Source organism: Nocardioides sp. P5_E3, assembly GCF_054049275.1.
Window position 1 is genome coordinate 1 of the sequence record NZ_JBFUMR010000038.1, and the last position, 45,727, is coordinate 45,727.

Genomic DNA, 45,727 nt, shown 5'->3' on the forward strand with positions numbered 1-45,727 from the left:
GTGCTGCACCTCGCTCTCGCCGCCACCGAGCCCGACCCGGCGCTCGCGGCCCGGCTCGACGGGGCGGTCGCGCGGGCGTCCGCGCGCGGCTCGATCCGGTTGGCCGCCGACCTCGCCGGCCACGCCCTGCGCCTCACCCCGCCCGGCGACGCCGACGCGGAGCGGGTGATGCTGCTGGCCAAGCTGCTGCAGATGGCCGGCGAGAAGCAGCGGCTGACCGAGCTGCTCACCCCTCGCGCGGCCGGCCTCCCCGCGCGGGCCGACCGGGTGCGGGCTCACGTGCTCCTCACGGGCGGCGTCGTGCACGGCAACGACGACATCCTCGCGCTCCTCCAGCGCGCCCTCGACGAGGCCGGCGACGACCACGCCCTGCGCCTGCGGGTGCTCTGCCACCTCGCGGAGAACGAGGCCGTCATCGAGGTCCGCAACGTCGCCGTCGCCGACGGGCGGGCGGCCGAGGCCGTCGACGCGTCCGCCTCCGGCTCCGGTGGCGACCAGCGGCTCGCGCTCTACACCCGGGTCTGGACGTCCGCGTTGCGCGGTCGACCCCTCGACGGCCTCCTCGAGCGCTACGAGGCGCTCGCGAGCGGGTCGACGTACCTCGCCCGGACGCCCGGGCGCGTGGCCGGGCAGCAGCACGTGTGGCGCGGGGAGCCGGGACCCGCCCGGCAGCGGTTCGAGGCGTTCCGCTCGCTCGCCGCCGACCGGGGCGAGCCCAATCCGTACGCCCTCGCCCGGCTCCACCTCTGCGAGCTCGAGCTGCGCCTGGGCCGGTGGGACGACGCCGAGGAGCTCCTCGACGAGTGGGCCACGTCGCTCGACAGCAGCCTGCTCCACTGGCCGATGTACGAGCGGTGTCGCAGCCTGCTGGCCGCCGGCCGCGGGGACGCCTCCGACGCGCGTGAGTGGGGCGAGCGCGCCGTCGCGCAGGCCGAGGAGACCGGGATCCGCTGGGACTGGCTCGAGGCGACGCGGGCGCTCGGGGTGGCGGCCCTGCTCGACCACCGTCCCGAGGAGGCGGTCCGCCACCTGCGCGCGGTCTGGGCCCACACGCGCGACCAGGGGGTGCTCGACCCCGGCGCCTTCCCCGCCGCCCCCGACCTCGTCGAGGCGCTCGTCGAGTCCGGCGACCCCGACGACGCGTGCACGGTCGTCGACGCGCTGCACGAGGCCGCCGACCTGCAGGACCACGCGTGGGCCCGGCTCACCGCCGCCCGCGGAGCCGCGACGGTCTCCCTCGCGGGCGCGTGGTCCGACCAGGAGGCGCAGGCGCTGGCGGGGGTCGCCACGGCGTACGACGAGCGCGGGCTCGCGGCCGAGGCGGCGAGGACCTGGCTCGCGCTGGGCCGGGCGCAGCGACGCGCGCGCAAGTGGGGCGGCGCCCGCGACTCCCTCGAGCGCGCGGTGCGCCTCTTCGAGGAGCAGGGCGCTCCCGGCTGGGCCGACGCCGCGCGCGCCGACCTCGAGCGGGTCGGCGCCCGCCGCCCGAGCTCCCCCGGGCGCCTCACCACCACCGAGCGCCGGGTGGCCGACCTCGCCGTGCAGGGGCTGGCCAACAAGGAGATCGCGCGGACGCTGGTGGTCACCGTCAGCACGGTCGAGTTCCACCTCCGCAACGCCTACACCAAGCTCGGCATCCGGTCCCGGATGGAGCTCGCGCAGCGCCTGGCGGAGCTCGACGACACGACCGGCTGAGCCGCCCCGCGCCTGTCAACTGGGGTTGTTCCCGGGGTCATTTCCTCGGGTCATCCGCAGTTTCGGCACCCCGTCCCGGGCGAGGACCGTGGAGCCATGGCCGAGTACCTCGTCGAGCTCTACGTCGCACAGGGCGACCACGCCGTCGCGAAGCACCACGTCGCGGTGGCGGAGCGGGCCGGCACCGACCTGACCCGGGAGGGCCGGGCGGTGCGCTACCTGCAGTCGTTCTTCGTCCCCGAGGACGAGACGTGCTTCCTGCTCTACGAGGCCGACTCGGTCGACCTGGTCACCGAGGCGGTGGGGCGGGCCGGACTCCGGCTCGAGCACGTCTCCGCGGCCACCACGTCCGTCGCCGGCGCACAGGAGTCGCCGGACGGCACCACGAAAGGAACCAGCATGACCAGCACCACCACCAGCAGCACCACGACCGGCACCCCGGACCTCACCGAGCTGCGCGACAAGCAGCAGAAGGTCTGGAGCAGCGGCGACTACAACAAGATCGCCGCCCTGACGGTCCCGGTGTCCGAGCACCTCGTGGACCACGTCGGGGTCAGTCCGAACGAACGGGTGCTCGACGTCGCGACCGGCACCGGCCACGTCGCCCTCGCCGCCGCACGCCGGTCGGCCGAGTCGGTCGGCATCGACTACGTGCCCGGGCTCCTCGAGATCGCCCGCCGCCGCGCGGAGGCCGAGGACCTGGTCGTCGAGCTGGCCGAGGCCGACGCCGAGCACCTCCCCCAGGAGGACGCCTCGTTCGACGTCGTCCTGTCCGCCATCGGTGTCATGTTCGCCGCCGACCACGACGCGGCCGCGCGCGAGCTGGTCCGGGTGACCCGCCCCGGCGGGCGCATCGGGCTCGCGAGCTGGACGCCCGAGGGCTTCGTCGGCGGCATCCTCCGCACGGTCGGCGCGCACGTGTCGCCCCCGCCGGGCGCGCAGCCCCCCACCCGCTGGGGCACCGAGGAGGTCGTCGCCGGCCTGCTCGGTGACGGTGTCACCGACGTGGGCTCCGTGACCGCCACGGTCACCCAGCGCTTCACCGACGGCGCCGCGTTCGCCGACCTGTTCCTCACCTACTACGGACCCACCTTCGCGGCAGCGAGCCGGCTGGACGACGAGGGGCGCGCCGCGCTCCGAGCCGACCTCATCGCGCTCGCCGAGTCGCACGACCGCGGTGAGGGCGACGGCCTGGTCTGCGACTGGGAGTACCGGATCGTCACGGCGACCCGCCGCTGACCCGGGGCCCAGGGGCCGGGACACGGGGCAGCCTTCCCACGGGGTGGGGAGGGCTGCCCCGACGTCCGTGCACCGCTAGCCTCGGCACATGGCTCGAGCCCTGATCGTCGTCGACGTCCAGAACGACTTCTGCGAGGGCGGCTCGCTGCCCGTCCCGGGCGGCGCCAGCGTGGCGGCGGGCATCAACGACCTGCTGCACCGCTGGCACTCGCAGGCCGACGACGCGCCGGCGTACGACGTCGTCGTCGCCACCAAGGACCACCACGTCGACCCGGGGTCGCACTGGTCGCTCAAGCCCGACTTCGTCGACTCGTGGCCGGTGCACTGCAAGGTCGGCACCGAGGGGGCCGCGTTCCACCCCAACCTCGACCCGCAGCCCTTCGACGAGGTCTTCTACAAGGGCGAGCACGAGGCGGCCTACAGCGGCTTCGAGGGGCGTACGTCGTCGGGCGACCCGCTGACCGACTGGCTGCGGGCCCGCCAGGTGGAGGAGGTCGACGTGTGCGGCATCGCCACGGACCACTGCGTGCGCGCCACGGCGCTCCACAGCGCCGGCGAGGGGTTCACCACGCGGGTGCTGACCGCCCTGTGCGCCGGTGTGGCCGAGGAGTCCACGGCCGCCGCGATCACCGAGCTGGCCGGCGCCGGCGTCGAGATCGCCTGACCGCCCACCCGATCCCGCTGGTCAGCACCACTTCTCGGTGACGGTGCGCAGCACCTTCACGGTGCGCGCGGTGCCCTTCCCGAGCGCCGTGACCTCCTTCGACGCCAGGACCTTCGAGGTGTGGATGTTGCCCTCGAGCAGGACGTAGGCGGCACGGCCGTCGACCACCACGGTCTCCCCCTCGTGCTCGAGCGCGTGGGCGGCCTCGACGGCCGCGGCGGCCGCGGCGGTCGGGGCGGCGGAGTAGAGCGTGACGTAGTGCTGGCCCGCCGGGTCGTGCTCGGCGTGCAGCTCCTCGGCCCTGGCGGTGAGCGCGGCGAGGTCCTTCGTGGTGAAGACGATCGTCGGGACCTCGAACCCGGCCGCCGCGGCGTACGCCTCCTCCAGCGCCGCCTGCACCTTCGCCACCGAGCGTGCCGAGTGGGTCAGGCGGACGTTGCCGGTGTTGATGTAGGTCTCCACGTCCCGGCCACCTGCCGCCTCCGTCGCGGCCTTGATGGCGTCCTTGGGGAACTTGCGCTTCGCGCCGAGGTTGATGGCGCGCAGGAAGGCGACGTAGGTGGGCACACCGGGAGTATGCCTGCCGGGAACCGTGGTCGGTCAGGTCTAGGGTGAGACCCATGAAGACTCGAGCTCTCGCCACCGTCGTCAGCGCTGCCGCCCTCGCCCTCACCATCAGCGGGTGCGCCAAGGACGACACCTCCACGACCACCGAGTCGGGCATCGAGCTGGTCAAGGACGGCACCCTGACCATCTGCACCCACCTCCCCTACGAGCCCTTCGAGTTCACTGAGGGCGGCGAGGTCGTCGGCTTCGACCCGGGCGTGCTGGAGATCGCCGCCGAGAACGAGGGGCTCGAGACCGAGGTCCTCGACGTCGCGTGGGAGACGATCACGACGGGCGAGGCCCTCAACACCGGGCAGTGCGACGTCGGGGCCGGTGCCATGACGATCAACGACGAGCGCGCCGCGGTCATGGACTTCACCGACCCCTACTTCAAGGCCACGCAGGCCCTGATGACCAAGACCGGCTCCGGCATCACCTCGCTCGAGGACCTGGCCGGCAAGAAGATCGCGGTGCAGGACGGCACGACCGGCGCCGACTACGTGCGGGAGAACGCCCCCGACGACGCGGAGATCATCTCCTTCGAGGACTCCTCCCTGATGCAGCAGGCAGTCCGGACCGGCAAGACCGACGCCGGCGTCAACGACAACGGTCTGCTCAACTACTTCGTCAGCCAGAACGACGACGTCGAGGTGGTCACCGAGTTCGAGACGGGCGAGGAGTACGGCTTCTCGGTGAAGAAGGGCGGCAACGACGAGCTGCTCGCCGCCATCAACGACGGCATCGCGAGCGACGACTACGACGCGGTCTACGAGAAGTGGTTCGGCACCGCCCCCACCCAGTGACGCCTCCCCAGCCCCTCCCGACCAAGGTGATGTGAGCCCATGGCGAGTCCCCGTCAGCGTGCAGCCCGGTGGCGCTACGTCCAGTACGCCGTGCTGGTGGTCGTGCTGCTGGCCATCGCGTTCATCGCCGACTGGGAGCAGATCCAGCGGGCCTTCTGGAACTGGGAGCTGGTCAAGGAGCAGTTCCCCGACGTCATCACCATCGCGCTCAAGAACACGATCATCTACACCGCGTGCGGCTTCACCTTCGGGCTCGTGCTCGGGCTGGTGCTGGCACTCATGCGCCTGTCGAGCGTGGGGCCCTACCGGTGGATCGCGACCGGCATCATCGAGCTGTTCCGTGGGCTGCCCGCGCTGGTCGTCTTCATCGCGCTCAGCGTGGGCTTCAACCTCGCCTTTCCCCGCTACGAGATCCCCTTCGGCAACCTGGGGGTCGTCACCCTCGCCCTCGGCCTCGTCGGCGGCGCCTACATGGCGGAGACCATCCGCGCCGGCATCCAGGCGGTGCCGAAGGGGCAGATGGAGGCTGCGCGGTCGCTCGGCATGTCGCACAGCAGGGCCATGATCAGCGTGGTCGTGCCGCAGGCGTTCCGCATCATCCTCCCGCCCTTGACCAACGAGCTGATCCTGCTGACGAAGGACTCCTCGCTCGTCTACATCCTCGGTCTCGCACTGTCCGGCTACGAGCTCACCAAGTTCGGCCGCGAGGCCATGAACTCCGCCTCGAACCTCACCCCGATCATCGTGATCGGCCTGTGCTACCTGCTGATCACGGTGCCGCTGTCGATCGTCGTACGCCGCATGGAGAGCCGCTCGGAGAGGGCCCGCTGATGACCACCCACCCCACCCACCGCTCGGCCGACCGGGCTGCTGCCGCGATCGACGTGCAGGACCTGCACAAGTACTTCGGCGACAACGAGGTGCTCAAGGGCATCGACTTCCACGTCGGTCAAGGCCAGGTCGTCTGCGTCATCGGACCGTCGGGCTCGGGCAAGTCGACGCTGCTGCGCTGCGTCAACATGCTCGAGACCCCCACCAGCGGCAAGATCTTCGTCGAGGGCGACGAGATCACCGATCCCGACGCCGACGTCGACAAGCTGCGCTCGCGCATCGGGATGGTGTTCCAGCAGTTCAACCTCTTCCCGCACATGACGGTGATGCGCAACCTCACCATCGCGCAGCAGAAGGTCAAGGGCCGCAAGAAGGACGAGGCGGTCGAGATCGCTCGCGCCAACCTGGCGAAGGTCGGGCTGGCCGAGAAGGAGTCGGCCTACCCCGCCCACCTCTCGGGAGGGCAGTCGCAGCGCGTCGCGATCGCCCGGGCGCTGTCGATGAGCCCCGACATGATGCTCTTCGACGAGCCGACCTCCGCGCTCGACCCGGAGCTGGTCGGCGACGTGCTGGCGGTCATGAAGGACCTGGCCTCCGAGGGCATGACGATGATGGTCGTCACCCACGAGATGGGCTTCGCCCGCGAGGTGGGCGACAACCTCGTCTTCATGGACGACGGAGTGATCGTCGAGGAGGGCGACCCGCGCGAGGTGCTCGCCGACCCGCGCCACGAGCGGACGCAGTCGTTCCTGTCGAAGGTGCTCTAGCGCCGCACCGTGGCCGGTGGGTCAGCCGGTCAGCCCCGCTTGCACTGGCTGGGCGGGGTGACGGCGGGGTCGAAGACGTACTTGGGCGGCGTGATGCTCGCGCCGTCCGGCGACTCCATCATCGTCATCGCCCACCAGCCCGCCTTGCGGGTGTCGATGGCGGCGAGCTCCTCCTCGGGGAGGGCGTTCCACATGTTCAGGACGTCCACGCCCACCTCGATCAGGTGGCCGTGGGGGGTGACGACCGCCCTGGCTTCGATGTCGTCGAGGGCCACCGGAACCGCGGGGAAGAGCCCGCGCGGCATGCCGGTCAGCACGGCCTTGGCGGGCACCCCGACGGCGACGCCGTCGCCGGCGAGCTTGACCGCCCGGGCAGCGGTGACGGGCCAGGTCGGGTCGAGGTCGGTCGGCAGCGCCCAGCTGCGTCCCTCCTTGTCCTCGGTGATGTCGGCCCAGCAGTCCGCGGCGTTGGGGCCCCAGACGTCGCTGTTGAAGTAGGTGCGGCCTGCGACGACGAGGTAGTCGACCTGCTGGACGTCACCGCCGATCGCGGAGTCCATCGAGAGCTCGCTGTAGCCCGTCGAGGGGCTGTAGCGGCCGTCGAGGTCGAAGATGCGCTTGCCCCCGGTGTCGGGGTTCTTGGTGAGCAGCTGGCCGTGCCACTCCACGATGCCCATCTTGGCGACCTGGCCGTTGAGTGCCTCGAGCTTCTCGCCCTCCAGCATGAAGTCGTCGCCCTTGGTGGCGGCGGCCTCGCCGGACCCACCGCAGGCGTTGAGGGTGAGCACCAGACCGACGCAGAGGGCGGACGCCCACGTTGCGCTCCGACGACGTGCCACTGGGTTTCCCCGATCAGGTCGTGACGAGCTCCGTGCTCGATCTCGCTCGGAGCCTAGGTCCGGCTCCGGTGGCTGTCAGGGGAATCACCACATCTTGTCCGAGCGGCCGCGGGCCGGGCTCAGCCAGCCATCCAGCCGCGTGCCGCACCCACGACAGCGTCGGTGAGGTCGTCGACCAGCGCGGACCCGAGCCGCCAGTGCTGCCAGAACAGCGGCACCTCGGGCCGCCGGCCCGGCACCAGCTCGACGAGCTCGCCGCGGTCGAGCTCGTCGACGACGTCGGACTCCGGCAGGAGCCCCCACCCCATGCCCACCCGGATCGCGCGGTCGAACTCGCGCACCGACGGCAGGTAGGTCACCGGCGGCGCGAGGTGACGGCGGGTGACCCGGCGGATGAAGTCGTGCTGCAGCGAGTCGCTGCGGTCGAAGGCCACGATCGGCGCCTCGCCGAGCGTGCCGGACCCCACGCCGTCGGCGAAGTGGGTGCCGTGGAAGTCGCGGGTGGCGACCGCGGCGTACCGGAGCCGACCGAGGCGCACCACCCGGCACCCCGGCACCGGCCTGGGCTCACCGGTGATCGCCGCGACCACCTCACCGCGGCGCAGCCGCTCCGCGGTGCGGGTGTGGTCCTCGCGCACCACCTCGAACACCACGCGGTGCCGCGACTGCACCTCGGCGAGGGCGTCGACGAACCACCCGTAGAGCGCGTCCGCGTTGACCGCGATCGGGAGCGAGGCGTACGACGTCCCGCTCGCGTCGGGCTCCTCGACCAGCTCGGCGACGGCCTCCCGCTCCAGGAGCTCGGTCTGCGTGGCCAGGCGGACCAGCACCAGACCGGCCTCGGTGGGCTCCAGCGGCTTGACCCGGTGCAGCAGGACGCGGCCGATCCTGGTCTCGAGCGCCTTGATCCGCTGGCTCACCGCGGAGGGCGTGACGTGCAGCTCGCGGGCGGCTGCCTCGAAGGTGCCGAGCCGTACGGCGACCGCAAGTGTGCGCAGGGCCACAGGGTCGAGCTGGGTGATGTCTTTCATACTTAGACATCCTAATGATTGCTCAGAATCCTTCGCTGGATTGAACACTCGCAGCGACCTAGCGTTGTCCTCATGTTCCAGGTTGCTCTCACCGGTCTGCTCACCGGACTCGCCCTCATCGTCGCCATCGGCGCACAGAACGCGTTCCTCCTGCGTCAAGGGATCCGCGGCGAGCACGTCCTGCCGATCGTGCTGACCTGCCTGGTCTCGGACGTCGTCGCGATCACTGCGGGCGTGGCCGGCCTGGGCGTCGTGCTCGAGCGCTGGCCCGGGATCCTTCCGGTGGCCCAGCTGCTCGGCGGGCTCTACCTGATCGCCTTCGGCGTGCACGCAGCGATGCGCGCGTGGCGACCGGCGGCGCTCGAGGAAGGCGAGTCGACGTCGCTCACCGCCGGCCGGGCGGTGCTGCTGACCCTCGCCCTGACCTGGCTCAACCCGCACTTCTACCTCGACGCCGTGCTCATGCTCGGCACGGTCGCCAACAGCTTCGGCACCGACCGCTGGTGGTTCCTGACCGGCACCCTCGTCGCGAGCCTGCTGTGGTTCTTCGGCCTGGGCTACGGCGCCCGTCTGCTGCGCGGCCTCTTCGCCCGCCCCGGCGCCTGGCGCGTCCTCGACTCGGGGATCGCCGTGGTGATGGGCACCCTCGGCGTGGGCCTGATCGCGCACTGAGGACCGATCACCCGAGCGGGACAGTGTGATGCGGGTCCCATGTCCCGTGATGGATTTACATAGGACTCCTATGTAACTATCGAGGAGTGAGTACTTCTCCCATCGATCCCGATCCGGCGTTCCGGGAGCTCGCGAGCGACCTCGTCGTGCTGTCGGCACGACTGACCCGCGCAGTGCGCCGCGAGGTCGAGCACCCCGGCGGGGCCCGCGTGCTGTCGATCCTCGACGAGCTCGGGCCGTCCGGCGTCACCGCGCTCGCCGTCGCCGACCGGTGCAGCCAGCCGACCATGACCGCCACGGTCAAGGGGCTGGAGGAGCAGGGCCTGGTGAGTCGGCGTCCCCACCCGACCGACGGCCGGGCACAGGTCGTCGACCTCACCGACGCCGGTCACGCCGAGCTCGCGCGCGTCCGCCGGAGCAACGCCGAGCTGGTGACCGCCCGCCTCGCCGACACCCACCACACCGCCGAGGAGGTCGCCACCGCCGTCGCGGTCATGCGCGACATCCTCCGCCCGAACCCCCAGGAGGACATCCTGTGAGCAGCCCGTCGATCCTTCGCCAGCCGCGCGCCGTGTGGGCCGTGGCCTTCGCGTGCGTCATCGCCTTCATGGGCATCGGCCTCGTCGACCCGATCCTCAAGGAGATCGCCGCGCAGCTCGAGGCCAGCCCGAGCCAGGTCTCGCTGCTCTTCACGAGCTACATGGCCGTCATGGGCGTCTCGATGCTGGTGACCGGTGTGGTCTCCAGCCGGATCGGGCCCAAGCGCACCCTGCTCGCCGGTCTCGCCCTCATCATCGTCTCCGCCGCCCTGGCCGGCTTCTCGGACAGCGTGGGCGCGGTGATCGGATTCCGGGCGGGATGGGGCCTGGGCAACGCCCTCTTCGTCGCGACCGCCCTCGCGACGATCGTCAGTGCGTCGGCCGGCCCGGTGGGCCAGGCCATCATCCTCTTCGAGGCGGCTCTCGGCCTCGGCATCGCGTCGGGTCCGCTCATCGGCGGCCTCCTCGGCGAGGTGTCGTGGCGTGGGCCTTTCTTCGGCGTCTCGGCCCTGATGACCGTCGCCCTCGTCGCGACCGCATTCTTCCTCCCCTCAACGCCCCCGACCGGACGGCGTACGTCGCTGCTCGACCCGTTCCGCGCGCTGCGGCACCGGGCGCTGCTCCTGCTGGCCCTGGTCGCGATCTTCTACAACCTCGGCTTCTTCACGCTCATGGCCGCCGGGCCGTTCGCCCTGCCCACCTACTCGATCATGGGCATCGGCTGGACCTTCTTCGGCTGGGGCCTGCTGCTGGCCATCGCATCCGTGTGGCTCGCCCCAGTGCTGCAGCGACGCTTCGGCACCCTGCCCACGCTCACCGCGGTCCTCGCGCTCTTCTCGCTCGACCTGGCCGCGATGGCCATCGGCGCGGGCAACGAGACGGTCGTGACCGCCGGCATCGTGGTCGCCGGAGCCTTCCTGGGCGTGACCAACACCCTGGTGACCGAGGCCGTCATGGGTGCCGCTCCGGTGGAGCGGCCGGTGGCCTCGGCCGCCTACTCCTTCGTCCGCTTCACCGGCGGCGCCGTCGGTCCCTTCGTCGCCCTGAAGCTCGCGGAGCGGGTCGACCTGCACGCGCCGTTCTGGTTCGGCGCCGCCGCCGTCGCGATCGGGGTGGTCGTCGTGGCCGCCGGTTCGCGCACCATCGCGGCGGCCCTCGACTCCGACCCGGCGCACCACGGCGTGGTCGAGGCGGAGAGTGAGCTCGTCGGCGACCTGGCCTAGTCGCCCGCGAGCCCGCTCCCCCGCTCGGCCAGCGCCTCGCCGAGCCGCGCGATCGCGACCGGCCCGACGCCGTGCATCGCGTCGAGCTGCGCTGCGGAGTACGACGCCACCTGCTCCAGCGTCGTCACCCCGACCTCGCGCAGCGCGCGCGTGGCGGGGGCACCGATGTTCCTCGGCAGCGGCGTCCCGGTCTCGCGGGGTCCGCGCTGGCGCGGCGCCGGGAGGCCGGCGTCGACGACCGCCTCGCCGCGCGGGGACAGCAGGTAGCCGATGGCGAGCGACTCGGTGAGGCCGAGCTCCTTGAGCTTGCGCACGTCCTTCTTGAAGTCCGCCGTCTCGCGCCCCACCCGGGCGGCCAGGTCGGGAGCGCGCACGGTCGGGTTGAGGTCGATCAGGTCGAGCGTCTCGCGCGTCCACGCGCCGTACGACGACGCGGCGTCGAGGCGGTCGAGCCGGGCGGTGATCGTCGCGAGCTCGTCGGCGTCCGGCACGGCGGCCCGTAGCGCCTCGCGCGGGTCGGGACCGGCGTACGCCAGCCCGATCCGCCAGGCGGGGTCCTCCGAGCGCGCCGACAGCGCCTTCTTGAGCGCCCCCAGCGAGGGTGCACCGGCACGGCGGGCGTCGTCCGCGCGCAGGCTCGACACGCTGACCTGCTCCAGGCTCGTCACCTCGATGACCCCGACGCCCGTGCGCATCCGGGTGCCGACGACGACGCGCGGCTTGGCCCACCGGCGGAAGGCCAGGTCGAGCGTGCCGGCCTTGATCGCGGCCAGCTCGGCCGGTCGGATCATCATGCGCCTCAGCCTAGGGCCGCGGCCGAGCGGTGCCCCAGCCACGTTTCGCGCGCTGCGAATGTGGCCAGGGCACCGCCCGAGCGACGACACGCCGGACAGACGGCTCGAGCGGTGCCCCAGCCACCTCCCGTGCCTCAGGAATGTGGGTGGGACACCGCTCGGGTGGCCGTCAGCCTGGCGTCACGTCACAGGTTGCCGCGGGCGTCCTGCTCGCGCTCGATGGCCTCGAACAGTGCCTTGAAGTTGCCCTTGCCGAAGCCGAGGGAGCCGTGGCGCTCGATGAGCTCGAAGAACACGGTGGGCCGGTCGCCGAGGGGCTTGGTGAAGATCTGGAGGAGGTAGCCGTCCTCGTCGCGGTCGACCAGGATGCCGCGCTTCTGCAGCTCCTCGATCGGGACGCGCACCTCGCCGATGCGGGCGCGCAGCTCGGGGTCCGAGTAGTAGGAGTCGGGCGTGTTGAGGAACTCGACGCCGTTGGCGCGGAGCGCGTCGACGCTGGCGAGGATGTCGCCGGTCGCCACGGCGAGGTGCTGGGCGCCGGGGCCGTTGTAGAACTCGAGGTACTCGTCGATCTGCGACTTCTTCTTCGCGATCGCGGGCTCGTTGAGCGGGAACTTCACGCGGTGGTTGCCGTTGGCGACGACCTTCGACATCAGCGCGGAGTAGTCGGTGGCGATGTCGTCACCGATGAACTCGGCCATGTTCACGAAGCCCATCACCTTGTTGTAGAAGGTGACCCACTCGTCCATCCGGCCGAGCTCGACGTTGCCGACGATGTGGTCGAGGGCCTGGAACAGGCGCTTGGGCTGGCCGTCCTTCTTCTCCCAGCGCGGCTCGACGGTCACGTAGCCGGGGAGGTAGGGGCCGGCGTACGTCTCGCCGTCGACGGTGCGCTGCACGAGCGTGTGGCGGGTCTCGCCGTAGGTCGCGATGGCGGCGACGCGGACCTTGCCGTGCTCGTCGGCCACGGTCTCCGGCTCCACGAGGACCGTCGCGCCGGCCCTGCGGGCCTGCGCGATGCACTGGTCGACGTCGGGCACCTCGAGGGCGATGTCGACGACACCGTCGCCGTGACGGGAGTGGTGGGCGATGAGGTCGCTGTCGGGCGCGACGGCGCCGCTCACGACGAACTTGATGGAGCCGGACTTGAGCACGTAGGACTTGTGGTCGCGGTTGCCGTTCTCGGGGCCGGAGTAGGCGATGAGCTCCATCCCCCACGCCGAGGCGTAGTAGTGGGCCGCCTGGGTGGCGTTGCCGACCACGAAGCAGATCGCGTCCCACCCGGTCACGGGGAACGGGTCGGCGTCGGCGTCGTACTCCACGAGGCCGACGAGCTGGCGCAGCTGCTCGAGCGAGAGGTCGGCCTTCATCTCGTCCACGGTCAGGGCGCCGCCGGTCGAGGCGATGTCAGTCGTCATGGGGCGAACCCTGCCCAGTTGTGGCAACGTGTGCAACAGTACGTCGAAACGTCGGACAAGTTGCACAGTCGAGGGGCACTCATGGACGCGATCGACGGCAGGTTGATCGATCTGTTCGCCACCGAGCCGCGGCTGGGCGTGCTCGAGGCGAGCCGACGGCTCGGCATCGCCCGGGGCACCGTCCAGGCGCGGCTGGACAAGCTCGTGTCGGCCGGGGTGATCACCGGGTGGGGACCCGACCTCTCCCCCGAGGCGATCGGGTATCCCGTCACCGCCTTCCTCACCCTCGAGATCCGCCAGGGCTCGGCCGACCGCGGCGGCCACGACGCCGTCGCCGCCCACCTCGCCGGCATCCCCGAGGTGCTCGAGGCCTACACGATCACCGGCGCCGGCGACATGTGGGCGCGCGTCGTCGCGCGCTCCAACGCCGACCTGCAGCGGGTGATCGACCTGGTGCTCACCGAGCCGGGGATCGACCGCTCGACGACCGTGATCGCGCTGGCCACGCAGATCCCCTACCGGGTGGTCCCGCTCGCGCGGGCGGCGGTCACCTGAGCCGTTCGGCGACGGCAGCCGCCGCGGCGATCACCTGGGGCGCCACGACGTCCTCGTCGATGGCGCCGTCGAGCGTCACGACGCCGACGCTGGCGCGGAGGCCCTCGACGCCCCGCACGGGGGCGGCCAGGCCGCGGGCGCCGGTCTGCAGCTCGCCGCTCGTGACGGCGTACGCCGCCTCGTCCTGCTCCACCAGCCCGATGGCCTTGCCGGCCGCGCCCTGCGTCAGCGGGTGGCGGGCGCCGACCCGGTAGGACACGTGGAAGTCGGTCCACGAGGGCTCGACGACGGCCAGCGCGAGCGCCTCCTCCCCGTCCGCCACGGTGAGGTGGGCGGTGGAGCCCAGCGACTCCGCGAGCCCGCGCAGCACCGGCATGGCGAGGTCGCGCAGGAGGGGCTGCACGCCGCTGGCCAGGTGCAGCACGCCGAGCCCGACGAAGAGCCGGGAGCGCGCGTCGCGGCGGACCAGCCCGTGCTGCTCGAGGGTGCTGATCAGCCGGTAGACGACCGTGCGGTTGACCTGGAGGCGGCTCGAGAGCTCGGTGACCGTCAGGCCCTCGGGACTCTCGGCCAGCACGCGGAGGACGCGCAGCCCTCGGTCGAGCGTCTGCGAGGTCTCGGTGGGCACAGGGCCACTATGGCAGCGGATCCAGGCTCAGGAGGTCTTGCGCACGGCCCACTCGCGGATCCGGTTGATCCGCTCGTGCAGCTGCTCGGCGTTGGCGACGGCCGCCGGCGGCCCGCCGCACTCCTTGCGGAGCGCGTTGTGGGTGATGCCGTGGGCCTGGCCGGTCCGGTGGTGCCAGGCGGCGACGAGGCCGTTGAGCTCGCGCCGGAGCACGCCGAGCTGCTGGTGCGTGCTGAGCTCCTGCACCGAGTCGACGACGCGGTCGCCGACACCGTCGGCCTTCTGCTTGCGGGCCCGCTCGCTCTGCCGCGAGTGCAGCAGCTCGCGCACCTGGTCGGCCTCGAGCAGGCCGGGGATCCCGAGGAAGTCCATCTCCTCCTCCGAGCCGGCCATCACCTCGCCGGAGTGGCCGAACTGCGCGCCCTCGTAGAGCACGTGGTCGAACGACGCGGTGGAGCCCAGCGCCTCCCACGACATCTCGAGCTCGCCAGACGCGGCGTCCTCGGCGTTGGCCGCGGCGAGCAGGCCCTCCTCGGCGGCGAAGATGTCGTCCTCGTCGTTGACCCGGCGGCCCAGCACGTGGTCGCGCTGCGCCTCCATGTCGGAGGCGAACTCGAGCAGGTGCGGCACCGACGGCAGGAACACCGACGCGGTCTCGCCGCGCGAGCGGGCGCGCACGAAGCGGCCGACGGCCTGCGCGAAGAACAGCGGCGTCGACACCGTCGTCGCCCAGACCCCGACGGCCAGGCGCGGAACGTCGACGCCCTCGGACACCATCCTGACCGCGACCATCCAGCGCTGCTCGGAGTGGGTGAACTTCTCGATCTTCTTCGAGGAGCCCTTCTCGTCCGACAGCACCACGGTCGGGGTCTCGCCGCTGATCTTCTTCAGCAGCGCCGCGTAGGCGCGGGCGGTCTCCTGGTCGCCGGCGATGACCAGGCCGGCGGCGTCGGGCACGTGGCGGCGTACCTCCGAGAGGCGCCGGTCGGCCGCCTCCAGCACCGCGGGGATCCACGACCCGCGCGGGTCGAGGGCCGTACGCAGCGCCTGGGCGTGCATGTCCTTGGTCAGCGGCTCGCCGAGCCGGGCGACGATCTCGTCGCCGGCGCGGGTGCGCCACTGCATCTCGCCGGAGTAGGCCATGAAGAGCACCGGGCGGACGACGTGGTCGGCGAGCGCGTGGGCGTAGCCGTAGGTGAAGTCGGCCGACGAGGTGGGGATGCCGTCGTCGCCGGGGGCGTAGGTGACGAACGGGATCGGGTTGATGTCGGAGCGGAAGGGCGTTCCCGTCAGTGCGAGCCGACGGGTGGCCGGGTCGAAGGACTCGCGGACGCCCTCGCCCCACGACAGCGCGTCGCCGGCGTGGTGGATCTCGTCGAGGATCACCAGCGTCTTGAACCGCTCGGTGCGGATCCGCATCGCGAGCGGGTTGACCGCGACACCCGCGTAGGTCACCGCGATCCCGACGTAGTCGTCGGACGTCCGGCCCTTGCCCGCGGAGTAGGTCGGGTCGATCGGGATGCCGGCCCGGGCCGCGGCCTCGGCCCACTGGGTCTTGAGGTGCTCGGTGGGCGCCACGACCGTGATCCGGTCGACGATGCGACGGCTGAGCAGGTCGGCCGCCACCGTCAGCGCGAAGGTGGTCTTGCCGGCGCCGGGGGTCGCGACCGCGAGGAAGTCGCGCGGCTGGCGGGACTGGTAGTGGTCCATCGCCGCCTGCTGCCAGGCGCGGAGGGAGGGCGCGGTGCCCCAGGCGGCCCGGTCGGGCCACGCGGGAGGCAGCGGCGCGTCAGGCCGCCCCGTCACGCCTCGGGACCCGAGCCGTCAGAGCCGTTGCCGCCGGACTTGCCCGGGTTCATCGAGTCCCAGATCTCCTTGCACTCCGGGCAGACCGGGTACTTCTCAGGGGACCGCGAAGGCACCCACACCTTGCCGCAGAGCGCGATCACGGGCGTGCCCATCACCATCGCCTCGGTGAGCTTGTCCTTCGGCACGTAGTGCGAGAACCGCTCGTGGTCACCCTCGTCCGTCGGGACGGTCTGACGCTCTTCGATCGTCTGGGTGCCCGGGGAGAATCCGATGGTGCTCATGATGGGCAAGCCTAACGCGAGGACTAGTTCATGTCGGGATCGACGGGGCGGTTCACGTGCCAGGCGAGCATGCCGGGCTGCCGGCGCATCACGTCGCGCCACAGGCCGCCCGGGTCGTCGCGGAACGCGTCGGCGGCCTCGCTGGTGACGACGTACCAGCTGCCCTCCTCGACCTCGCCGTCGAGCTGGCCTTCGCCCCAGCCGGCATAGCCGGCGAAGACGCGCATCGCGCGGAGGGTGCCGTCGACGAGCTCGGTCGGGGTGTCGAGGTCGACCATCCCCAGCAGCCCGGCGACCGGTCGCCACCCGACGGGCGGGTCGCCGGGGTCGCGCAGCGCGCCGACCGCGAGGGCGCCGTCCGTCCCGACCGGTCCCCCGCGGAACAGCACCTCCGGCTCCGCGACCACGTCGCGCCACGGCTCGAGGACGTCGGCGACCAGGATCTGGGAGGGGCGGTTGAGGACGACGCCGAGGGCGCCCTCCTCCGTGACGTCGAGCAGCAGCACGACCGTGTCGGCGAAGTTGGGGTCCTGCAGCGCCGGCGTCGCCACCAGCAACATCCCCGAAGCGAGCTGCATGGATCCACTATGGCCGACCCCTCGGTGCGACACACCACCCGCGCGAGCCGGGGTCACCTAGGCTGCGATCCATGGAGACCCGGCGGAAGCGCTACTCCGAGGCGACCAAGCAGGCGCTCGTCGAGGTCGCCGAGCGTCTCTTCACCGCGCACGGCTACTCCGCCACGTCGCTGGACGCCATCGCCGCGGGCGCCGACGTCACCAAGGGCGCGCTCTACCACCACTTCAGCGGCAAGCAGGCGATCTTCGAGGCGGCCTTCGAGCGGGTGCAGTCCCGGGCGACGACGGGGATCGCCGACGCGGCAGCGGGGCACCCGGACCCGTGGGACAAGGCGCAGGCCGGGATGCGGGCCTTCCTCGAGGCGGTCCAGGAGCCGGCCTACCGCCAGGTCGTCGTCTCCGACGGCCCCTCGGTGCTCGGCCACGAGCGCTACCGCGAGCAGGAGGAGCGCTCGACGTACGCCCTCGTCGACGAGATCGTGCGTTCGGTGCTGACCGCCGAGGGACGCGACCTCGACGACGCGATGCTCGACACGTTCACGCGTATCTTCTTCGGCGCCATGTCGGCCGCGGGAGGCTCGGTCGCCGTCAGCGACGACCCCGCCGCCGCGGCCCTGCGGGTCGAGACGGCGATCGGCGTCATCCTGGCCGGGCTCCAGCGCCTCCTCGACGAAGGCGCCGGAGCGCTGGCGCCGGGGACTACTTCGCGAACGTGACGTTGCCGTTGACGGCCGGCACGAGCTCCACCCACACGTGGCCGGCGGGCACGGTGAGGTCGCCGCCCTTGGTGGAGAGCTCGATCGCGCCGGTCAGACCGTCCTTGGTCCACGTGCCCTTCACGACACGGCCGCCGTGGAAGAGCAGCGCAGCGCCCTTGCCCTCGAACTGTGTCTCCGGGACCGGGTAGCCGGCCGGGTCGCGGTAGCCCGCGTCGCCGACGCGGACCCGCAGCACGAGCACGGAGTCGGCCGGGAACTGGTCGCCCTCAGCGGCGTAGGAGTCGGTGTTGACGTAGCCGCCCTGCTGGAACTGCCAGCTGGTGGAGTGGGCCCCGAAGTCGGCGGTGAGCGTGCTGGCCTTCGCGCCCTTCGGCAGGTCGGCCTCGTCGCCCCACGGGAGGTAGGGGGGCGGCTCCTTCTCGGCCTTCAGGCGCTTGGAGATGTCGCCGAGCTTGGCGAAGAGGTTGTAGGGCGCCGAGCGCGACGTCTCGCGGTAGACGCCGGCCGCACCCTCGGTGATCCACGGGATGCCGGCGCCGTTGATCCGGTTGATCGTGACCGGGGCCGCGCCGCTGGTCACGACGGTCGCGCCCGGCGGGACGATCCCGATGTCGCTGGCGCGCATCGAGCGCACCGGGCCGATGGCGGCGGGCACCTTGGAGTAGTAGAACGCCGCGAGGCGCGTGTAGCCGCCCTCGACGAGCTCCTCGACGACGAGGTCGGCCGAGCCGAGACCCACCTGAGGGGCGCTGGAGGACGTGTTGTCGACCTTGGTGACGACGACGGGGTGCCGGGGTGCGTCGCCCTTGCGCTCGAGACCGGTCAGGGGCCAGTACGTCGGCTCCGGCGGGGCCTCGGACGTCTCCGAGCTGGTCGGCTCGGACGACGCGGAGGCGCTCGGGGCGGGGTCGTCGTCCCCGCCGCTGCAGCCGGCGAGGAGGAGCGTGGCCGCCGCGAGGGTGGCGACGATCGCACGGGGCGACGAGAGGTGGCGACGGTGACGCACGGGGAGCTCCGATCGAGCGGGGGTGTCGAGCCGGGGGGCTCGGGTCTGGCGGTTCTCTGGAAAGTCTGGAGGCGCGCCCTCCCCGATCGGGGAAGGCGCGCCACAGGGTAGATCAGCAGGAAGTACCTACCAATCCGGGCCTGTCACCCGGAGGCAGGCGCCGATCAGGCGCGGCGGACGGTCCCGGCGAACCAGGCGGACGTCCACGGGACGGCGACGCGTACGCGCTGTCCCGAGCCCGGGGAGTGCACCATCACGGCGTGCCCGTGCGACCAGCGCAGGAAGATCGCGGCGTGGTAGACCCCGCCGCTGCCGTAGAAGAACATCAGGTCGCCGGAGCGCATGTCCTTCTTGGCGATGCGGCGAGCCTGTCCCGCCTGGGCGCTCGACGTGCGCGGCAGCGCGAGGCCGGCGCGGCTGTAGCTGTACTTCACCAGGCCGGAGCAGTCGAAGCGGTCCGGGCCGGCGGCGCCGTACGCGTAGGCGTCGCCGCGCTGGCGCATGGCGATGTCGCGTGCGGTGAGCACGCGGTTGGCCACCCGACGCTTGGCGCTGACGGGCGCCGTCCTCTGCGTCTTCTTCGCGGTGGTCGTGGTGGAGGCGTTGTCGGACGTGCTGCCGCCGGTGGCGGCGGTTGCGGGCATGGCACTCATCGTCGATGCGGTGATGCCGAGCCCGGCGAGGGCGAGCGCGAGGGCTCGCGCCTTACGAGGGGTCGCAGGCATGGATGTTCCTTTCCCACGCCTGTGAGGTGAGCTGTCGGGCTAGGGCTGGAAAGTGCCCTGCCACCGTGCTCCCGTGGTGCTGCTGGGAGGCTGGCGGCTTCGCCCCGAGCCGGTCGATGACCGGCGGTGGAACCTGTGGGTCCCCCACTCCTGCCCCGGTGTGTCTCGGGGGTCGTCCCGGCCGGGCAGGACTCGGCGTAGTCCGGGACGGTTGGGTCTCTCGACCGCCATCCAAGGTGACAGACGACCCCAAGGGACGCAAAACCGGCCACGTCCCCGAGCGTGGGGCGTGGCCGGGATCACGCCCGGAGCGCGCTCAGCCGAGCTTGCGGCCCCCGTCGACGTACAGCGTCTGACCGGTGATGAACGACGCCTCGTCGCTGCACAGGAACGCGGCCGCGGCCGCGATGTCATCGGGCTGCCCGACGCGCCGCACGGGCGTCGCCTCGGCGTTGAGCCGCTGCAGCTCCTCGGGCTCCATCTTGAGGCGGCGCGCGGTGGCATCGGTCATCTCGGTGGCGATGAACCCAGGCGCGATGGCGTTGGCGGTGACGCCGAAGGGGCCGAGCTCGATGCCGAGCGTGCGGGTGAGGCCCTGGATGCCCATCTTGGCCGCCGAGTAGTTGGCCTGGCCGCGGTTGCCGAGCGCGGAGACGCTCGAAAGGTTGAGGATCTTGCCGTACTTCTGCTCCACGAACCGGGACTGAGCGGCCTTGGTCATGTTGAAGACGCCCTTGAGGTGGACGTTCATCACGAGGTCCCAGTCCTCCTCGGTCATCTTGAACAGCAGGTTGTCGCGCGTGATGCCGGCGTTGTTGACCAGCACGTGGATCCCGCCGAGCTCGTCGACCACCCGCTGCACGGAGGCCTCGGCGGCGGCCGCGTCGACGACGTCGCAGCCGATGCCCACAGCGCGGGCGCCGTCGGCGAGCTCGAGCCGGCCGGCAGCCTCCTGGGCGGCGGCCTCGTCGAGGTCGAGGACCGCGATCGAGGCGCCCTCGCTCGCGAGGCGCTGCGCGATGCCGAAGCCGATGCCTCGGGCTGCTCCGGTGATGACGGCGACACGGCGGTCGTAGCGACCCATGAGGACTCCTGGAGGTCGAGGTGAGATGTCCGGCCGAGGTTACCGCTCGCTCTGGTCCGGTCCACCGCGGCCGGGGGTCGCTACGGTGGACCCATGGGTCGGGGGGAGTTCCGAGCGGCGGCCGTGGTCGCGGCCGTGATGGCCGCGCTGGCAGCGCTGGTCGCGTGGACCCATCATCTCCCGCTGCGCGATCCCGACGGGGCGTCCCTGCCGACCTGGTTCCGGCTGCCGGTGATCGTCGCCTCGGCGGTCGCGCTCGACGTCGCCGCGCGGTGGGTGCTGCTCGTCCGGCGCGGCGGCACGGCCGCGCGCGTCGCCCTCCGGACGGTGCTCGTCGAGCGGTGGAACCGCGACCAGATCCTCTTCACGGTGAGCGGGCTCGTCACGTGGTACGTCGCCTACGTCGCGTTCCGCAACCTCAAGAGCTACGTCCCGTTCGTCACCGACCGGCTGGCCGACTCCCAGCTCGCCCGGATCGACCGCGTGCTGTGGCTCGGCCACGACCCGGCGGTCGTCCTCCACCACATCCTGGGGACGTCGTGGGCCAACTGGGTGATGGCGGGGGTCTACCTCGTCTGGATCGGACTGGTGCCGGCCAGCCTGGCGATCGCGCTGGTGTGGACGCGCCGGTCGCCCGCCGGCGCGTGGTACGTCACGGCGATCTCACTGGACTGGTGCCTGGGCGCGGCCCTCTACTTCACCGTGCCGTCCCTCGGACCCGTCTACTCCTCGCCCGAGTGGTTCGCCTCGTTGCCGCACACCCCCAACACCTCGGTCAGCGAGATGCTGCTCGCCGACCGCATCGAGGTGTTGGCGGGGCCTTGGGACACCGGCACGGTGCAGACGATCGCGGCCTTCGCGTCCCTGCACGTCGCCGTGATGTTCACCATCTGCCTCATGGCGGAACAGATGAGGCTGCCCGTCGCGATCCGGGTCCCAGCGTGGGTGTTCCTCGCGCTCACCTGCGTGGCGACGGTCTACCTGGGGTGGCACTTCTTCGTGGACGTGCTCGCCGGCTTCCTCGTCGGCGCCGCTGCCTTCGTGCTGGCGGCCAAGGTCACCGGCAACCCGCTGCGCCGTCGCGACGAACCGTGGGCGTTCCGCACCGCGACCGACGTGTCGCACGAGGTCGAGGCCCTCCCCGGCCGACGCGGCTGAGCCACCGCCCTCACCCGTCGATGAGCGCCACCCTCAGGCGATCGGCGTACGCCGCTGCCTCGCCGTCGGCGTACTTGGTGCGGGGCCAGAAGAAGCCGCGCAGCCCGTCGCCCTTGGTGCGCGGGACCACGTGGAGGTGGAGGTGCGGGACGGACTGGCTGACCGTGTTGTTGATCGCCACGAACGACCCCTGCGCGCCGAGGGCGTCCTTGACCGCCGTCGCGAGCCGCTGGGCCGCCGCGAGGAACCCGTCGCGCTGTCCCGCGGGGAGGTCCGGGAGCGTCTCGAGGTGGGTGCGCGGCACGAGCAGGACGTGCCCCTTGAAGACCGGCCGGGTGTCGAGGAACGCCACCAGGTCGTCGGTCTCCAGCACGAGGTGACCGGGCACCTCGCCCGAGATGATCTGGCAGAACACGCATCCGTCCACGTCACGGATGGTGCCACGGGCTCCCCCCACACGTGCGCCGCCACGATCGCGGCGCGGGTCGTAGCCTGCGCGTGGGGAACCAGATGCAGCCGCGAGCCCCCCACCGGCCTGCGCCTCGTTCCCCAGAGGCGGTTCTCGGGGCGGCGATCTGTACTTCACCTGACGGGAGGAGACTTCGCCCGATCCACCGACGCGCCGGCCCCTTCGGTGTGAACCTTCAGTGTCAGCACCACCGATATCCCGTGGGGGAACACATGCACCACCAGCTCGTCCGCGCGCTCGCTCTCGCCATCGTCGCCCTGGGCCTCGGCTTCTCGGCTCCGGCGCCCGCCTCTGCCGTCATCGACCGCGACTGCGGCGACTTCGCGAGCCAGGCCGCCGCCCAGAACTTCTTCCTGAACGCCGGCGGCGGCGACCCGCACCGCCTCGACGACGACGGCGACGGTGTCGCGTGCGAGTCCAATCCCTGTCCGTGCATCGGTCGCGGCAACACCTCGCCGCAGCAGCTCGCCGACACCGGCAGCAACCAGACCCAGGCCCAGCAGGGACCCCGGACCTACCGCGAGACCGGCAACGTCGTCCGTGTCGTCGACGGCGACACCCTGCACGTCCGGCTGCGCGGCGGGTCGCAGGTCTCCGTGCGCATGCTCGGCATCGACACCCCCGAGCGGGGCCGCTGCGGCGCGAACGACGCGACCGCCAACCTCCGCAGGCTCGCCCCGGTCGGCTCGACCGTCCACCTCGTGTCCGACCGCACCCAGGCCGCGAAGGACCGCTACGGCCGGCTGCTGCGCTACGTGCAGCGCCAGGGCGGCTACGGCGACCTCTCGTTCCGTCAGGCCTGGGACGGCTTCACCCGGCCGTACGTCTTCGGCGGCACGCCCGTCGCCCGGCACCGCGAGTACGTGCGCGCCATCGACAACGCCCGCGACCACGCGCGGGGTGCGTGGCGCGGCTGCTGGTGACGGCGCCCTGATCCGGCTCGGCGATAGCGTCGGGCCATGATCCTGCCGGCCGTGCGCGACCCGCGCCTGGTCACCGTCAGGCGCGGCGGCACGCTGACCGACGAGGACCACCACCGGCTCGCCCTGTGGGCCGCGGAGTGCGCCGAGCACGTGCTCCCGCTCTTCGAGGCCGCCCGGCCCGACGACCTCCGGCCCGGCGAGGCGATCGCCGCCGCCCGCGCCTGGACGCGCGGCGAGCTGTCGATGATGCAGACCCGCGTGCTCGGCGGGCACGCCATGGGTGCGGCTCGCGACCTGAGGGGTGCACCGCGTTTCGCGGCGTACGCCGCCGGGCAGGCTGCGGTGGTCGCCCACGTCGCGGAGCACGACCTGGGGGCAGCGGCGTACGCCATCAAGGCCGCCGGGGCGGCCGCCCCGGCGGGTCACGAGGAGGTGGCACGTCGCGACGAGTGCCGGTGGCAGCGCGACCGGCTGCCCGTCGAGGTGCGCGACCTGGTGGTCGAGGACCAGCGCCGCCGCAACGCGATCTGCTGGGACGTCTTCGACGACTAGGGTCGCCCGATGCGCATCGTCTCGCTCATCCCCTCCGCCACCGAGATCCTGTTCGCGGTCGGGGCGGGTGACGACGTCGTGGGCGTCACCTTCGAGTGCGACCACCCACCGGCCGCCCGCGAGCGGCGCGTGGTCTCGACCTCGGCGATGCCGGAGGGGCTCGGGCCGAAGGAGATCGACGACTTCGTCGGTGCGGCCCTTGCTGCGGGCGAGGACCTCTACCGCCTCGACGCCGACGCCCTCGCGGAGCTCGACGCCGACCTCGTCGTCACCCAGGATCTCTGCGCCGTCTGCGCGGTGGACGTCGGCACCGTCGACGAGGCGCTCGGCTTCCTCGGCTGCCGCGCCGAGGTGGCGACGATCGACCCGCACACCCTCGACGACGTGCTGGCGTCGATCACCGAGCTCGGGCGCATCACCGGCCGCGACGGGCAGGCGACCCAGCTGGTCACCGAGCTCAACGCACGCCTCGCCACCGTCGCCGAGGCCGTCGCCGGCCTCGACCGGCCGCGCGTGCTGGTGCTCGAGTGGACCGACCCGCCCTTCGCGCCCGGGCACTGGATCCCGGAGATGGTCGCCCGAGCCGGCGGCGAGCCCACCCTCGGCGTCGCCGGCACGAGGTCGAGCCGCATCACCTGGGACGACGCCGTCGCCTCCGAGCCGGACGTCGTCGTCTGCGCACCGTGCGGCTTCGACCTCGAGGGTGGCGTCACGCTCGCCACGGAGGTGCGCGACCGGTTCCCCGGCGTGCCGGTGTGGGCCGTCGACGCCGACGGGCACTTCGCCCGCCCGGGGCCGCGTCTGGTCGACGGCGTCGAGGCGCTGGCCGGGATCCTGCACCCTCAGGCGGTCGCGCCGTCGGCGCACGCCCGCCAGGCCTGACGGCTCGTCAGCCGCTCTCCGGACGCACCAGCACGTCGAACTGCCGCCCGTCCCGGCGCGCAGCGAACGACCCGACCCGCTCGAACCCGAGGGACTCGACGGTGCGGCGCGCACGCGTGTTGAACGACGCCACCGTCACGCGGAACGCCGGCGGCGCCCAGGTGGCGCGACCGAACGCGAGCCCGGCCCCGATCACCGCACGACCGAGACCCTGGCCCGTGAGCGAGGGCCGCAACCCGCCGCCCGTGTCGAGCGCCGCGTCGTCGTACTCCCACCCCGGCACCTGCCCGTCCGGCCCGAACGAGCGGAAGCCGATGAGGCGCTCCCCCGCGAGCACCGCGTGGAAGCCGAGCGCCGGGTGGAGCAGCTCGTCGGGGTCCGCGCCGATGAGGTCGTAGACGTCGTACGGCGGGTCGTAGCGCCAGGTGGCGAGGTCCTCGGCGTGCTCGCGCGTGAGAGGGGCGATGCGGATCGCAGCGGGGTCGATCACGCCGCCCATCCTGTACGTTCGGAACGTCTACGACGACCGGAGGAGCGACCCGTGATCGAGCTGGCCAAGGGGCAGGAGCTCACCCTCACCACCGAGGACGGGTCGAGCCTGACCACGGTGCAGATGGCCGTCGGCTGGGACCACTCCCCCACGGCCGGTTTCATCGGCAGCGGAGCACCCCCGATCGACCTCGACGCCTCGGCCGTGCAGTTCGCCGGCGACCAGTTCTTCGACCTGGCGTTCTTCAACAACCTCGCCACCCGTGACGGCTCCGTGGTGCACCTCGGCGACAACCTCACCGGCAAGGGCGAGGGTGACGACGAGGTGATCACCGTGGACCTCGGTCGCGTCTACCCGCGGGTGGACACGATCCTGTTCATGGTCAGCAGCTACCAGGGCCACTCGCTGGAGTTCATCCGCAACGCCTACTGCCGCCTCGTCGACCACGACGGCACCGAGCTCGCCCGCTTCACGCTCACGCTCGGGGTCCGCGAGACGGGGCTCATCATGGCCAAGCTGTTCCGCGACGGCCCGGTGTGGAAGCTCCGCCCGATCGGGACCGGCATCGCGTTGAAGACGCCGACGGACTCGATCGAGGCGCTCGTTCCCTTCGTGCGGTGACACCGGGTCGTCAGCCCGGCCGTGCCCCCCAACGGGCGGAGGGATGGGGAAGCCAGTCGTAGACCACCGAGGTGCGCAGCACCAGGTCGTGGATCGAGCGACGGTCGCGGTCGACGGCGCACCACAGCAGGCCCACCGGGAAGAACGCGCACGTCACTGCTCGCACGAACGCCCGGACCAGACCCAGCAGGTCGCCGTTCCTGGTCGTCACCCGGATCCCCCAGAGGTGGTCGCCGAGGCTGCGACCGGCCATCCACCAGGACACAGTCAGATACACCACGAGGTAGGCGAGGAAGAGCGCCACCGACCACAGGAGCGAGGCGTCGGGCATGCGGAAGCGGCGCGGGTCGAGCACGAACACGAGGGCGACCCAGGCCGCGTACGAGCCAGCCAGCGCGAGCGCCACCACCAGGGCGTCGACGACGCCTGCTGCCAGACGTGTGACGACGCCGGCGTTGGCCCCCTGGTAGGAGCGCGCTTCGCGGGGGACGCTCACCATCTCCGGCTCGGTCACGGCGGGTCCGCCGGGGTGGCGCGCTTGCGGCGCCGACGGAACAGGTGGTTCTCCAGGCTCCTGCTGAGGGCCTCGTCTGCCGAGATCCCGGTCATCCGCGCGCCGCGGATGGTCTCCGACGCCATCGAGCCGGACGAGTCCCGGATGATGGCGGGCAGGTCGATGGCGTCGATCACCTCCTGGACCATCGCGACGAGGTCGATCCGGTCGATCACCGCATCGATGTCGAGCCTCCCGGCGATCGCGTCGATGTCGACGCCGGCCACCGCTGCGTCGAGGTCCACGCCTGCCACGATCGCGTCGAGATCGACGCCCGCCACGGCCGCGTCGAGGTCGACCCGCTTCACGATCGCGTCCACGTCGACGCGGTCGACGACCGCCTCGATGTCCACCGCGCGTACGACGTCGTCGAGGTCGACGTGGCGGAGGACCAGTCCGGTCAGGTCCAGGTGGGAGACCACCCGCTCCACGATGACGGGCGTCCAGTGGTCGAGCAACGTCTGCGCCGCTCGCAGCATCTCGTCGCGGCGAGCCGCGCCGTGTCGGGCCGCGTCGTCGAGCAGCGTCGCCGGTTGCCAGCGCTCGGGGACGAAGCCAGGGCGCCAGAGCACCCGCTGGTGCAGGAGGGGCAGGCCCACGACGGCACGGCCCAGCGCCGCGCCGGTGCCGACGACGGCACCGGCCACTCCCAGAGCGACGTCGAGGGCCAGCTGTGGCTCCTGCAGGACGGCACCCTCGACAGGCACTCGCGGCGTCTGCGCCAGTCGTGTCATCTCCCCAGACTGCTGCTGCGCCGCCGTTGCCGCTTCCCCCGTTCGGGATGAGTGACCGGCTCGATCGGGAACGACGAAAGACCTCCCTGCCGGACGTGCGTGGCAGGGAGGTCTCATCGTCAAGGGGGCTTGTGGAGCTGCGGGGAATCGTGGATTGGAGAAGCCGCAGGTCAGGCATCAGATTCTGCGAACTCGATCGGGGCGTCGCACCCGCCGTGCTCGAAACCAGCACCCATCGACTGAATGATCAGGAACGCCTGCAGATGGCGGGACACCCGGGCGGGCCGTCTTGGCAACCCGTCGTCACGCCGCGACCTCGCGTGAGCCGGCCCGGAAGTGCCTATGCCACCGGGGTCGCTCTCTTCCAATACTCCGAGTAGTCGACAGGAAGCGCAGGCATACGTACTGCGATCGCCGAGCCTGGAGCGTCTCTGCCCGTGATGACGCCGGACGTGGGAAGCACGAAACCCGTACCGAACCCAGGAAGAGCGAGGTGCCGATCATGCAGATCCGCACGGTCGTAGTACTTCATCAGTCGAATCTCAACGTCGTCGATCGACGCGATCTCGTCCCGTACTCGATCATCGAACCGTAAGACGTCGCGATCTTCGCAGGTCAGCAAGCGAAGCCGGGCACCGGTTCGCTTCCTCAGGTCGAGGAGGAACGCTCTGAGCGCAGCGGGATCCGCACACATGTAGCGGTCGACCCAGTAAGCGTACTCGGCCCCGGCGAGCATTTCGGCGAACTGCTCCACTGACTCTGCCTGCGATGGTGGCCACCCAGGAGCTCGAACTTGGACCTCAGCACACAGCTCGGATTCCTCCACAACCTGCGCGAACTCGAACACACCATCTTCGTTCAAGGAGCCGAGCGACAGGAGCGCCTGTTGGGCGAAGCTATCTGCTTCCCGGTGATCCTTCGCTCCAAGAAGAACCTCGATTGCAGACGTCGGCAGATCATTGGAAATCGCGTGGGCGTCGGCCTTCAGGTACTCGACGACTTGATACGCCCGAGTCGATGAACTCGCCGCATCCAACCGCCGCGCAAGTGAGGTGGCGGTCCCGGTGAGTCGAATCAGATCACCCCAGCTGAGCCCGAGGCTTTCGGCATCCTTCTCTTGGAGCACCGGCTGCGAAATCGTTCGCGCTCGACTCAGCAGAGGGCTACCCGAGAATCGAAGCGTTAGATCGTCTCCGAATCGGCTGGTGAGCAGTGCGCCGACGTCCTGCGCAACCGGACCGTCTACCAGCAACCCATACAGCATCGAGTGGAGCGCGCCCCCACCCGACCGCCGGATAGCTCTCCCATAATCGTCAAACACGACTTGAGCAACACCACATCGGGCGACTGTGTCCGCGACTGTTCGCCGCAGTTCATCGCGTCGAGTGACCTGAAACTTCTCATCGAAGTCTCTGCCCGACACGAAAATGGCACTTTCCCCGAGTTCGTCCGCGACGGCTTTGGCGAGGGATGTCTTCCCTGACCTCGGCAGTCCTCGTGTCAGCAGGATCGCTCCGTCGAAAACTAGCCCTGCAACGTCCTCGATCCACTCCCTGTCACTCGGCAGCCAAGTCACGCATGGACCTCTCTACAGATCGGATCCTGGCTGTCAGCGAGTCGGGTATCAACAGGCCATACGGGGCGGCGTGCGCGACATGTCGTCCATCCTCCTCGAGCAACATTCGTGCCACGTTGCGTTCATCGAGGTCTGGAGACCAGAGAGACCTCAGGTACACCGCCTCTTCTGGGAACCACTCGGAGTAGGAGTCAAGGATTTCAGCGGACTGCTGCAGCGGCGTTCCTTCCCCACGAGCGTTCGCCGCTCGCAGTACGGAAGGCAGCAACAAGTGCCAAGGCACGTCGCCTTTCGGGCGCTCAGCACTCGCTAGCGAGCACGCCTTGCGGCTGAGTAAGGGGTGGCCGCCGTATTCGGCAAAGAGGTAGTCGATCACGGCGTGCTCTCGAATTCGGATACCCATCCTTCGGCCGAGGTCACGAACCATTTCTGCCATCTCGTCTCGACTCATCGGAGACAGGAACATCAGGCGGACGAGTTTGTAAAGGAGATTGTCCGCACCGGAAGGAAGTAGCGGTCGCTCGAACAAGGCGGGATCAGTGCCTGCGCACACCAGAACGATCCCGGAGCGGTCATCAGCCCCTTGGATCAGACCTCGCAACTGGGTCAGGGCGATGAGTAGGTGCTGAGCTTCCTCAGGTCCCAGGTACGACCGAGCCGGATACGCCTGGTCGATTTCATCGATGAAGACCTCTAGATGGTCGCCCACATAGTCGATGATCAGCTCGATGTCCTTCAGCCAGTGCGAGCGGAGAGTCGACACTCCTCCCCTGGAGTCTCCTGTCGAGCTGAGGGTCTTCAGACGAGGAAGCGAACTGAAGTCTTGGTCACCTGCCTTCAGGTCCTGAGCGGCCTTGAACGCACCCTCGACGAACCGTCGCCTGAAGTCATCGGCGTCACTCAGACCGCTGATGTCGACTGTGACGACCGGCCGAGCGGCCTCGCGTCTCTTACCTGCCACTAAGTTCAGGAGCGAGGTCTTACCTGCCTTGCGCAGGCCAAAAACGCCAGTTGACTGACCCCGATCCAGCGCCGAGATCATGCGGTCAAATTCAGCCTGGCGGCCGAAGAAACCACTCGGGTCCTTGATCGGCGCTGTGATGTCGTAGTGATCGACAGAGGTCAGGACCTCAGCCATCCGATGCCGGACCTCTGGTTGATCACTTCCTAGGTTCCGAAGGTCCAGATCGATGACMGCAAATTCTCCTCGGCGCCGGCGGACCATCCGATCGACGGACGGGTCGCAGGTGGCCAAGACGAATAGTCCCGGGTCGACCCGGGGATCCTTACGAATTCGCTGTTGAGCGAGTTCAAGCAGTCGAGGTTCCACGCGGTCGTACTCCGCGTAGACCAGTTGAAGTTCGAGATGTGCGTCGAACATCTCCGCGACATTTTCGGACAACGTGATGTTCAGCCACCAGCGCCTCCGATCCAGGCTGTCCCGCTCGAGACGCCAGACGCCGCAACCTGAGCGAGTCAGATACGCAAGAAGCTGGGCTCCGAACTCAGTGGACCGGGTGAACTGCTCGCGGAACTCCCTCAACTTCAGTTGATTGGCCGTGAGCCCGCGGGCTCCGTCGTGACTCATCCGTCTCCTAAACGCAGGAACTGCGTGGTCCGCCTGGGTCGGGGCGAACCGCTGCTCGTGGGGCGGGCAGTTGACAGACACAACCATAGGCAGGGCCGCGCGTATCTCTGGCTCGCAGGAGGAGATCGCTGCCCCAGAAAGACAGCTGTCGTCCCCCGACCAGGAGCGCTCGGTCCGCCGATGCACCGCCCCCGTAGAGAATCCGCATTAACAGGGTCGTGCCGGTGCTGTTCGGACCTTGGCGAGATCAGTTGCCTTCACAGGTGGAGGCTATCCGCGGCTCCCGACCTCGCGCTCAAACCTCTGAAGTCCGCCATGACCAACCAGACGTCGCGGGTGGCCCAAGGCGCACGAAAGCCGCCCCGACGGGTGTCGGGACGGCTCTCGTTCAAGAGGGCTGGCTCCCAGTGGTGTGACCCGCCGGGACCGGCAATTCTGCGGAAGATCTCCGCTGATTTCTGCGAAGACCCCCTTGTGGAGCTGCGGGGAATCGAACCCCGGTCCTCGAGCGTCGATCCAGGTCTTCTCCGGGTGCAGTCAGTGTTGTCGCTTTTCTCGGCCCCGGCGCTCGCACAGACACGTCGCCGACAGGCCCAGTCAGGATTGAGTCCCGGTCACCCCTCCTGACAGAGAGTGACCAGCAAGTCCCCTAGATGAGGCCTGGATCCGGGACGGAGACGGGTGCCCGGTCAGACCCTTCGATCACTGCTCAGGCAGCGAGAGCGAAGTCGTTGCGATTGGTGTTGGCAACTATGGATTTCCAGCGATCGTTTACGAGATGACGCTGGCTTCTCGACCCGCTTCCCCTGGAACTAACGTCCCAAGTCGAAACCGATCAGCCCCTCTTGTGTTGTCAAGCAGGCCCGAGCCCACGGCTCCAGCCTACTGGTCCCAACCGACAGATCGCGAACGCTATTCCGTCGGGCGCAGCGGCTCGGAGTGCCACGTGTCGTCGTCGAGGCGCCACAGCTGGCGGTCGTTGCCCACCGCCAGGTCGTCGGGGACGTCGTGATCGAACTCGAGCCCGGCCTCGCGAAGCGCCTGGGTGTACTCACCCCAGGCCGCGGCGTGCCTGGCCTTCGCGTCGTCCTTGTCCTGGTCGGTGGCCCCGACAGGGAGGAGGACGCCGCCGTGCGGCACCTCCCACCCGGTCGGTACGTCGCTGCCGTCGGGGGCGATCCCGAACAGGCGCTCGTCGGTCGTCCGGTGACCAGCCCGCACCAGGAGCGTGCCGTCCTCCCGCCAGAGGAACCGGACCGACCAGCCGTGGCCCTTGAGGTGCCCGTCGCGGTGCGCGGCGACGGCGTCGTCGGGCAGGAAGAGCCCCCACGAGCTGAAGTGGTCGGCGAACGCCTGCTGCTGGGGCGTCGGCCCAGCCACGTGCTCGTCCGTCCCGTCGGCTTCTCCCGTGTCGCCGGACTGGGCAGGCGCGGCGCCCAGGCGTACGCGCGTGATGCGGTGGCCGTCGATCTCGACGACCTCGAGGCGACGGTCCTCGACCACCACCGAGTCACCGACCTCGCCCATCCGCGCGAGGCGGTGGAGCACGTAGCCGGCGACGGTCTCGTAGGGACCGTCCTCCAGCGCGACGCCGGTCCGCTCGGCGAACTCCTCGATCGTCAGCCCGGCGTCCACGGTCGTGGGGTCCTGGGACGCGGCGGTCTCGGCGTCGGTGTCGTACTCGTCGTGGATCTCGCCGACGAGCTCCTCCATGAGGTCCTCGAGGGTGACGATGCCGTCGGTGCCGCCGTACTCGTCGACCACGAGGGCGATGTGCGCGCCGAGGCTGCGCAGCTGGTCGATGGAGGGCAGGACCCGGTTGGTGCGCGGCAGCACCGGCAGCTCGCGGGCAATGTCGGCGACCGGCGTCGAGCTGTCGTCCGCGCGGCCGAGCACGTCGCGCAGGTGGAGGTAGCCGAGCACCTCGTCGAACGACGTACCGGTCACCGGGTAGCGGGTGTAGGGCTGCTCGACGATGACGGCGACCGCCTCGGCAAGGCTCATGTCGCCGCGGAGGAAGACGACGTCGCCTCGCGGCTTCATCACCTCGCTGAGCGAGCGGTCACCGGCCTCGAAGACGTCGTCGACGAGTCGTCGCTCGCCCTCGGGGATGTCCTCGTGGCCGGAGATCATCATCCGCAGCTCCTCCTCGTCGACCTCGTCGCCGGCGGCGTCGGGGTTGCCGCCGAGGAGGCGGACGAGCAGGTTGGTCGAGAGCGACAGCAACCAGATGACCGGTGTCATCACGGTGGCGAACTTGCCGAGCGGCGGCGCGAAGAGCTTGGCGACCCCCACCGAGCGCTGCAGCGCGAGCCGCTTGGGCACGAGCTCACCGAGGACGAGCGACAGGTACGACACGACGAGGGTGGTCACGATCAGCGACACCGCGTCGGGCGCCGGGGTGCCGAGGCCCTCGAAGACGGGTGCGAAGGACGGTGCGAGCGTCGAGGCACCGAAGGCGGCTGAGAAGAAGCCCGCCACGGTGACGCCGATCTGCACGGCCGAGAGGAACCGGTTGGGGTCGCGGGCGAGGGAGGCGACCGCGTGCCCGCGGCCCCCCTGGGTGTCGAGGCGCTCCACCTGTCCGGAGCGCAGCGAGACCAGCGCGATCTCGGTCGCCGCGAACACACCGCCCACCAGGATGAACGCGAGGACGAGCAGGACGTCGATCCACGTACCGGCTTCCACGGCGACAACCTAGCCCGTGCCACCTATCGACGCCGTCGCGAGCGGCGTCAGGCGGGTGTGATGGCAAGGCGGAGGGCCGAAGGCGGGCCGCTAGGCCCGTCGAGCGCGCGACAACGCGGCCAGCGCGCCCGCATGTCGTCGCGCAGCAGGCGAGAGATGGGTGGACCGGGCTTAACGAGTTGCCACCAGCGCGGCGCCGACGGCGGCGACGGGGTAGTGCAGCGGCACCATGCTGAGCCGGTCGGCGAGGCCGAGCGAGGCGAGGAACGGCGACCCCTCCCCCAGCGACCGCAGCTGGCGGACCACCTGCTCGCGCAGCGGTTCGCCGACCTCGGCGACCCCGCCGCCCAGCACGATGCGCTCGGGGTCGATCGTGAGGCCGAGGGCGCGGACCGCGCTGGCCACGCCCCAGCAGAAGCGGTCGCGCACGGCCACGGCCGCGGGGTCTCCCGCGGCGGCGGCCGCGAAGAGTGCCGCGGCGGGCGGTCCGTCGGGGGTGGGCCAGGCCCTCGCGAGGGCCCGGCCCGACGCGATGGTCTCCAGGCAGCCGGTCTGGCCGCAGCCGCACGCCTCGCCCGCGGGATCGACCGGCAGGTGGCCGATCTCGCCGGCCGCTCCGTGCTCGCCGCGACGCAGCCGGCCGTCGACGACGAGCCCGGCCGCGAGTCCCGTGCCGACGCTGAGGTAGACCACGTCGTCGGCCTCGACCAGCGCGCAGGCGGCGAGCGCGGCGGCGTTCACGTCGTTCTCCACGACCACCGGCACGCCGAGACGCTCAGCCAGCAGGTCGCGCAGCGGCAGGTCGTCGCCGTTCACATCGAGGTTGACCGCGTGCCGCAGCATCCCGCGCTCGCTGTCGACCAGTCCGGGCACGCCGACACCCACGCGCCAGTCCAGGCTCCGACCGCTCTCCCGCGCGAGGGCATGGAACACCCGCTCCGCGGTCGCGACCACCCCGTCGGCGCCGGGTCGGGTGGACTCCCTGACCTGGGCCAGGATCGTGCCGTCCTCGCCGAGCACGACGCCATGCGTCTTGGTGCCACCGATGTCCAGGCCGACGCTCCGCGTGCCCGACAGTGCGGGGTTCACCGCGTCCACCCGGCCCCGCGCAGCACCCGCGTCACCGCTTCGACGCCCGGCGCGGACGAGCCCCGCGTGCTGATGGTCGTGAGGCCGACGTCGTGGGTCGACGGCCAGCCCCACTCGACGACGACGGCGGGCCGCCCGTCCTCCGCGAGCGCGCGCAGGAAGGCCAGCACCTCGGGGCGTCGGCCGGCGTCGCGCACCTGCACGACGAGGGGTACGCCGCCCGGGACCGCGTCCGGCAGCCCGTCCGCCAGCGACCCCGGGTCGAGGCGATGGTCCGCCGGGAGGCCCCACGCCACATCGCCGACCGCGATGTTGGCCGCGGTGTCGACGCTGACGACGACGGCGCCGGCGAGGCCGGGCAGCGCGCCGTCTACCCGCGTCGCGGAGGCGGCCGCAGAGGCCTGTCGGGAGGCGTCGGGAAGCTCCGGGTGGGTCGCGGTCGCGGGCACGCGCATCGCGGCGACGCGACCGGCGGCGTCCGCGAGCCGGTCGTGGGCCAGGCGGCCGTCCGCGACGGCAGCGACGACCGCGTCGCGGACCTCCAGCACCATCGCGGCGGGCTTGTCGGGGCCGAGGCAGAGGAGGTCGCACCCGGCGGCGAGGGCCAGGACGGCCGAGTCGGGGATGCCGAGCACGGCGGACGCACCGGCCATGTCCAGCGCGTCGCTGACGACGACGCCGTCGAAGCCGAGCACCTCGCGCAGCATGCCGAGCACGAGCGGGCTCAGGGTCGCCGGACGGTCGGGGTCGATCGCGGGCACGACGATGTGCGAGGTCATCACCGCCGCGGTGCCGGCCTCGACCGCGGCGTCGAAGGGCACCAGCTCGCGGGCCGCGAGGGTGTCCGGGTCGACGTCGATGCGGGGCAGGTCGAGGTGGCTGTCGGTGGCGGTGTCGCCGTGGCCGGGGAAGTGCTTGGCGCACGCCGCGACACCGGTGGACTGGAGTCCGCGAGTCCAGGCCGCCACGTGGGCGGCGACCTGCTCGGGGTCCACGCCGAAGCTGCGGGTGCCGATGACGGGGTTGTCGGGGTCGCTGTTGACGTCGGCGTCCGGGGCGAGGTCGAGCGTGACGCCCACCGACGCGAGCTCGTGGCCCACCCAGCGGCCGACGGCCTCGGTGAGCTCGAGGTCGGCGGCGCCGCCGAGGGCCGCGGCACCGAGCACGGGGCTCGGCTCGCGGGTGTGCAGCCGGCTGACGTCGCCACCCTCCTCGTCCACCGCGACCACGGCGGCGGGGTTGGCGGCGCGGATCTCGGCGCTGAGGGCGGCGAGGGCGGCGTGGCCGTCGGCGGTGTTGCTGCCGAAGTAGCAGATGCCGCCGAGACCCTGCTCGAGCAGCGCGCGGTAGTCGTCGGGCAGCGTCGTGCCGGCGAAGCCGGGCAGCAGCACCCGCAGCGCCAGGGCGCGGAGGTCATCGGTGCGACTCTCGGTCGACTGGGTCGCCTCGGGGTCCCCGCGGCGTTGTTCGGGGGAGCGCAGCGGAGGAGAAGAACGTCGTGGGGTGAGGTTCATCCCTTCACCGCGCCCGCGGTGAGCCCGCTGACCATCCGGCCCTGCACGACGAGGAAGAAGATGATGACGGGCACGGCGATGAGGGTGGAGCCGGCCATGATCCCGCCCCAGTCGGTGCCGCGGTTGACGTCGGTGAAGGTCGACAGCCACAGCGGCAGCGTCCGCTGGTCCTCACGCGTCATCACCACGAGCGCGAGGGTGAACTCGTTCCACGCCTGGATGAAGCCGAAGACGCCGGTCGCGACCAGGCCGGGGGCTAGCAGCGGCAGCGTGACGCGGAAGAACGCCTGCACGCGCGTGCACCCGTCCATCATCGCGGCCTCCTCCAGCTCGTACGGCACCCCCGCGACGAAGCCGCGCAGGGTCCAGATCGTGAACGGCAGCACGCCGGCGACGTAGACCAGCGTGAGCCCGACGACGGTGTTGAGCAGGTCCATCGTCTCGAGCATCTTGTACTGGCTGATGAACAGCCCCTCCACCGGGATCATCTGGATCACCAGCAGGGTGATGATGAAGGACAGCCGACCGCGGAACCGGAACCTGCTCACCGCCACGGCAGCGACGAACGCGAAGAGCAGTGCCACGGTGATCGTGAGGCCGGTGACCATGAGGCTGACCTGGAGCGCGTCGAGGAACTGGTCGGTGCGGAAGACCGTGCGGTAGTTGTCAAGGTCGCCGCCGAAGGGCACCCAGGTCGGGGTCGGGCTGCGGATCTCGTTGCGCGCCAGGAACGAGCTGTTGACCATCCAGTAGACCGGGAAGGCCGAGACGAGGAACGCGAGGACACCGAGCGTGTTGGCGGTGATGCGCAGGGCGGGTCGGGTCGGCCGGCTCATCGTGCCTCTCCCTCCTGTCGGAGCATGGCGCGGACGTAGGGCGCGGTCAGCACGACGGTGAGGGCGAGCATGAAGATCGCCACCGCCGCGGACAAGCCGAACTCGCCGCCGCCGATGCCGAGCCGGTAGATGTAGGTGCCGAGCAGGTTGGTGTCGCGGGCGCTGCCGCCCGCCTTCTGGAGGATGTAGATCTGCGAGAAGACGCGCAGGTCCCAGATGATCTGCAGCAGGCCCACGACGAGCAGGACCGGGCGGATGGTGGGCAGCACGACGTGGCGGAAGCGTGAGACCGGACCCGCGCCGTCGATCTCGGAGGCCTCCATCAGCTCCTCGGGCAGCTGCGTGAGCGCGGCGTAGACCGTGAACGCGACGAACGGCACGCTCATCCACACGACGATCACGGTCGCGACGAAGAAGAAGGACAGCGGCCGCAGGAGCCACCCGTGGCCCTCGAAGTCGAGGCCGAGCCCGGTGAGGACGTAGTTCACGACGCCGTACTGCGTGTCGAAGAGCCACTGCCACACCGTGAGCGAGGCGACCACCGGCATCGCCCACGCCAGCAGCAGCCCGGTCTGCACGAGGAGACGTACGCCGCGCGACATGTGCCGCATCAGCAGCGCGAGGCCGACGCCGATCGCCATCGTGAGCGCCGCGTTGACGAGGCAGAAGGCGATGGAGCGGAGGGTGACCCGCCACAGGTAGCCGTCGGCGACGAGCGTGCGGTAGTTGTTGGCGCCGACCCACTCCGGAGGTCGGCCGAACTGCTGGGCGAGGCCGTAGTCCTGCAGGGAGAGCACGACCTGGCGCACGAGCGGGTAGCCCAGTGCCACCCCCAGTGCCAGCACGGCCGGCACCAGGAGCGCGTACGGCAGCACGGTGGCGCGGCTGCGACGGGGGGCCGTGCCGGTCGCGGGCTCCTGGGAGGTGTCACGGGTCGTGTCGCTGAGCGTGCTGCTCATCGGTCCTCCTCTCCGGTGCCGGTGTGATTGTCGCGCGGGCGCGCACCGGTGGGGGCAGCGGCTGGCGCCGCCCCCACCGGTGGTCGTCGACGCCTCAGCCGTTGAGCTGGCTGTTCATCTGCTCGTCGGTCTTCGCTGCGAGCTCCTCCACGTCGCCGCCCTGGGCGATGGCGCTGAAGAGGTCTTCCAGGGCCCGTGAGCCCTCGACCGTGGCCCAGCCCGGAGCGGCCGGCGTGAGCTTGGCGTTGGACGCCGCGGCCACGGTGGCCTCGGCGTACTCGTCGTCGCCGAGCAGCGATGCGAGCGACGTACGGGCAGGCGTGAGGCCGGCCTCGGCCATCAGCGTCTGGTAGTCCTCGCTCAGCATGAGCTCGACCGCCTCCTGGGCGAGGTCCTGGTTGGCCGACTTGGCCGCGATGGCGATGTCGGAGCCGCCGAGCAGCACGGGCGCGGGCTCGCCGTCCGGCCCGGGCAGGGCGAAGACGCCGACCTGCTTGGCGTGGCCGTCCGGGCAGCCGGTCTCGGGGTCCTCGAGGAGGCCCTTCACCCAGCCGGGCGTCGACATCATGCCGACCTCGCCCGCGCAGAAGGGGGTCCACGGGTCGGCCTCGTTGCCGTCCTTGGGCGCCCCCGACGACTCGGTGAAGAGCTGCTGGGCCATCTCCAGGCCCGCCACCGACTCGGGCGAGGACAGCGACCCGGTCCACTCGCCGCCGTCGTCGACGGCGAGGTCGCCGCCGGCCGACCACACGAAGGCCGCGCCGTTGCGCCAGTCCTGACCCGGGAACCAGAAGCCGGAGAAGTTGGCCGGCTTGGGGTTGTCCTTCTTCAGCGTGGCGGCCGCCTCAACGAACTCGTCGAGCGTCGTGGGGACCTCGATGCCGGACTTCTCGAAGAGGTCCTTGCGGTAGAAGATGTACTTCGAGCCGGCGTAGTACGGCACGGCGTACGTCTCTCCGTCGACCGTCGCACCCTCGACGAACCCGGGCAGCAGGTCGTCGCCGCCGAGGTCGTCGAGCTCGTCGGTCAGCGGCGAGAACGCGCCCGCCGAGGTGAACGTCGGCGCCTGGGTGTTGCCGATCTCCACGACGTCGGGGGTCTCGGACTCGCTGGAGAGCGAGGTCGTGAGCTTCTCGACCAGGCCGTCCCACTCCTGCTGCTCGATGGTCAGCGTGGACCCCGGGTTGTCGTCCTCGAAGGTCTTCTTCAACCAGTCACGGGCCTCCTGCGGAGTGTCCGTGCCGTTGAGCCAGACGCGGATGTCGGCCGACTCGGCGCCGTCGTCGTCGGTGGACGAGCCGTCGTCATCGCTGCCGCACGCGGCGAGCGTCGTCAGCGCGAGCGCGGCGACCGCCACCCCGGTCAAGGACTTCCTGATGCGCACCACAGTGTTCCTTCCATCGATCTTCCAGTGGGTTCCCAAGAGGGGACGAGGGGCGCTCACGAGACGCCCAGCTCCCCGGCGAGCACGAGCACGGCCGCTCCCACGACCACCACGTCCTCCCCGAGCTTGGAGGTGCGGACGGCCAGCCCTGTCGAGCTGATCGGCATCGTCCGCTCGCGGATGGTCCGGTCCGTCGCGTCCAGCAGCGGTCCGTCGAGCAGCTCCGCGGGGCCGCTCAGCACGATCTCGTGGAGGTTGAGCGCGGCGACGACCGGCGCCAGCACCTCGCCCAGCCGGGTGCCGACCTCGGCGAGCACGGCCGGGCCGTCCACCCCGGGCTCGGCGACGCGACGCCGCAGCCGCGGCGCCGCGAGCAGCGTCTCGAGGCAGCCGGTGCGCGAGCAGGCGCACCGCTCACCGTCGGGGTCGACCACGACGTGGCCGATCTCGCCCGCGGCGCCGAGGTGGCCGTGGAGCAGCGAGCCGCCGAGGACCAGGCCGGCGCCGACACCGGTGCCGACCCGCAGCACCATCAGACCGCCGTCGCCGGACTCGCCGAAGGTGTGCTCGCCGAGGACGGCGGTGTTGGCGTCGTTCGCGACGAATACCGGCACGTCGAGCGTCTCGGCGAGCCGGGCGGCGAGCGGGGTGTCGGTCCACGCGAGGTTGGGCGCGTCGACGACGGTGCCGTTGGCGTCGACGACACCGGGGCTGCCGACGCCGACGCCCAGGACCGGGCGGTCCGTCATCGTCATCAGCTGGGAGGCCAGGGCCAGGACGAGCTCGACCGCCCGCTCCCCCTCCGCGCCGTCGACGTGCACCTCGTGCCGCGCCTGGACCGTGCCGGCGAGGTTGACGACCGCGCCCGACATCCGGTCGGTCTCGGAGAGGTCGAGGCCGATGATGTGGTGGGAGTCGGCGGCGAGGCCGACCAACGTCGGCGGCTTTCCGACCCGCGACTCTGCGGGCGCGCCGAGCTCGGCCACGAAGCCCTCGGCGAGCATCTCCCCCACCAGGTCGGACACCGTGACCCGGGTCAGGCCGCTCGAGCGCGCCAGGTCGGCGCGGCTCGCGGGGCCCTCACGGAAGAGCTGCTGGAGCAGCAGCGAGCGGTGGTGGCGGCGGGCGTCCTCCTGGAGCAGCTTGCCCCGGGGACGGAGCGGGCGGCCGACCGGTGTGTGCGGTGTCACATTAGTTAGTTCAGCGCACTTACATATCCCGCGTCAAGAGGTTCCTGCCTCGGGTCGGCGCCTGGTCCAGTCCAGGAGCGGTGGCACAGCCACCTTCCGACGGCCGATGACGTGGGTGGCACACCGCTCCCCGGCGCGCCGTCGTACGACACGCCCCCGGGCGGTGGCCCAGCCACCCTCCGACGGCCAGAGGTGTGGGTGGCACACCGCTCGGGCGGCGCAAGCGGGCTCAGCCGAGGAGGGCGGCCGAGCTGTCCCAGCACACGGCGCGCAGCCACTCCTCCCCCAGGCCCAGCCGGGCCAGCGCCTCGAGCTGGACGACGTAGGGGTAGGGGATGTTGGGGAAGTCGCTGCCGAGGTGGACCTTCCCGGCCAGCCCGAGGTCGCGCAGCCGGGGCAGCAGGTCAGGCGGGTAGGCGCCGCCCATCTCCTCGAAGAACGGCGTGAACGCCATGGTCGTGTCGAGCGCCACCCGCTCATGGGTCTCGGCCAGCGTCAGGAACTCGGCGTACTCCGGCGCCCCCGCGTGGGCGATCACCAGCCGCAGCCGCGGGTGGCGCGCCAGCAGCTCCGCCACCGGCCCGGGACCGGTGTGCTCGGTCGGCACGGGGCCGCTGCCGGCGTGCAGCACCACCGGCGTCCCGGCGTCCGCGACGACGCCCCACGCCTCGTCGAGCAGCGGGTCGGTGACGTCGAACGCGCCGACCTGCACGTGCACCTTCCAGACCTCGACCGGCTGGGACGAGGCGGCCGTGCGGGAGGCGACGTACGCCGTCAGGCCGGGCTCGGGGAAGAACGTGCCGCACACCGCGGCCTCGGGCACCCGCTCCGCGAACCCGGCCGCCCAGTCGTTGAGGAACTCGGCCATGCCGGGCTTGTGGGCGTAGGGCAGCGCGGTGAAGCGGCGTACGCCGTAGGAGCGGAGCACCGCGACGAGCGCGTCGTCCTCGTCGCGGTAGTGCAGCGGCCACGGCCGGCCGATCAGCGGGCCGGCGGCGTCGAACTGCGCGCGGACCTTGGCCATCACTCGCGGCGGCAGGAAGTGGGTGTGCAGGTCGATCAGGCCCGGCAGGCCGAGGGCCTGCGCGAAGTCGACGGGAGTCAAGCCCGCGCCCTCAGTCCCGGCCTCAATCCCGATGGCCCTTGAGCCGCCGCTGGACCGCCTCGACCTTCTCCCGGTTGGCCGTGCGCTCGGCGAGCGTGTGGCGCTTGTCGTAGGACTTCTTGCCCTTGGCGAGGGCGATCTCGACCTTGGCGCGGCCGTCCTTGAAGTAGAGCGCGAGCGGCACGATCGTGTAGCCCTTGTCGGTGATCTTGCGCTCGATCTTGTCGATCTCGGACCGGTTGAGCAGCAGCTTGCGGCGGCGGCGGGCGGAGTGGTTGGTCCAGGTGCCCTGGCTGTACTCCGGGATGTGCACGCCCAGCAGCCACGCCTCGCCGTTGTCGATCTCGGCGAAGCCGTCGACGAGGGACGCGCGCCCCTGGCGCAGCGACTTCACCTCGGTCCCCATGAGGACGAGCCCGGCCTCCCAGGTGTCCTCGATGTGGTAGTCGTGGCGCGCCTTCTTGTTCTGCGCGACCATCTTCTGGCCCTGCTCCTTCGCCATGGGTCCATTGTCCCAGAGCGTGTCCAATCCGTTCTGGTCGGTCAGAGCCAGTTCATCGGGTCCACGGCCTCGCCGTTGGCCATGACGGTGAAGTGCAGGTGGCACCCGGTGGACCACCCGGTGCTGCCCTCGAAGCCGATGACCTGGCCCTCCTGGACCGTGTCGCCCACGCCGACGTTGTAGCCGCTGGCGTGGTTGTAGATCGTGGCGATGCCCTTGCCGCCGAGCACGCCGTGGTCGATCACCAGCCGGTTGCCGTAGACGCCGCTGAAGTAGGACGACACGACCTTGCCGGGCGCCGCGGCGCGCAGCGGGGTGCCACAGCCGCCACCGAAGTCCACGCCGTCGTGCAGGCCCCAGTAGTGGTAGATCGGGTGGGTCCGGTAGCCGAACGGCGAGGTGACGTAGCCCTCGACCGGGTAGGCCAGCAGGCCCGGGCTCGGGGTGGCTGGGTTCGACCGGGCATTGGCACGCGCCTCCGCGCGCTGGCGACGCAGGGCGGCGAGGGCGCGCTTCCGCAGCATCTCCTCGATCTGCTGCTGCTCCTTCTCGAGCTTGCGCAGCTTGGAGAGATCCTTCGAACGTGCCTCGCTGGCCCCCGCACGGGCGTCGCGGCGCTCGATCACGAGAGAGACGACGGAGTCCTTGGCCGCCTGCTCCTCGGCTTCGAGGGACTGCATCAGCACGAGGTGCTCGGCGGCAGCCTCGCGCTTGACGGCCACGGCGTCGCGGGCCTCGGCGACCTGGTCCTCGCGCACCTTGAGGAGCACCTCCGCGGCCTTGAGCTCGTCGTACTCGCGCGCCTCCTGGCCGATGACGACGTCACGGACACCGTCGCGTCGGGTGAGCTCCTCGGTGGAGTCGGCGTCGAGGAGGGAGGAGAACGCGATCAGCTCGGGGTCGCCCTCGGCATACATGTCGGTGACGGTGCGGGCGACCTTCTCGCGCTGGGCGTCGCGGTCGACCTGGCCCTGCGCGAGGGCGGCCTCGGCGGCGGCGAGCTCCGCCTCGGCCGCGGCCAGCTCGGCCTGCATCTGCGCGTCGCGCTCGGCGGCGACCTCCACCTTGCCGCGCGCCGTGGCGAGCCGGGTCTTGGCGACATCGAGCTGCTCCTGGGCGGCTTGGAGGCGGGCCGCTGCCTTGCGCAGCTGGGCACTGGACTCGTCGAGGTCCTGGTGGGCGCCCTTGAGCTCGCGCTCGACCTTGTTCTTCTTGTCCTTGAGGTCGTCGGCATGAGCAGCGGACACACCCAGCGCCATGACTGCAACGAGAGCTGCAGCCACAGGGCGATGAGCGGCACGGGGGAAGGTACGCACCGGGGAAGCCTTTGCGTCGGGGAAGCGGGGAAGGGTGTCCTCCCGACGCCAGGCCGGTTGGACGACTAGACGCTAACCTCCGGCGATCAGACTTTGAGGTATTTGCGCGTCAACACGAGTGTCGGGAGCAATGTCAACAGCGGACCGAGGATCGCGACGGCCCCGGCGGCCAGCCAGAACTCGTTCCAGCCGATCCATGGCACGAACCTCAGGTTCTGCTGGAGGTCGCCGATCGCGAAGCGCAGGAACGCCGCCAGCGCCCCGATGGCGAGGGCGACGCTGATCAGTGCGGTGACCAGCGCCTCGAGGAGGAACGGCAGCGCGATGTAGAGCGTGGAGGCGCCCACCAGCCGCATGATGCCGATCTCCTTGCGGCGCGCGAAGGCGGCGAGGCGGATGGTGTTGGCGACCAGCAGCAGGGCCGCCAGCACCAGCAGCGCCGCCGTGCCCAGTGCGTACGTCCGCATCTTGGTGATGGTCGCGAGGATCGGTCCGACCTGCTCGCGCAGGTCCCGCACCCGCGAGACGCCGTCGAGGCCCTGGACCGCGCTGCTGATGCCCTCGTACTGCTCCGGGTCCTCGAGCGTGATCCAGATCGTCTGCGGCATGTCCTCGGCCGTCAGCGCGGGGTTGTCGCCGGAGAACAGCTCCTCGCCGTAGAGCTCCTTCGCCTTCTCGAGCGCCACCTCGCTGGACTCGAAGCGATAGCTCGACACCTCCGGGTTGTCCTTGACCACGGCCTCGATCTCGGTCTTCTGCGCCTCGGTCACCGGGTTGGGGCAGACCGGGTTGGAGTCGTTGAGCCGGCACAGGTAGACCGTGATCTGGAGCTGGTTGCCGAAGTGCTCGGCCGCCCGGGTCGCCTGCTGCTGGAACAGCAGGCCGATGCCCACCAGCGTCAGCGAGACGACCAGGGTGAGGATCACCGCCAGGTGCATCGTCAGGTTGCGTCGCAGGCCCTGGCCGAGCTCGGAGTAGACGTAGCGGAGCTGCATGGAGTGGGGGTCTCGATTCGTTCGGGGAGGCGGATCGGGTCAGGGCCGGGGCCCGGCGTCAGTTCTGGTGGCCGTAGACGCCCTGCGCCTGGTCGCGCACGACGTGCCCGTTGTCGAGCTCGATGACGCGCTTGCGCATCTGGTCGACGATGCCGGCGTCGTGGGTGGCCATCACGACGGTTGTGCCGGTACGGTTGATCCGGTCGAGGAGCTTCATGATCCCGACCGAGGTGGTGGGATCGAGGTTTCCGGTGGGCTCGTCGGCGATGAGGATCATCGGCCGGTTGACGAACGCGCGCGCCACGGCGACGCGCTGCTGCTCGCCGCCGGACAGCTCGTCGGGCATCCGGTCGCCCTTGCCACTCAGGCCCACCAGCTCGAGCGTCTCCGGGACGACGTCCTTGATCTCCTTGCGGGACTTGCCGATCACCTGGAGCGCGAAGGCGACGTTCTCGGTCACGGTCTTGTTGGGCAGGAGTCGGAAGTCCTGGAAGACGGTGCCGATGTCGCGGCGCAGCCGCGGCACCTTCCAGCCGGCGAGCCGGTTGATCTCCTTGCCGGCGACGTAGACGCGACCGGTGGTCGGGCGGTACTCGCGGAGCACCAGGCGCAGGAAGGTCGACTTGCCCGAGCCCGAGGATCCCACGAGGAAGACGAACTCCCCCTTCTCGACGTCGACCGACACGTTGTCGAGGGCGGGGTGGGGGTGGCCGGGATAGCTCTTGGTGACCTTCTCGAAGCGAATCACGGCGTCGAGGCTACGTGAGGGGTGGACGCGATCGACGAATCCGGGGCGCCTAGCGGCCCTCGGGCAGCTCGAAGTCCGTCGGGGCGCGCTCGCCGGTGGCGGCGTCCCACGCCAGGACGCCGTCGTCGGCGGCAACGGCGTAGACGACCGCGCCGTCGGGCGACCAGGCGACCGCGCCGGGGGCGCCCGTGTGGCCATCGAGCTCCTTCGCGCGGCGGGCGTCGCGGGTCGGGTCCCACAGCGTCACGGACGTCTCGTCCAGCGACGTGAGCGCGATCGTCTTCCCCTCGGGGGCGTACGCCGCCTCGTGCAGGCGCGTGCCCCGGAGCTCGGCGACAGGGGTCCAGGTCTCGGCGTCCCACACGAGGGGCTGGCCGTCGGCGCCGATGCCGAGGAGCAGGGAGCCGTCGGGACTCCACGCCACCGTGCCGCCCTCCCCGGAGGAGACCTCCAGCGTGTCGCCCTTGACGAGGTCGTGCACCTCGACCGGGCCGTTGCCCGCGGTCGCGATCCGGTTGCCCTCGGGCGAGATCGCGATCCGGTGCACCTCGCCGCTCGTGCGGAGGGAGGCCACCTCGTCGCCGTCGACCGACCACACCATCAGTCGCTCGTCGCCGTCGTCGTCGAGACCGGCCGCCGCGACCAGCTCGCCGTCGGGGCTGTAGGCCACGGCCGTGACGGGTGAGCCGTCGGCCACGTCGCCGTCCGCGAGCCCGGTGAGCTCGGTGACCGGCTCGCCCGAGTCGAGGTCCTCCAGCACCACCGTGCCGTCGTCGACGGTCGCCACGGTCGACCAGTCGGGTGCGACCGCGACCGAGCCGCGGTCGGGGACGAGCTCGAGCGTCCCGTCGGTGGCGTCCCAGCGGCAGATGCCGTTCCAGCAGTCGGCCAGCACCTCGTCGCCGTCGGGGCTCACCGAGAGGTCGTCGGTGGCGACGAGCTCGTAGGCCGCGCTCCCCCCTGTGCCGCCCGGCCCGGCGTCGGCGCCCGTGCCCGTCGCCGGCTCGTCCGGCCGGTCGTCCGAGCAGCCGGCCGCCGTGAGGGCGAGCAGCGTCGCGGCGGCGGCGACGACGCGGCGGTCAGGCACGGACCGCGGCACCGGGGACCCGGGTGACGTCGAAGTGGAGGGTGCGCCCGTCCTGGCACTCGATGCGGTCGACCCGCCGCGGCCCGTCGGCGAGCAGTCCCTGGCTGACCGGACGCGTGCCGAGGCTGTCCACGACGTCGTACTCGTCACTGATGCGCAGCACCGACCACGGGCGGTCGGCGCTGCCGTCACCGGTCGCGAGGATGCCGTCGAGGGCGGCGCGCGCCAGGCGGGCGTGGCGGGCGGCGGCGTCCTCGCGGCC

General features: G+C 71.2%; 47 protein-coding genes, 1 other RNA gene, 1 pseudogene and 1 riboswitch. Of the genes and pseudogenes, 16 read left to right on the plus strand and 33 right to left on the minus strand.

Annotation, left to right across the window (positions count from 1 at the left end; all coding sequences use genetic code 11):
• The 3 genes from ACXJKB_RS19850 to ACXJKB_RS19860 all read left to right on the plus strand — a co-directional run.
• The coding region (locus ACXJKB_RS19850) for a LuxR C-terminal-related transcriptional regulator (RefSeq protein ID WP_457191450.1) at nt 1–1,695 on the plus strand (1,695 nt) is incomplete at its 5' end.
• A 96-nt stretch (nt 1,696–1,791) separates the two neighbouring features.
• The gene (locus tag ACXJKB_RS19855) at nt 1,792–2,934 is read left to right on the plus strand and encodes a methyltransferase domain-containing protein (protein WP_457191452.1); all 1,143 of its coding nucleotides are present in this window, start codon (nt 1,792–1,794) and stop codon (nt 2,932–2,934) included.
• An 88-nt stretch (nt 2,935–3,022) separates the two neighbouring features.
• Nucleotides 3,023–3,598 (plus strand): isochorismatase family protein, encoded by a 576-nt coding sequence (locus ACXJKB_RS19860; RefSeq protein ID WP_457191454.1) that lies wholly within the window; start codon nt 3,023–3,025, stop codon nt 3,596–3,598.
• A 21-nt stretch (nt 3,599–3,619) separates the two neighbouring features.
• On the opposite strand, the gene ACXJKB_RS19865 is transcribed toward ACXJKB_RS19860, so the two are convergent.
• Entirely contained in the window at nt 3,620–4,165 is a 546-nt protein-coding gene (locus tag ACXJKB_RS19865; RefSeq protein WP_457191456.1) for a DUF1697 domain-containing protein, read from the minus strand.
• A gap of 53 nt (nt 4,166–4,218) precedes the next feature.
• Here ACXJKB_RS19865 and ACXJKB_RS19870 point away from each other — a divergent pair, with 53 nt between their 5' ends.
• From ACXJKB_RS19870 to ACXJKB_RS19880, 3 genes are read left to right on the plus strand one after another with little or no spacing between them, the layout of a single operon-like run.
• Nucleotides 4,219–5,007 carry a transporter substrate-binding domain-containing protein gene (locus tag ACXJKB_RS19870; RefSeq protein WP_457191458.1) on the plus strand — a complete coding sequence of 263 codons (789 nt, stop codon included), beginning with the start codon at nt 4,219–4,221 and terminating at the stop codon, nt 5,005–5,007.
• A gap of 39 nt (nt 5,008–5,046) precedes the next feature.
• Complete coding sequence (locus ACXJKB_RS19875; RefSeq protein WP_457191460.1) at nt 5,047–5,838, plus strand: amino acid ABC transporter permease; 792 nt, start codon at nt 5,047–5,049, stop codon at nt 5,836–5,838.
• Nucleotides 5,838–6,605 carry an amino acid ABC transporter ATP-binding protein gene (locus ACXJKB_RS19880; RefSeq protein WP_457191462.1) on the plus strand — a complete coding sequence of 256 codons (768 nt, stop codon included), beginning with the start codon at nt 5,838–5,840 and terminating at the stop codon, nt 6,603–6,605. The genes ACXJKB_RS19875 and ACXJKB_RS19880 overlap by 1 nt, the downstream gene beginning before the upstream one ends.
• Before the next feature lie 29 nt (nt 6,606–6,634).
• Here the strand turns inward: ACXJKB_RS19880 and ACXJKB_RS19885 are convergent, their stop codons facing one another.
• The gene (locus ACXJKB_RS19885; protein ID WP_457191464.1) at nt 6,635–7,393 is read right to left on the minus strand and encodes a hypothetical protein; all 759 of its coding nucleotides are present in this window, start codon (nt 7,391–7,393) and stop codon (nt 6,635–6,637) included.
• Nucleotides 7,394–7,563: 170 nt separating this feature from the next.
• Nucleotides 7,564–8,475 carry a LysR family transcriptional regulator ArgP gene (locus ACXJKB_RS19890; RefSeq protein WP_457191466.1) on the minus strand — a complete coding sequence of 304 codons (912 nt, stop codon included), beginning with the start codon at nt 8,473–8,475 and terminating at the stop codon, nt 7,564–7,566.
• A gap of 72 nt (nt 8,476–8,547) precedes the next feature.
• Between ACXJKB_RS19890 and ACXJKB_RS19895 the strand changes: the two genes are divergently transcribed.
• From ACXJKB_RS19895 to ACXJKB_RS19905, 3 genes are all read left to right on the plus strand, one after another.
• Entirely contained in the window at nt 8,548–9,147 is a 600-nt protein-coding gene (locus tag ACXJKB_RS19895; protein ID WP_457191468.1) for a LysE/ArgO family amino acid transporter, read from the plus strand.
• An 86-nt stretch (nt 9,148–9,233) separates the two neighbouring features.
• Entirely contained in the window at nt 9,234–9,686 is a 453-nt protein-coding gene (locus ACXJKB_RS19900) for a MarR family winged helix-turn-helix transcriptional regulator (RefSeq protein WP_457191470.1), read from the plus strand.
• Nucleotides 9,683–10,909, plus strand: a complete 1,227-nt coding sequence (locus tag ACXJKB_RS19905; protein WP_457191472.1) for an MFS transporter — start codon at nt 9,683–9,685, stop codon at nt 10,907–10,909. Before ACXJKB_RS19900 ends, ACXJKB_RS19905 begins: the two co-directional genes overlap by 4 nt.
• Here ACXJKB_RS19905 and ACXJKB_RS19910 read toward each other — a convergent pair.
• Together ACXJKB_RS19910 and hppD are read right to left on the minus strand one after the other, a co-directional pair.
• On the minus strand, nt 10,906–11,703 hold the full coding sequence (locus tag ACXJKB_RS19910; protein WP_457191474.1) for a hypothetical protein: 798 nt from the start codon (nt 11,701–11,703) through the stop codon (nt 10,906–10,908). The two genes, ACXJKB_RS19905 and ACXJKB_RS19910, sit on opposite strands and share 4 nt — an antisense overlap.
• Nucleotides 11,704–11,888: 185 nt before the next feature.
• The gene (gene hppD, locus ACXJKB_RS19915; RefSeq protein WP_457191476.1) at nt 11,889–13,121 is read right to left on the minus strand and encodes a 4-hydroxyphenylpyruvate dioxygenase; all 1,233 of its coding nucleotides are present in this window, start codon (nt 13,119–13,121) and stop codon (nt 11,889–11,891) included.
• An 81-nt stretch (nt 13,122–13,202) separates the two neighbouring features.
• On the opposite strand from hppD, the gene ACXJKB_RS19920 reads away from it, so the two are divergent.
• Entirely contained in the window at nt 13,203–13,676 is a 474-nt protein-coding gene (locus ACXJKB_RS19920) for an Lrp/AsnC family transcriptional regulator (protein WP_457191478.1), read from the plus strand.
• Here the strand turns inward: ACXJKB_RS19920 and ACXJKB_RS19925 are convergent.
• Genes ACXJKB_RS19925 through ACXJKB_RS19940 form a run of 4 tightly spaced genes read right to left on the minus strand, consistent with a single transcriptional unit; the run spans nt 13,669 to nt 16,972 of the window.
• Nucleotides 13,669–14,304: an IclR family transcriptional regulator gene (locus tag ACXJKB_RS19925; protein WP_457191480.1), complete on the minus strand. Its 636-nt coding sequence runs from the start codon at nt 14,302–14,304 to the stop codon at nt 13,669–13,671. The genes ACXJKB_RS19920 and ACXJKB_RS19925 overlap by 8 nt on opposite strands.
• Before the next feature lie 27 nt (nt 14,305–14,331).
• Nucleotides 14,332–16,110: a DEAD/DEAH box helicase gene (locus ACXJKB_RS19930; protein WP_457191482.1), complete on the minus strand. Its 1,779-nt coding sequence runs from the start codon at nt 16,108–16,110 to the stop codon at nt 14,332–14,334.
• Nucleotides 16,107–16,394, minus strand: coding sequence for a DUF3039 domain-containing protein (locus ACXJKB_RS19935; RefSeq protein ID WP_191196396.1), 288 nt, complete (start codon nt 16,392–16,394; stop codon nt 16,107–16,109). Before ACXJKB_RS19935 ends, ACXJKB_RS19930 begins: the two co-directional genes overlap by 4 nt.
• 23 nt (nt 16,395–16,417) lie before the next feature.
• A complete protein-coding gene (locus ACXJKB_RS19940) occupies nt 16,418–16,972 on the minus strand; it encodes a YqgE/AlgH family protein (protein ID WP_457191484.1) in 555 nt (184 codons plus the stop codon).
• A 71-nt stretch (nt 16,973–17,043) separates the two neighbouring features.
• Between ACXJKB_RS19940 and ACXJKB_RS19945 the strand changes: the two genes are divergently transcribed.
• Entirely contained in the window at nt 17,044–17,688 is a 645-nt protein-coding gene (locus ACXJKB_RS19945; RefSeq protein ID WP_457191486.1) for a TetR/AcrR family transcriptional regulator, read from the plus strand.
• Here ACXJKB_RS19945 and ACXJKB_RS19950 read toward each other — a convergent pair.
• The 3 genes from ACXJKB_RS19950 to ACXJKB_RS19960 form a co-directional block, all read right to left on the minus strand.
• Nucleotides 17,672–18,697: a DUF3048 domain-containing protein gene (locus ACXJKB_RS19950; RefSeq protein WP_457191488.1), complete on the minus strand. Its 1,026-nt coding sequence runs from the start codon at nt 18,695–18,697 to the stop codon at nt 17,672–17,674. The two genes, ACXJKB_RS19945 and ACXJKB_RS19950, sit on opposite strands and share 17 nt — an antisense overlap.
• Nucleotides 18,698–18,861: 164 nt before the next feature.
• On the minus strand, nt 18,862–19,422 hold the full coding sequence (locus tag ACXJKB_RS19955) for a C40 family peptidase (protein WP_457191490.1): 561 nt from the start codon (nt 19,420–19,422) through the stop codon (nt 18,862–18,864).
• A 1-nt stretch (nt 19,423) separates the two neighbouring features.
• Nucleotides 19,424–19,630: riboswitch (cyclic di-AMP (ydaO/yuaA leader) on the minus strand.
• A gap of 108 nt (nt 19,631–19,738) precedes the next feature.
• The gene (locus ACXJKB_RS19960; RefSeq protein WP_457191492.1) at nt 19,739–20,506 is read right to left on the minus strand and encodes an SDR family NAD(P)-dependent oxidoreductase; all 768 of its coding nucleotides are present in this window, start codon (nt 20,504–20,506) and stop codon (nt 19,739–19,741) included.
• Nucleotides 20,507–20,599: 93 nt separating this feature from the next.
• On the opposite strand from ACXJKB_RS19960, the gene ACXJKB_RS19965 reads away from it, so the two are divergent.
• Nucleotides 20,600–21,664, plus strand: a complete 1,065-nt coding sequence (locus ACXJKB_RS19965) for a phosphatase PAP2 family protein (RefSeq protein WP_457191494.1) — start codon at nt 20,600–20,602, stop codon at nt 21,662–21,664.
• 10 nt (nt 21,665–21,674) lie between these two features.
• Here the strand turns inward: ACXJKB_RS19965 and ACXJKB_RS19970 are convergent, their stop codons facing one another.
• On the minus strand, nt 21,675–22,091 hold the full coding sequence (locus ACXJKB_RS19970; protein WP_457191496.1) for an HIT family protein: 417 nt from the start codon (nt 22,089–22,091) through the stop codon (nt 21,675–21,677).
• A 254-nt stretch (nt 22,092–22,345) separates the two neighbouring features.
• On the opposite strand from ACXJKB_RS19970, the gene ACXJKB_RS19975 reads away from it, so the two are divergent.
• From ACXJKB_RS19975 to ACXJKB_RS19985, 3 genes are read left to right on the plus strand one after another with little or no spacing between them, the layout of a single operon-like run.
• Nucleotides 22,346–23,056, plus strand: a complete 711-nt coding sequence (locus ACXJKB_RS19975) for an excalibur calcium-binding domain-containing protein (protein ID WP_457191498.1) — start codon at nt 22,346–22,348, stop codon at nt 23,054–23,056.
• Between the two features lie 36 nt (nt 23,057–23,092).
• Nucleotides 23,093–23,608 carry a putative immunity protein gene (locus ACXJKB_RS19980; RefSeq protein ID WP_457191500.1) on the plus strand — a complete coding sequence of 172 codons (516 nt, stop codon included), beginning with the start codon at nt 23,093–23,095 and terminating at the stop codon, nt 23,606–23,608.
• A gap of 9 nt (nt 23,609–23,617) precedes the next feature.
• Nucleotides 23,618–24,490 (plus strand): cobalamin-binding protein, encoded by an 873-nt coding sequence (locus tag ACXJKB_RS19985; RefSeq protein WP_457191502.1) that lies wholly within the window; start codon nt 23,618–23,620, stop codon nt 24,488–24,490.
• A 7-nt stretch (nt 24,491–24,497) separates the two neighbouring features.
• On the opposite strand, the gene ACXJKB_RS19990 is transcribed toward ACXJKB_RS19985, so the two are convergent.
• Nucleotides 24,498–24,980 carry a GNAT family N-acetyltransferase gene (locus ACXJKB_RS19990; RefSeq protein WP_457191504.1) on the minus strand — a complete coding sequence of 161 codons (483 nt, stop codon included), beginning with the start codon at nt 24,978–24,980 and terminating at the stop codon, nt 24,498–24,500.
• Nucleotides 24,981–25,031: 51 nt separating this feature from the next.
• Here ACXJKB_RS19990 and ACXJKB_RS19995 point away from each other — a divergent pair, with 51 nt between their 5' ends.
• Nucleotides 25,032–25,601, plus strand: a complete 570-nt coding sequence (locus ACXJKB_RS19995; protein ID WP_300046285.1) for a TerD family protein — start codon at nt 25,032–25,034, stop codon at nt 25,599–25,601.
• Between the two features lie 10 nt (nt 25,602–25,611).
• Here ACXJKB_RS19995 and ACXJKB_RS20000 read toward each other — a convergent pair whose 3' ends face one another.
• The 19 genes and pseudogenes from ACXJKB_RS20000 to ACXJKB_RS20090 all read right to left on the minus strand — a co-directional run.
• The gene (locus ACXJKB_RS20000) at nt 25,612–26,097 is read right to left on the minus strand and encodes an RDD family protein (protein ID WP_457191507.1); all 486 of its coding nucleotides are present in this window, start codon (nt 26,095–26,097) and stop codon (nt 25,612–25,614) included.
• A gap of 14 nt (nt 26,098–26,111) precedes the next feature.
• Nucleotides 26,112–26,888 (minus strand): hypothetical protein, encoded by a 777-nt coding sequence (locus ACXJKB_RS20005; RefSeq protein ID WP_457191509.1) that lies wholly within the window; start codon nt 26,886–26,888, stop codon nt 26,112–26,114.
• Nucleotides 26,889–27,228: 340 nt separating this feature from the next.
• Entirely contained in the window at nt 27,229–28,464 is a 1,236-nt protein-coding gene (locus tag ACXJKB_RS20010) for an AAA family ATPase (protein ID WP_457191511.1), read from the minus strand.
• Nucleotides 28,445–30,052, minus strand: a complete 1,608-nt coding sequence (locus ACXJKB_RS20015; RefSeq protein ID WP_457191513.1) for a hypothetical protein — start codon at nt 30,050–30,052, stop codon at nt 28,445–28,447. The genes ACXJKB_RS20010 and ACXJKB_RS20015 overlap by 20 nt, the downstream gene beginning before the upstream one ends.
• 472 nt (nt 30,053–30,524) lie before the next feature.
• Nucleotides 30,525–30,895, minus strand: a transfer-messenger RNA (tmRNA) gene (ssrA, locus tag ACXJKB_RS20020).
• 69 nt (nt 30,896–30,964) lie between these two features.
• Nucleotides 30,965–32,740 (minus strand): hemolysin family protein, encoded by a 1,776-nt coding sequence (locus tag ACXJKB_RS20025; protein ID WP_457191515.1) that lies wholly within the window; start codon nt 32,738–32,740, stop codon nt 30,965–30,967.
• Nucleotides 32,741–32,911: 171 nt separating this feature from the next.
• Nucleotides 32,912–33,829: an ROK family protein gene (locus ACXJKB_RS20030; protein ID WP_457191517.1), complete on the minus strand. Its 918-nt coding sequence runs from the start codon at nt 33,827–33,829 to the stop codon at nt 32,912–32,914.
• Nucleotides 33,826–35,343: a glycoside hydrolase family 3 protein gene (locus tag ACXJKB_RS20035; protein ID WP_457191519.1), complete on the minus strand. Its 1,518-nt coding sequence runs from the start codon at nt 35,341–35,343 to the stop codon at nt 33,826–33,828. Before ACXJKB_RS20035 ends, ACXJKB_RS20030 begins: the two co-directional genes overlap by 4 nt.
• Nucleotides 35,340–36,179 (minus strand): carbohydrate ABC transporter permease, encoded by an 840-nt coding sequence (locus ACXJKB_RS20040; protein WP_457191521.1) that lies wholly within the window; start codon nt 36,177–36,179, stop codon nt 35,340–35,342. Before ACXJKB_RS20040 ends, ACXJKB_RS20035 begins: the two co-directional genes overlap by 4 nt.
• Nucleotides 36,176–37,138, minus strand: a complete 963-nt coding sequence (locus ACXJKB_RS20045; RefSeq protein ID WP_457191523.1) for a carbohydrate ABC transporter permease — start codon at nt 37,136–37,138, stop codon at nt 36,176–36,178. The genes ACXJKB_RS20040 and ACXJKB_RS20045 overlap by 4 nt, the downstream gene beginning before the upstream one ends.
• A gap of 94 nt (nt 37,139–37,232) precedes the next feature.
• Entirely contained in the window at nt 37,233–38,522 is a 1,290-nt protein-coding gene (locus ACXJKB_RS20050) for an extracellular solute-binding protein (protein WP_457191525.1), read from the minus strand.
• 56 nt (nt 38,523–38,578) lie between these two features.
• The gene (locus ACXJKB_RS20055) at nt 38,579–39,712 is read right to left on the minus strand and encodes an ROK family transcriptional regulator (protein WP_457191527.1); all 1,134 of its coding nucleotides are present in this window, start codon (nt 39,710–39,712) and stop codon (nt 38,579–38,581) included.
• 229 nt (nt 39,713–39,941) lie between these two features.
• Nucleotides 39,942–40,817, minus strand: coding sequence for an amidohydrolase family protein (locus tag ACXJKB_RS20060; RefSeq protein ID WP_457191529.1), 876 nt, complete (start codon nt 40,815–40,817; stop codon nt 39,942–39,944).
• Nucleotides 40,818–40,839: 22 nt separating this feature from the next.
• Nucleotides 40,840–41,319, minus strand: a complete 480-nt coding sequence (smpB, locus tag ACXJKB_RS20065) for an SsrA-binding protein SmpB (RefSeq protein WP_191196367.1) — start codon at nt 41,317–41,319, stop codon at nt 40,840–40,842.
• Between the two features lie 41 nt (nt 41,320–41,360).
• Entirely contained in the window at nt 41,361–42,578 is a 1,218-nt protein-coding gene (locus ACXJKB_RS20070) for a peptidoglycan DD-metalloendopeptidase family protein (protein ID WP_457191532.1), read from the minus strand.
• Between the two features lie 143 nt (nt 42,579–42,721).
• Nucleotides 42,722–43,630, minus strand: coding sequence for a permease-like cell division protein FtsX (ftsX, locus tag ACXJKB_RS20075; RefSeq protein ID WP_457191534.1), 909 nt, complete (start codon nt 43,628–43,630; stop codon nt 42,722–42,724).
• A gap of 58 nt (nt 43,631–43,688) precedes the next feature.
• Nucleotides 43,689–44,378 carry a cell division ATP-binding protein FtsE gene (gene ftsE / locus ACXJKB_RS20080; RefSeq protein ID WP_300046307.1) on the minus strand — a complete coding sequence of 230 codons (690 nt, stop codon included), beginning with the start codon at nt 44,376–44,378 and terminating at the stop codon, nt 43,689–43,691.
• A 49-nt stretch (nt 44,379–44,427) separates the two neighbouring features.
• Nucleotides 44,428–45,465 carry a WD40 repeat domain-containing protein gene (locus tag ACXJKB_RS20085; protein WP_457191536.1) on the minus strand — a complete coding sequence of 346 codons (1,038 nt, stop codon included), beginning with the start codon at nt 45,463–45,465 and terminating at the stop codon, nt 44,428–44,430.
• Nucleotides 45,458–45,727: pseudogene (locus ACXJKB_RS20090) on the minus strand (DUF4919 domain-containing protein); the annotation flags it as partial. The pseudogene ACXJKB_RS20090 and the gene ACXJKB_RS20085, both read right to left, overlap by 8 nt.

What these genes read in the sequence shown, in the direction of transcription:
- ACXJKB_RS19875 (WP_457191460.1), top strand. Translation starts at nt 5,047, where the DNA reads ATGGCGAGTCCCCGTCAGCGTGCAGCCCGGTGGCGCTACGTCCAGTAC.
- ACXJKB_RS20070 (WP_457191532.1), bottom strand. Translation starts at nt 42,578, where the DNA reads ATGGCGCTGGGTGTGTCCGCTGCTCATGCCGACGACCTCAAGGACAAG.
- ACXJKB_RS19980 (WP_457191500.1), top strand. Translation starts at nt 23,093, where the DNA reads ATGATCCTGCCGGCCGTGCGCGACCCGCGCCTGGTCACCGTCAGGCGC.
- hppD (WP_457191476.1), bottom strand. Translation starts at nt 13,121, where the DNA reads ATGACGACTGACATCGCCTCGACCGGCGGCGCCCTGACCGTGGACGAG.
- ACXJKB_RS20035 (WP_457191519.1), bottom strand. Translation starts at nt 35,343, where the DNA reads ATGAACCTCACCCCACGACGTTCTTCTCCTCCGCTGCGCTCCCCCGAA.
- ACXJKB_RS20005 (WP_457191509.1), bottom strand. Translation starts at nt 26,888, where the DNA reads ATGACACGACTGGCGCAGACGCCGCGAGTGCCTGTCGAGGGTGCCGTC.
- smpB (WP_191196367.1), bottom strand. Translation starts at nt 41,319, where the DNA reads ATGGCGAAGGAGCAGGGCCAGAAGATGGTCGCGCAGAACAAGAAGGCG.
- ACXJKB_RS19870 (WP_457191458.1), top strand. Translation starts at nt 4,219, where the DNA reads ATGAAGACTCGAGCTCTCGCCACCGTCGTCAGCGCTGCCGCCCTCGCC.
- ACXJKB_RS19890 (WP_457191466.1), bottom strand. Translation starts at nt 8,475, where the DNA reads ATGAAAGACATCACCCAGCTCGACCCTGTGGCCCTGCGCACACTTGCG.
- ACXJKB_RS19955 (WP_457191490.1), bottom strand. Translation starts at nt 19,422, where the DNA reads ATGCCTGCGACCCCTCGTAAGGCGCGAGCCCTCGCGCTCGCCCTCGCC.
- ACXJKB_RS19975 (WP_457191498.1), top strand. Translation starts at nt 22,346, where the DNA reads ATGCACCACCAGCTCGTCCGCGCGCTCGCTCTCGCCATCGTCGCCCTG.
- ACXJKB_RS19880 (WP_457191462.1), top strand. Translation starts at nt 5,838, where the DNA reads ATGACCACCCACCCCACCCACCGCTCGGCCGACCGGGCTGCTGCCGCG.
- ACXJKB_RS19945 (WP_457191486.1), top strand. Translation starts at nt 17,044, where the DNA reads ATGGAGACCCGGCGGAAGCGCTACTCCGAGGCGACCAAGCAGGCGCTC.
- ACXJKB_RS20040 (WP_457191521.1), bottom strand. Translation starts at nt 36,179, where the DNA reads ATGAGCCGGCCGACCCGACCCGCCCTGCGCATCACCGCCAACACGCTC.
- ACXJKB_RS19935 (WP_191196396.1), bottom strand. Translation starts at nt 16,394, where the DNA reads ATGAGCACCATCGGATTCTCCCCGGGCACCCAGACGATCGAAGAGCGT.
- ACXJKB_RS19960 (WP_457191492.1), bottom strand. Translation starts at nt 20,506, where the DNA reads ATGGGTCGCTACGACCGCCGTGTCGCCGTCATCACCGGAGCAGCCCGA.
- ACXJKB_RS19985 (WP_457191502.1), top strand. Translation starts at nt 23,618, where the DNA reads ATGCGCATCGTCTCGCTCATCCCCTCCGCCACCGAGATCCTGTTCGCG.
- ACXJKB_RS20045 (WP_457191523.1), bottom strand. Translation starts at nt 37,138, where the DNA reads ATGAGCAGCACGCTCAGCGACACGACCCGTGACACCTCCCAGGAGCCC.
- ACXJKB_RS19855 (WP_457191452.1), top strand. Translation starts at nt 1,792, where the DNA reads ATGGCCGAGTACCTCGTCGAGCTCTACGTCGCACAGGGCGACCACGCC.
- ACXJKB_RS19940 (WP_457191484.1), bottom strand. Translation starts at nt 16,972, where the DNA reads ATGCAGCTCGCTTCGGGGATGTTGCTGGTGGCGACGCCGGCGCTGCAG.
- ACXJKB_RS19965 (WP_457191494.1), top strand. Translation starts at nt 20,600, where the DNA reads ATGGGTCGGGGGGAGTTCCGAGCGGCGGCCGTGGTCGCGGCCGTGATG.
- ACXJKB_RS19895 (WP_457191468.1), top strand. Translation starts at nt 8,548, where the DNA reads ATGTTCCAGGTTGCTCTCACCGGTCTGCTCACCGGACTCGCCCTCATC.
- ACXJKB_RS19910 (WP_457191474.1), bottom strand. Translation starts at nt 11,703, where the DNA reads ATGATGATCCGACCGGCCGAGCTGGCCGCGATCAAGGCCGGCACGCTC.
- ACXJKB_RS19860 (WP_457191454.1), top strand. Translation starts at nt 3,023, where the DNA reads ATGGCTCGAGCCCTGATCGTCGTCGACGTCCAGAACGACTTCTGCGAG.
- ftsX (WP_457191534.1), bottom strand. Translation starts at nt 43,630, where the DNA reads ATGCAGCTCCGCTACGTCTACTCCGAGCTCGGCCAGGGCCTGCGACGC.
- ACXJKB_RS19920 (WP_457191478.1), top strand. Translation starts at nt 13,203, where the DNA reads ATGGACGCGATCGACGGCAGGTTGATCGATCTGTTCGCCACCGAGCCG.